Source organism: Arthrobacter ginkgonis (genome assembly GCF_039540195.1).
GTDB classification, from domain to species: Bacteria; Actinomycetota; Actinomycetes; order Actinomycetales; family Micrococcaceae; genus Zafaria; species Zafaria ginkgonis.
Map to the genome: position 1 here is coordinate 57,672 of NZ_BAABEO010000001.1, position 56,481 is coordinate 114,152.

Annotated in this window: 55 protein-coding genes (2 of these 55 running past the window's edge); 32 read left to right on the forward strand and 23 right to left on the reverse strand. The window is 67.6% G+C overall.

Annotated elements, in window-relative coordinates; all coding sequences use genetic code 11:
* Positions 1-225, forward strand: the 3' portion of a protein-coding gene (locus tag ABD912_RS00220; protein WP_345147584.1) for a GntP family permease. The gene continues 1,119 nt to the left of window position 1, outside the view; the window shows 225 of its 1,344 coding nt (coding positions 1,120-1,344); its start codon lies off the left edge, out of view; its stop codon occupies positions 223-225.
* Positions 226-269: 44 nt separating this feature from the next.
* On the opposite strand, the gene ABD912_RS00225 is transcribed toward ABD912_RS00220, so the two are convergent.
* From ABD912_RS00225 to ABD912_RS00280, 12 genes are all read right to left on the reverse strand, one after another.
* Positions 270-938: a response regulator transcription factor gene (locus ABD912_RS00225; RefSeq protein ID WP_345147585.1), complete on the reverse strand. Its 669-nt coding sequence runs from the start codon at positions 936-938 to the stop codon at positions 270-272.
* Positions 938-2,458: a sensor histidine kinase gene (locus ABD912_RS00230; protein ID WP_345147587.1), complete on the reverse strand. Its 1,521-nt coding sequence runs from the start codon at positions 2,456-2,458 to the stop codon at positions 938-940. The genes ABD912_RS00225 and ABD912_RS00230 overlap by 1 nt, the downstream gene beginning before the upstream one ends.
* A gap of 95 nt (positions 2,459-2,553) precedes the next feature.
* Positions 2,554-3,366 carry an SDR family NAD(P)-dependent oxidoreductase gene (locus ABD912_RS00235; RefSeq protein ID WP_345147589.1) on the reverse strand — a complete coding sequence of 271 codons (813 nt, stop codon included), beginning with the start codon at positions 3,364-3,366 and terminating at the stop codon, positions 2,554-2,556.
* A gap of 100 nt (positions 3,367-3,466) precedes the next feature.
* Entirely contained in the window at positions 3,467-4,348 is an 882-nt protein-coding gene (locus tag ABD912_RS00240) for a class III extradiol dioxygenase subunit beta (protein ID WP_345147591.1), read from the reverse strand.
* Positions 4,341-4,697 carry a protocatechuate 3,4-dioxygenase gene (locus tag ABD912_RS00245; RefSeq protein WP_345147592.1) on the reverse strand — a complete coding sequence of 119 codons (357 nt, stop codon included), beginning with the start codon at positions 4,695-4,697 and terminating at the stop codon, positions 4,341-4,343. The genes ABD912_RS00240 and ABD912_RS00245 overlap by 8 nt, the downstream gene beginning before the upstream one ends.
* 166 nt (positions 4,698-4,863) lie before the next feature.
* Positions 4,864-5,745 carry a formyltetrahydrofolate deformylase gene (gene purU / locus ABD912_RS00250; protein ID WP_345147766.1) on the reverse strand — a complete coding sequence of 294 codons (882 nt, stop codon included), beginning with the start codon at positions 5,743-5,745 and terminating at the stop codon, positions 4,864-4,866.
* A gap of 50 nt (positions 5,746-5,795) precedes the next feature.
* On the reverse strand, positions 5,796-6,674 hold the full coding sequence (locus ABD912_RS00255; RefSeq protein ID WP_345147593.1) for a methylenetetrahydrofolate reductase: 879 nt from the start codon (positions 6,672-6,674) through the stop codon (positions 5,796-5,798).
* A 39-nt stretch (positions 6,675-6,713) separates the two neighbouring features.
* The gene (locus tag ABD912_RS00260) at positions 6,714-8,096 is read right to left on the reverse strand and encodes an aminomethyl transferase family protein (RefSeq protein WP_345147594.1); all 1,383 of its coding nucleotides are present in this window, start codon (positions 8,094-8,096) and stop codon (positions 6,714-6,716) included.
* Positions 8,097-8,392: 296 nt separating this feature from the next.
* Positions 8,393-9,892, reverse strand: a complete 1,500-nt coding sequence (locus ABD912_RS00265; protein WP_345147595.1) for an aldehyde dehydrogenase family protein — start codon at positions 9,890-9,892, stop codon at positions 8,393-8,395.
* 99 nt (positions 9,893-9,991) lie between these two features.
* Positions 9,992-11,398 carry a vanillate/3-O-methylgallate O-demethylase gene (gene ligM / locus ABD912_RS00270; protein ID WP_345147597.1) on the reverse strand — a complete coding sequence of 469 codons (1,407 nt, stop codon included), beginning with the start codon at positions 11,396-11,398 and terminating at the stop codon, positions 9,992-9,994.
* Positions 11,399-11,623: 225 nt separating this feature from the next.
* Positions 11,624-12,220 carry an RraA family protein gene (locus ABD912_RS00275; protein ID WP_345147598.1) on the reverse strand — a complete coding sequence of 199 codons (597 nt, stop codon included), beginning with the start codon at positions 12,218-12,220 and terminating at the stop codon, positions 11,624-11,626.
* A 14-nt stretch (positions 12,221-12,234) separates the two neighbouring features.
* Positions 12,235-12,951, reverse strand: a complete 717-nt coding sequence (locus ABD912_RS00280; RefSeq protein ID WP_345147600.1) for a PIG-L deacetylase family protein — start codon at positions 12,949-12,951, stop codon at positions 12,235-12,237.
* A 333-nt stretch (positions 12,952-13,284) separates the two neighbouring features.
* On the opposite strand from ABD912_RS00280, the gene ABD912_RS00285 reads away from it, so the two are divergent.
* From ABD912_RS00285 to ABD912_RS00325, 9 genes are all read left to right on the forward strand, one after another.
* Positions 13,285-14,664: an MFS transporter gene (locus ABD912_RS00285; protein WP_345147601.1), complete on the forward strand. Its 1,380-nt coding sequence runs from the start codon at positions 13,285-13,287 to the stop codon at positions 14,662-14,664.
* Positions 14,665-14,711: 47 nt separating this feature from the next.
* Entirely contained in the window at positions 14,712-15,467 is a 756-nt protein-coding gene (locus tag ABD912_RS00290; RefSeq protein ID WP_345147603.1) for an alpha/beta hydrolase, read from the forward strand.
* Positions 15,468-15,478: 11 nt separating this feature from the next.
* Positions 15,479-15,790, forward strand: a complete 312-nt coding sequence (locus tag ABD912_RS00295; RefSeq protein WP_345147605.1) for a muconolactone Delta-isomerase — start codon at positions 15,479-15,481, stop codon at positions 15,788-15,790.
* 42 nt (positions 15,791-15,832) lie between these two features.
* The gene (locus ABD912_RS00300) at positions 15,833-16,927 is read left to right on the forward strand and encodes an aromatic ring-hydroxylating dioxygenase subunit alpha (RefSeq protein ID WP_345147607.1); all 1,095 of its coding nucleotides are present in this window, start codon (positions 15,833-15,835) and stop codon (positions 16,925-16,927) included.
* A gap of 85 nt (positions 16,928-17,012) precedes the next feature.
* Positions 17,013-17,681 (forward strand): GntR family transcriptional regulator, encoded by a 669-nt coding sequence (locus ABD912_RS00305; protein ID WP_345147608.1) that lies wholly within the window; start codon positions 17,013-17,015, stop codon positions 17,679-17,681.
* A 271-nt stretch (positions 17,682-17,952) separates the two neighbouring features.
* Positions 17,953-19,548 (forward strand): ABC transporter substrate-binding protein, encoded by a 1,596-nt coding sequence (locus ABD912_RS00310; RefSeq protein ID WP_345147609.1) that lies wholly within the window; start codon positions 17,953-17,955, stop codon positions 19,546-19,548.
* Positions 19,549-19,559: 11 nt separating this feature from the next.
* Entirely contained in the window at positions 19,560-20,588 is a 1,029-nt protein-coding gene (locus tag ABD912_RS00315) for an ABC transporter permease (RefSeq protein WP_345147610.1), read from the forward strand.
* Complete coding sequence (locus tag ABD912_RS00320; RefSeq protein ID WP_345147611.1) at positions 20,578-22,305, forward strand: dipeptide/oligopeptide/nickel ABC transporter permease/ATP-binding protein; 1,728 nt, start codon at positions 20,578-20,580, stop codon at positions 22,303-22,305. Before ABD912_RS00315 ends, ABD912_RS00320 begins: the two co-directional genes overlap by 11 nt.
* A complete protein-coding gene (locus ABD912_RS00325; RefSeq protein ID WP_345147612.1) occupies positions 22,302-23,120 on the forward strand; it encodes an ABC transporter ATP-binding protein in 819 nt (272 codons plus the stop codon). Before ABD912_RS00320 ends, ABD912_RS00325 begins: the two co-directional genes overlap by 4 nt.
* A gap of 87 nt (positions 23,121-23,207) precedes the next feature.
* Here the strand turns inward: ABD912_RS00325 and ABD912_RS00330 are convergent, their stop codons facing one another.
* Complete coding sequence (locus ABD912_RS00330; protein WP_345147613.1) at positions 23,208-24,518, reverse strand: MFS transporter; 1,311 nt, start codon at positions 24,516-24,518, stop codon at positions 23,208-23,210.
* A 55-nt stretch (positions 24,519-24,573) separates the two neighbouring features.
* Positions 24,574-25,806 (reverse strand): M20 metallopeptidase family protein, encoded by a 1,233-nt coding sequence (locus ABD912_RS00335; protein WP_425547997.1) that lies wholly within the window; start codon positions 25,804-25,806, stop codon positions 24,574-24,576.
* Positions 25,807-26,076: 270 nt separating this feature from the next.
* On the opposite strand from ABD912_RS00335, the gene ABD912_RS00340 reads away from it, so the two are divergent.
* The 5 genes from ABD912_RS00340 (at position 26,077) to ABD912_RS00360 (ending at position 33,040) form a co-directional block, all read left to right on the forward strand.
* Entirely contained in the window at positions 26,077-27,105 is a 1,029-nt protein-coding gene (locus ABD912_RS00340) for an Lrp/AsnC family transcriptional regulator (protein WP_345147615.1), read from the forward strand.
* Between the two features lie 124 nt (positions 27,106-27,229).
* Entirely contained in the window at positions 27,230-28,138 is a 909-nt protein-coding gene (locus ABD912_RS00345) for a LysR family transcriptional regulator (RefSeq protein ID WP_345147616.1), read from the forward strand.
* 159 nt (positions 28,139-28,297) lie between these two features.
* Complete coding sequence (locus ABD912_RS00350; RefSeq protein ID WP_345147618.1) at positions 28,298-29,935, forward strand: amidohydrolase; 1,638 nt, start codon at positions 28,298-28,300, stop codon at positions 29,933-29,935.
* Between the two features lie 44 nt (positions 29,936-29,979).
* Positions 29,980-31,629, forward strand: a complete 1,650-nt coding sequence (locus ABD912_RS00355; RefSeq protein ID WP_345147620.1) for a thiamine pyrophosphate-dependent enzyme — start codon at positions 29,980-29,982, stop codon at positions 31,627-31,629.
* 37 nt (positions 31,630-31,666) lie between these two features.
* Positions 31,667-33,040 carry an NAD-dependent succinate-semialdehyde dehydrogenase gene (locus ABD912_RS00360; protein ID WP_345147622.1) on the forward strand — a complete coding sequence of 458 codons (1,374 nt, stop codon included), beginning with the start codon at positions 31,667-31,669 and terminating at the stop codon, positions 33,038-33,040.
* 311 nt (positions 33,041-33,351) lie between these two features.
* Here ABD912_RS00360 and ABD912_RS00365 read toward each other — a convergent pair whose 3' ends face one another.
* A complete protein-coding gene (locus tag ABD912_RS00365; RefSeq protein ID WP_345147623.1) occupies positions 33,352-34,581 on the reverse strand; it encodes an aminotransferase-like domain-containing protein in 1,230 nt (409 codons plus the stop codon).
* 346 nt (positions 34,582-34,927) lie between these two features.
* On the opposite strand from ABD912_RS00365, the gene ABD912_RS00370 reads away from it, so the two are divergent.
* The 6 genes from ABD912_RS00370 to ABD912_RS00395 all read left to right on the forward strand — a co-directional run bounded on the left by ABD912_RS00370 (position 34,928) and on the right by ABD912_RS00395 (position 40,765).
* On the forward strand, positions 34,928-36,238 hold the full coding sequence (locus ABD912_RS00370) for an MFS transporter (RefSeq protein ID WP_345147625.1): 1,311 nt from the start codon (positions 34,928-34,930) through the stop codon (positions 36,236-36,238).
* Positions 36,239-36,298: 60 nt separating this feature from the next.
* Positions 36,299-37,936: an amidohydrolase gene (locus ABD912_RS00375; protein WP_345147626.1), complete on the forward strand. Its 1,638-nt coding sequence runs from the start codon at positions 36,299-36,301 to the stop codon at positions 37,934-37,936.
* Between the two features lie 43 nt (positions 37,937-37,979).
* On the forward strand, positions 37,980-38,177 hold the full coding sequence (locus ABD912_RS00380) for a hypothetical protein (RefSeq protein WP_345147628.1): 198 nt from the start codon (positions 37,980-37,982) through the stop codon (positions 38,175-38,177).
* Positions 38,178-38,503: 326 nt separating this feature from the next.
* Entirely contained in the window at positions 38,504-38,917 is a 414-nt protein-coding gene (locus ABD912_RS00385; RefSeq protein WP_345147629.1) for a GNAT family N-acetyltransferase, read from the forward strand.
* Positions 38,914-39,240, forward strand: a complete 327-nt coding sequence (locus tag ABD912_RS00390; RefSeq protein ID WP_345147631.1) for a hypothetical protein — start codon at positions 38,914-38,916, stop codon at positions 39,238-39,240. The genes ABD912_RS00385 and ABD912_RS00390 overlap by 4 nt, the downstream gene beginning before the upstream one ends.
* A gap of 217 nt (positions 39,241-39,457) precedes the next feature.
* Positions 39,458-40,765, forward strand: coding sequence for an AI-2E family transporter (locus ABD912_RS00395; protein ID WP_345147632.1), 1,308 nt, complete (start codon positions 39,458-39,460; stop codon positions 40,763-40,765).
* A gap of 143 nt (positions 40,766-40,908) precedes the next feature.
* On the opposite strand, the gene ABD912_RS00400 is transcribed toward ABD912_RS00395, so the two are convergent.
* Positions 40,909-42,258, reverse strand: coding sequence for an MFS transporter (locus ABD912_RS00400; RefSeq protein ID WP_345147633.1), 1,350 nt, complete (start codon positions 42,256-42,258; stop codon positions 40,909-40,911).
* Between the two features lie 506 nt (positions 42,259-42,764).
* Between ABD912_RS00400 and ABD912_RS00405 the strand changes: the two genes are divergently transcribed.
* A complete protein-coding gene (locus tag ABD912_RS00405; RefSeq protein WP_345147635.1) occupies positions 42,765-43,184 on the forward strand; it encodes a TM2 domain-containing protein in 420 nt (139 codons plus the stop codon).
* A gap of 303 nt (positions 43,185-43,487) precedes the next feature.
* Complete coding sequence (locus ABD912_RS00410) at positions 43,488-44,090, forward strand: hypothetical protein (protein WP_345147637.1); 603 nt, start codon at positions 43,488-43,490, stop codon at positions 44,088-44,090.
* A gap of 287 nt (positions 44,091-44,377) precedes the next feature.
* On the opposite strand, the gene ABD912_RS00415 is transcribed toward ABD912_RS00410, so the two are convergent.
* From ABD912_RS00415 to ABD912_RS00425, 3 genes are all read right to left on the reverse strand, one after another.
* Positions 44,378-44,581 carry a cold-shock protein gene (locus tag ABD912_RS00415; protein ID WP_345147639.1) on the reverse strand — a complete coding sequence of 68 codons (204 nt, stop codon included), beginning with the start codon at positions 44,579-44,581 and terminating at the stop codon, positions 44,378-44,380.
* A gap of 175 nt (positions 44,582-44,756) precedes the next feature.
* Positions 44,757-46,391, reverse strand: a complete 1,635-nt coding sequence (locus ABD912_RS00420) for a BCCT family transporter (protein WP_425547998.1) — start codon at positions 46,389-46,391, stop codon at positions 44,757-44,759.
* A gap of 53 nt (positions 46,392-46,444) precedes the next feature.
* A complete protein-coding gene (locus ABD912_RS00425) occupies positions 46,445-47,392 on the reverse strand; it encodes a flavin reductase (protein ID WP_345147640.1) in 948 nt (315 codons plus the stop codon).
* A 143-nt stretch (positions 47,393-47,535) separates the two neighbouring features.
* Between ABD912_RS00425 and ABD912_RS00430 the strand changes: the two genes are divergently transcribed.
* From ABD912_RS00430 to ABD912_RS00465, 8 genes are all read left to right on the forward strand, one after another.
* Positions 47,536-48,231 carry a GntR family transcriptional regulator gene (locus ABD912_RS00430; RefSeq protein WP_345147641.1) on the forward strand — a complete coding sequence of 232 codons (696 nt, stop codon included), beginning with the start codon at positions 47,536-47,538 and terminating at the stop codon, positions 48,229-48,231.
* A gap of 90 nt (positions 48,232-48,321) precedes the next feature.
* Positions 48,322-48,933 (forward strand): amino acid synthesis family protein, encoded by a 612-nt coding sequence (locus ABD912_RS00435; protein ID WP_345147643.1) that lies wholly within the window; start codon positions 48,322-48,324, stop codon positions 48,931-48,933.
* Positions 48,930-49,484, forward strand: coding sequence for an amino acid synthesis family protein (locus tag ABD912_RS00440; RefSeq protein WP_345147645.1), 555 nt, complete (start codon positions 48,930-48,932; stop codon positions 49,482-49,484). The genes ABD912_RS00435 and ABD912_RS00440 overlap by 4 nt, the downstream gene beginning before the upstream one ends.
* A 2-nt stretch (positions 49,485-49,486) precedes the next feature.
* Positions 49,487-50,239, forward strand: a complete 753-nt coding sequence (locus ABD912_RS00445; RefSeq protein ID WP_345147646.1) for an alpha/beta fold hydrolase — start codon at positions 49,487-49,489, stop codon at positions 50,237-50,239.
* A complete protein-coding gene (locus ABD912_RS00450; RefSeq protein ID WP_345147648.1) occupies positions 50,232-51,713 on the forward strand; it encodes an aldehyde dehydrogenase in 1,482 nt (493 codons plus the stop codon). Before ABD912_RS00445 ends, ABD912_RS00450 begins: the two co-directional genes overlap by 8 nt.
* 12 nt (positions 51,714-51,725) lie before the next feature.
* Positions 51,726-51,983, forward strand: a complete 258-nt coding sequence (locus ABD912_RS00455; RefSeq protein WP_345147650.1) for a tautomerase family protein — start codon at positions 51,726-51,728, stop codon at positions 51,981-51,983.
* Complete coding sequence (locus tag ABD912_RS00460; RefSeq protein ID WP_345147652.1) at positions 51,983-53,080, forward strand: LLM class flavin-dependent oxidoreductase; 1,098 nt, start codon at positions 51,983-51,985, stop codon at positions 53,078-53,080. The genes ABD912_RS00455 and ABD912_RS00460 overlap by 1 nt, the downstream gene beginning before the upstream one ends.
* A gap of 188 nt (positions 53,081-53,268) precedes the next feature.
* Positions 53,269-54,402, forward strand: a complete 1,134-nt coding sequence (locus ABD912_RS00465) for an L-talarate/galactarate dehydratase (RefSeq protein ID WP_345147654.1) — start codon at positions 53,269-53,271, stop codon at positions 54,400-54,402.
* A 134-nt stretch (positions 54,403-54,536) separates the two neighbouring features.
* On the opposite strand, the gene ABD912_RS00470 is transcribed toward ABD912_RS00465, so the two are convergent.
* Positions 54,537-54,992, reverse strand: coding sequence for a MarR family winged helix-turn-helix transcriptional regulator (locus ABD912_RS00470; protein WP_425547999.1), 456 nt, complete (start codon positions 54,990-54,992; stop codon positions 54,537-54,539).
* 160 nt (positions 54,993-55,152) lie between these two features.
* Between ABD912_RS00470 and ABD912_RS00475 the strand changes: the two genes are divergently transcribed.
* Positions 55,153-55,392, forward strand: coding sequence for a hypothetical protein (locus tag ABD912_RS00475; protein WP_345147656.1), 240 nt, complete (start codon positions 55,153-55,155; stop codon positions 55,390-55,392).
* A 271-nt stretch (positions 55,393-55,663) separates the two neighbouring features.
* Here the strand turns inward: ABD912_RS00475 and ABD912_RS00480 are convergent, their stop codons facing one another.
* The 3 genes from ABD912_RS00480 to ABD912_RS00490 all read right to left on the reverse strand — a co-directional run.
* Positions 55,664-55,876, reverse strand: a complete 213-nt coding sequence (locus ABD912_RS00480) for a helix-turn-helix transcriptional regulator (RefSeq protein ID WP_345147657.1) — start codon at positions 55,874-55,876, stop codon at positions 55,664-55,666.
* A complete protein-coding gene (locus ABD912_RS00485; protein ID WP_345147658.1) occupies positions 55,873-56,289 on the reverse strand; it encodes a hypothetical protein in 417 nt (138 codons plus the stop codon). Before ABD912_RS00485 ends, ABD912_RS00480 begins: the two co-directional genes overlap by 4 nt.
* Positions 56,290-56,437: 148 nt before the next feature.
* Positions 56,438-56,481: the 3' end of a cytochrome P450 gene (locus tag ABD912_RS00490; protein ID WP_345147659.1), read on the reverse strand. The gene runs 1,147 nt beyond the window's last position; only the last 44 of its 1,191 coding nucleotides appear in the window; its start codon lies off the right edge, out of view; the stop codon is at positions 56,438-56,440.

The following is a 56,481-nucleotide window of genomic DNA, read 5'->3' on the forward strand; positions in this document are numbered from 1 at the left end:
ATCGGCCCGGTCCTCGCGTCGATCAGCGTCTCCCCGCTCGTCATCGGCCTCGCCATCGCCTCGGGGGCGATGTTCGCCCTTCAGGTCAACAGCAACTTCTTCTGGATGTTCAAGGCGCTGCTCGGACTCTCGACCCAGGGGACCTTCAAGACCCTGACGATGGTCACCTCCATCGCCTCGGTGGTCTCCTTGCCGCTGGTCATGGCAGCGGCGCTCATCGCGTAGGGCGGCTTGCGCACCCGAACGAGCCGGACCTGGCCAGTGGCGGGTCAGCTGCCCGGGGGGAGCAGCCCCTCGCGGACGGCGGCCAGGGCGGCCTGGGTGCGGGAGCGGAGGTTGAGTTTGCCCAGCACGTTGCTCACGTGCGTGCGTGCGGTACGTTCGCTGATCCGCAGTTCGCTGGCGATCTCCTGGTTGGACCTGCCCTGCCCCACCAGCGCCAGCACGGTGCGTTCGCGCTGGGTCAGGGAGGAGATGCCGGTGGGCGGGGACAGCCTGGCCCGGGTCAGGTGCTTGGCCACCGCCGTATCGATGAAGACCTCATCGCGCGAGGCGGCGCGGAGGGCGCTGGCCACCTCCGTCGGGCCGGCGTCCTTGAGCAGGTAGCCGGAGGCTCCGTGCTCAAGCACCGTGTGCAGGCGCTCGGTTTCCCCAAAGCTGGTCAGCACCACCACCTTGACGTCGGGGTAGCGGCTGGTAATTTCCGCCGTCGCGGAGACGCCGTCGAGCCGGGGCATCATCAGGTCAAGGAGGACGACGTCGGGCAGTTCCCCGTGGGCCGACATGTCCGCTAGCTTTTCCAGCGCCTCTTGCCCGTCGCTGGCTTCGCCCACGGCCTCGATGTCCTCCAGGACCTCGAAATACGCCTTGATGCCCCGGCGGACCACCGCGTGGTCGTCAACAATGAGCACCTTCAGGGTCGGCACCGGATCGGTCATCAGTTCTCCTTGTCCAGACTGTTTGCCGGCAGCGGGAAGCGCGCGCGGACAGTGGTGCCGGCGGCCTGTTCCCAGTCGACCGAGAGCTGTCCGCCCCATTGCTCGGCGCGCTCGCGCATCGAAGCCAGCCCGTGTCCGCTGGATCTCCCCGGTGCCGTGTCCGGCGGCCCCGGCGGGCAGCCGGAACCGTCATCACGGACCGAGACCTCCAAGGCGGCGGTGCCGCCGCCGTCGATATCGACCCGGATCGAGCCGGCTCCTGAGTGCTTGACCGCGTTGTGCACCGCCTCGGCAACGATGAAATAGACGTCCTCGAGCAGGTGGGTGCGCAATTCATCCGCGGCGTCCGAGACGGCGAGCCCGACGTCGATTCCGGTCCGGCGCCGGGTGTTCTCCGCCAGTGTCTGCAGGGCCGCGCCGAGGCCCTTTTCCGTGACCGGCGACGGCTGGAGCTGGTTCACCAGACTGCGCAGGTCCTGCAGCGTCGACTGCGTGATTTCCTCGAGTTCGGCCGCGACGGCCGCGAATGACTCCGCCTGCGGCCCCGGGCTGCGTTCGGCGAGCACCTTGAGCGCCTGCGTCTGCATGCCCATCGAAAAGACCTGCTGCACCACCGAGTCATGCAGGTCCCGGGCGAGCCGCTGCCGCTCGGCCCGGCGGGCAACGTAGCGTTCCCGTTCAAGCAGTTCGGCGTAGTCGATGGCCAGGGCCGCCTGGTCGGCCATGGTGGCCAGGAATTCCATCATCCCGTGGTCGACCTTCTGCTCCGGGGCAAAGAACACGTTGAGGATGCCGACCGCCCGTTCCCGCACCAGGATCGGCACCGAGGCAAACGCGTCCCAGCGGGGCGAGCGCAGAAGTTCGTGGAGCGGCTCCCACGCCGGATCCGCCATCACTGCTTCGTAGCGGTGGTGGATCACCACGGGCCTTCCGGTCCGTAGGGCATCGAGCATCCCCAAGGTGGCGCCGCGCCGCTGGCACTCCATCAGCAGGGCAAAGAAGCTGTCGGAGGGGGGAAACCCTGCCGAACCGATCACGTGCAGCGGCCCCTCGGGCTGCTCGGTGGCCAGGATCTGGACCCCCGCCAGGCCGTTGGCCCGCAGCACTTCGCTGGCCATGGCGTTGAGGGTGGTGGCCAGCGAGCGTTCCGAGGCCACCCGGGCCGCGGTGCGGGCCACGGCGGCTGCCCTGCGTTCCTGCTGGCGGCGCATGGTCACGTCCCGGAAGGACACCACGTAGCCGTGCCGGTAGCCGTGCACGCGGTACGCCAATTCACGGGATTCGGACCGGGCCACCGGCCAGGACGCCAGCCGTTCCGCCTCGAGTCCCGCGGCATCATGCGGTGCCTCGTCTACGTCGAACAGTCCATCCAGGGTAGCCAGGGCGTCCCCGTCGAGATCGAGCAGGGTTGCCCCCGCCTGGTTGATCTGCGTTACCCGCCCGGTGGTATCCACACGCGCGAGTCCCACCGGGGCCAGTTCCCACCATTCGGCTTCCGGAGAGCCTGCTGCGCCCATCATGGCTCCTCCTTCCGGACCGGTGAATGCACGCCCGAGCAGATGCGGCGTCCTCTCAGAGATTACGCGGTCCGCGGTTCCCGCACGTGGGCGCCCCATCAGTGCAGGAGCCCGCCGCCGTCGCACACCAGGGATTGGCCTGTCACCAGGGCCCCGTCCGGCGAGGCCAGGTAGGCCACCAGGCCCGCGAAATGTCCGGGGGTGACGAATTCCTGGATGGCCTGCTGTGCCATGGTGGCGGCAAAGACGTCGTCGGAGGAGTGGGCGAGGGTCCCCGGGGTGGCGATCTGGGCGGGCATCACCGCATTGGCGGTGATGCGGTCCGGCCCCAGTTCGCGGGCCATCACCCTGGTCATGCCGATCAGTGCGCCCTTGCTGGCGACATACGCCAGCTGGCCCGGGCTGCCGGTGAAGAAAGTCCTGGAGGCCACGTTGATGATCCGGCCGCGGTACGGGCTGGCCTTCAGGTACGGATGGCAGGCCTGCACCATGGACAGCGCGCCGGCGGCATTGACGGCGAAGTAGCGGTGGAGGTCTTCGGGCGTGGCCTCGAGCAGGCTCGCCCGTCCGCTCAGCAGGCCGGCGGCGTTGACCAGGATATCGATCCCGCCGAAGGCCTCCGCGACCTTGCCCACGACGTCGCGAATCTCCTCCGGCCGGGTCACGTCGCAGTGCCAGGCCGTGATCCCCTCCGGCGGGACCGGCCCGGACCACCACGGCGCCTTGATATCCAGCGCGGCCACGGCGCTGCCTTCGGCCGCAAGGCGCTCGGCGACGGCGCGGCCCAGCCCGCCGGCGGCCCCTGTCACCACCGTTACGGTGCCGGCCAGCCGTCCCGTGCCTGCCGGGGCCGCGGTATCAGCGGCCGTGCCGCCGTCGTGTCCGGCACGTTCCAGTCCGGCACGTTCCATGGGTCGGGTCCTTCCTTTGCTGCGAGCATGCGGCTCCGGGCCGGCCGATGGAGAAGGCCGGCCCGGAGCCGCATCCGTGGTGCCGTTGGTGGGGCGGTCCCTACCGGGGGGATGCGCCGGATGGCTGGCCGGCCTCGGCGGGCAGGTTCTCGAACAGGGCCAGGGCGGCGGCCGTGTTCGACGCCGGCACATGGTAGGTCTCGTGGACCCGGCGGATCCCCGGCCCCAGGGCTCCGCGCATGACCAGCCACATGATGAGTTCGATGCCTTCGGACCCGGCTTCCCGGATGTAGTCCTCCCGGGACAGGGCCGCCAGGGCCGCGGGATCGGTCTCGATCTTGTCCAGGAACATCCTGTCGAACTTCTCGTTGATCAGGCCGGCGCGGGCACCGGCCAGCTGATGCGACATGCCCCCGGTCCCGAAGACGGCAACCTTGAGGTCCTTCGGGAACGATCGGATGGCCCGTCCCAGCGCCTCGCCCAGGGCCAGGCACCGTGCGGCGGTGGGCTGGGGGTACTGGATCACGTTGACCAGGATCGGCACCACCGCACACGGCCAGGCATCGCCGGGCTCCGGGCAGTAGACCGAGAGCGGAACGGTGAGCCCGTGGTCGACCTCCAGTTCCTGGCAAACCGTCATGTCGAAGCCCTCGTCCACCAGGCTGACCAGGATGTGCTCGGACAGTTCGGGGGCGCCCACCACCGGGGGAACATTGCGGCTGCCCCATCCTTCATCGGCAACCTTGTACGCGTCCGCCGTCCCGATGGCGAACATCGGGGTCATGCTGAGCTCGATGGCATTGGCATGGTCGTTGTAGACGACGATCGCCACATCCGGGGTGTGTTCGGCCATCCATTCCCGGGCCGGCCCGTAGCCGTCGAACAGCGGCTTCCAGTACGGATCCTCCGTCTTGTGGTTGTCCATGGCGGCGCCGATGGACGGCACGTGGGAGGTCGCCAGACCCCAGATCAATTCAGCCAAAGCTGCGTCCTCCTGCGTTCAGGGCCTTGACGAATTCCTCGGTCGTCATGCCGGTAAATATTCCTCCGAGGTCCTGCATGGACTTCTTGTCCAGCACGGCCAGCTTGAAGACGTAGAAGATGGATCCGCCCAGATCCAGCATGCGCGTCCAGTCGCGCTGGAGAATGGCCTCCCGCTGCTCCGGGGACAAGCCGTATGCCTCGCAATAGGCGGCCTCATCCGCGCTGAAGCGCTCGCGGTTGGCCGCGTCCTTCAACGAACCGCACAGGCGGTTCAGTGCATATCCGCGGTTGCTCTGGGCAACGTCGAAGACGTACGTCCCTGGCACCTCCGGCGTCGACGATGGCATCAGTACTCCATTTCTCGGCAGCGTGGCTTGCTGGCCTGGTGGGATGAGGGCGACCCGCACGCCGTGGCGGCGGTGTTGCGCACCTCACATTCTGACTCTAGGAACCGTTCGTGGTGCCGGCATCCGTCGGATGCCGCCCTGCGTCCGGGACAAATGTCCTGTTTCGCTAGAAAACAACAGTCGTATTGCCCTCCCGGAGGATCCGGTCTTCGCAATGGGCGGCGACGGCCCGTGACAGCACCCGGCGTTCGACGTCGGCCCCGCTGCGGGCCAGATCCTGCGCCGAGTCCCGGTGGGAGACCCGGATGGCGTCCTGCTCGATGATCGGCCCCTCGTCCAGGTCCTTGGTGACGTAGTGGGCGGTGGCGCCGATCAGCTTCACGCCCCGGTCCTTGGCCTTCTGGTAGGGGCCGGCTCCGATGAAGGCGGGCAGGAAGGAGTGGTGGATGTTGATCACCGGCACCCCGACCGCTTCGAGGAAGTCCTCGGTGATGATCTGCATGTAGCGGGCCAACACCACCAGGTCCACGTTGCCGGCCAGCAGTTCCAGGTGCCGGCGCTCGGCCTCCACCTTGCCTCCGGAGGCCGGCACGTGGAAGTAGGGGATTCCGAACGGGCGGACGTCCTTGGCGAGGTCGGGGTGGTTGGAGACCACCATAACGATGTCCATGGGCAGTTCGCCGCGGCGCTGCCGCCACAGCAGGTCCAGCAGGCAATGGTCCGACTTGGAGACGAAGACCGCAACCCGCTTGCGCTGCCGGGCCTCCACGAGCTGCCAGGACAGCCCCAGTTCACCGGTGAGCCGGGCGTCCAGTTTCTCCCGCAGTTCCTCCAGGCGGGCCGGCAGGTGGGGGAGGCTGAAGACGGTCCGCTGGAAGAACTGGCCGCCTTCGGGGTCGCTGGAGTGCTGGTCCAGCGACACGATGTTCGCCCCGGCCTCTGACAGCAGTGCCGAGATGCTGGCGACGATGCCGTGCTGGTCGGTTCCCTGGACGATCAGCCGGCCGATGTCTTTGCTTCCGGAGTCCGTTCCGGAGGCGGTCGCCAAGGATTCCTGCGGCGGTCGCTGTCGTGGCGTTTCCTCGGTGGCGGCCGTGGTCACTGGTCCTCCTGTTCCGCGACCGACTGCACCAGGTTGCGGCGCCAGGCCTCGGTCTCGGCCAGGTCGTTGAAGGTGAAGATGTGGAAGCCGCGGATGTTGGTGTCCGCCGTCGGCACCGCCGCCGCCAGCCCGCGGATGAGCTTGTCGGGGCGGTATCCGCCGGGCATGAAGAAGCGCCACAGCATGTTCTGCTGCTTCTGCAGGAACCGGGCGGACTGTCCCAGCCCGAGTCCTGCGGAAACGCGCACCAGCTTCTGGCGGCTCACCGGCCCGGGCATGCCCACATAAATGGGCAGCTCGACGCCGCGCTGCTTGATCCCCGCCGCCCAGGCGGTGGTGGTCCTGGCGTCGAAGCAGATTTGGGTCAGGATCCGCGTGGCGAGCGGAGCCTTCTGTTCCAGAGCCGACTCGAGGGCCTGGTCCTCGATCGTGGCGTGGCCCTCGGGATAGCCCCCGATGCCGACGTCCTCGAAATGGTGCCCCAGGGAATCCAGCGACTTCAGCAAGGAATAGGCGTCCGGGAACCGGCCCGCGGGCTGCGGGGCATCTCCGGCGATGATGAATACCCGCCGGACGTCGGCCTCCCGCAGCTGATCGACGACGCCGGACAGTTCGGCGTCGTCCCTGAAGAGGCGGGCGGGCAGGTGGGGTGCCACCGAATATCCGTGCCTCCGCAGCCGAAGGACCAGGTCAAGGGTCACGTCGATGCCCTTGCCTCCGGTGGCGGTCACCGTCAGGGGGACGGAGGTGGGTACATGCTCCAGCACCTTGTCCTCCGTTCCCTTGAACGGCATGACTTCGTAGCCGATGTTGCCGGCCAGGCCCGCCAGCGCCCGCCTGCTTTGCGGGGAAGGGGCAGTCTTAGACAGTTCCAAATCGGTACCTCCCAATACTGGGGCCCGGTCTCCGGGCCGTCACGCGTTGCGGTAGGAGTCGCGGACCGCCTGGACAAAGGGCGCCGGAGCCACGGTGGCGCGGATCTCCACCTGCCGGTGGGCTTCCACGGCAGGCTTGGCGGAGTTCGGCTGTTCTCCCCACAGCACGCTCACTTCGGTGCCGGGCTCGCTGACGTCGAGGTCCACGGTCGCCAGGGACACCATCACGTGTTCGTTCGAGATGTAGCCGGCATCCATCGAGATGCCGGCCCACCGGCCGTCGTGCAGCACCTTGTCCATCTGGAACAGGGCGTAGCGGGCCTTGGGCATGTCGATGAACTTTGCCGGGGTGCCCGGCTCGTACAGCGAGCGGATGGCGCTGGTGACGTCGTCGGTGTTCCAGACGAGGGTGACCTTCTTCCGGCGCGGCGTCCCTGCGAGCCGTTCGAGCGCCGTGCGGCCGAGGAAGTCGTGGTCGAACTTCACCACCATGCCGTAGCCGAGGTCATAGGGGGTGACGTAGTAGTCGGTGATGTCGGACGAATCCAGGCTGCCGCCGAGCGAACCCAGCGACTCGGCGCCCAACCACTCCCGGTACGGCTTCTCGGCCTCGCCGAAGATGGCCGGAACCGGCGACGGAATCCAACCGGATTCCAGATTCGCGGTGGAATAGGCCTTGGCTCCGGCCCGGACGAGGCCGAACTCCTCGCCCGCCGCCAGGATCGCGTCCAGGACGTCCTGGCCTTCGGCCCAGGGGCCGAAAAGCTCGAACCCGGGCTGGCCGGCCATGCCGTGCCGGAGCGCGCGCACCCGGTGCCCGGCAATGGTGAATTCGGCCATGTGGAAGAACCGGACGTCGGGCAGCGGCTGGCCGGTGAGCTTCTCCACCAGTGCCGCCGTGTTGGGTCCCTGGAGTTCGTAGCGGTACAGCTTCGGCGAACGGCCCTGGCCGCGGACGAAGGAGTTGTCGTCGCGCTCGATGCGGGCGTCGTAGCTTCCGGTCTCCAGCTGGAACTGTAGCCAGTTGAGCACGGTGTGGTGGCCGACCAGGTCGAAGCTCTCGTCGTCGAGATGGAAAAGGATGGCGTCCCCGATGAAGAAGCCCTCCTCGTTGACGGCCACGTACTGCTTGGCCTGCCCCGGGGCGAACTTCGCAAAGCTGTTGACGCCGAAATCGGCCAGCAGCTTCAGGGCGTCCGGACCGGTGATGAACAGGTCCGTCATGTGGTGGGACTGGTCCAGCAGGGCGCAGGATTCGCGCCAGGCCGCCTGCTCGGAGCGCCAGTTCGTGAATTCGGCCGCCACCGGAAAGGTATGGGGGCGGTACGCGGAGTTGCGCAGGAGCTCGACCGGGTTTCCGGCCCGCCCGATGGCGGCTCCGAGGCTTTCGGCGTTCTGGGACTGCAGGGTTTCAACACTCACGATGATGGCTTTCTCTAGGGCCGATGGGTGACCCGTTCCGGGTCGGTGGGGCGGCTGGTCCGGCACCACTGGGGGCGGACTGTGCGCCGCATCACTACTAGCGACCCTAGATCGTCAACGAAAATGGTTCTTCATATGGTTGGCCCGTCTGCCGCGGGACATATGTCGCATAACGTGCCCGCCCGGTGCCGCGCAGCGGCCGTGCCCAGACATCCCCGCATGACGGCATGCCGGCCGGTGGCGCGGGGTTTCGGCCCGCGCCACCTTGCCGTGCCTGCCCAGTGGACGACTGCCGCTTAGTGGGCGGATGCCGCGAGGGCGGCTTCGTCGAGGTGGGCGATGGAACGGGTGTCCTGGAAGGCGCGGAGGCCCTCGAGGCCCTGTTCGCGGCCCATGCCGGAGTCCTTCATGCCGCCGAAGGGGGCGCGCAGGTCCAGGCGGGTCGCGCCGTGGTCGTTGACCCAGACGTAGCCACAGGCCAGCTGCGCGCCGATCCTGTTGGCCGCGGCCCGGTCCGCGGTCCAGACAGAGCCGCCGAGCCCGCCCCAGGTGTCGTTGGCGGCGGCGATGGCCTGGTCCTCGGTGTCGAAGGGGATGATCGGGATGACCGGCCCGAACTGTTCCTCGGTGACCACGCGCAGGCCCGGGTCCGGGTCGATGACCAGGGCCGGGCGCAGGTAGTTCCCGCCGGCCAGGTCCGGGTCCGAGGGCATCATGCCGTACTCGCGCACCTCGGCGCCGGCGTCCCTGGCCTCGTTGATCAGATCCTGAACGAACGCCTTCTGCGCCGGGGAGTGCAGCGGGCCCATCGTGGTGGCCGGGTCCAGGCCGTAGCCGATGACCGCACGCTCCAGCCGGGCGGCCAGCCCGGCGGTCAGTTCCTCCAGCCGTGAGCGGTGCACGTAGATGCGCTTGGCGTTCATGCAGATCTGCCCGGTGGTGTCGAAGACTGCCGCGTAGAGCCGATCCAGGTGGGTATCGTCCAGGACCGCGTCGGCCAGGAAGATGGCCGCGTCGTTGCCGCCGAGTTCGAGCGTCACTCGGGTCAGGGAGGCCGAGGCCATTGCCATGATGCGCTTGCCGCCCGGGACGCTGCCGGTGAAGCAGACCTTGGCGATGTCCGGGTGCTGGATCAGCGCGCCCATCCGGTCGTCGGCGCCAGTGACGACGTTGAGCACTCCCGGCGGCAGCTTTTCGGCCACCCGCTGCACGATCCGGGTGGTGGCCAGCGGAGCGGTGGGCGGCGGCTTGACGATCGCGGTGTTGCCGGCCAGCAGGGCGTGCGGCAGGGCCGCGCCCAGGATCGCCACCGGCCAGTTGAACGGCACGATGACCGAGACTACGCCCAGCGGCTGGTAGGCCACGGTGGTGCTCACCGGGATCCCCGGGGCCGGGTCCAGGACCTTGGCCTTATCCACCTCGCCCGCCAGGGCCAGCGCCAGGTTCCAGCGGATCTCGAACACCAGGGCGTCGACCCAGGCCTCGAAACGGACTTTGCCGTTCTCCTGCGACAGGATCTCCGCGTCCTCGTCGCGCAGTTCCGCGATCCCTTCGATGGCCGCGGCCATCAGGCCGGCCCGCTCCTCGGCCGACAGTGCGGCCCAAGCCGGGTACGCTGCCTTCGCCGCCGCGACCGCGTCCTCCACATCCTGCGTGGTGGCGGCAGCGGCATGGCCCACCACCGATCCGGGCCTGCCCGGATCGGCCACCGCCAGGGTCTCACGCGTCTCCCGGGCCTCACCCCCGATAAACAGCCCCGTGGCCACCTGGGCCGTCGTTTGCGTCGTCTCTGTCATCGCCGAACACCTCTTCCGTGTTTTCATCCCTTTATTGCATTGCCGTATTGCATTGCTTTGCTGCCGCGCCGCAGGACCGGTGCGGCGGCAAAACCGAAACTAAACCGCCTGTGCGGTCCGCCAGCCGGCGTGGTATTCCTTGCGGGCCGTCACCGAGTACGGTGCGGGGCTGACAATGGCGCGGACCTCAAGCTGCCGGTGCGGCTCCACGGTGGTCTTGCGCGTGCCGCCGTCGGGTTCGCCCCAGACCACCCGCACCTCCGTGCCCAGCTCGATCTCCGGGGCGACGGTGGCCAGGGACAGGGCGCGCTTCTCGTTGGCGCTGTATCCGGTGAACATGGACACGCCCACCTGGGTCCCGGTTTCGTCGATGATCGAGTCGTAGTTCGAGGAACCGTAGTTGGCGTTCGGCAGGTCGAAGTACTTGTAGCTCTCGGACTCGGTATCGAACATGGACGCGAAGATCTTGGCCATGTCCTCGGCGTTCCAGGCCAGCGTGACCTTGCGGCGCTGGGTGGCCGGATCGATCTTCTCCAGCGCCTCGCGGCCGATGAAGTCGTGGTCGAACTTGACGAACGAACCGTAGCCCAGCTCCCACGGGGTCAGGTAGTAGTCCTCGATGTTGTTCGAGACGAAGCTGCCGGCCACGGCGTTGGTGGCCTCGTAGCTGTCCGCCCCCAGCCATTCGCGGTAGGGGCGCAGTTCCTCCCCGGAATAGATCGCGGGCAGCGGCGACGGGATCCACCCGGATTCCAGCGTGTTCGAGGAATAGGCGCGGGCGCCGACGGCGAGCAGGCCGAACTCCCGTCCGGCCTCCAGGACCGCGTCGCGGACCCTGTCGTAGGACTCGTACGGCCCCCACAGCTCCAGGCCCGGGGCCCCTGCCATGCCGTGGCGCAGCGTGCGCACCCGCACACCGGCCACGGTGAGGTAATCCATGCTGAAGAACTTCAGCTGCTCCACCGGCCCGCCGTTGAGCTTTTCGATGATCGGCCAGGCATTCGGGCCCTGGATCTGCAGCCGCCAGTACTTGCGCGACACCGGCTTGCCCATCGGGCGCGACGGCGAGCGGCGGTCCACGACGACCTCCACGTCATACCCTCCGGTTTCGCCGTGGAAGAGCAGCCAGTTGGCGGCCGGCGAACGGCCCACGTAGACGAACTCGTCCTCGGCCTCGTGGAAGAGGATGCCGTCGCCGATCACGTGCCCGGCCGGGGTGGTGGGCACATACTGCTTGGCCTTGTTCACCGGGAACTGGGCCACGCTGTTGACCGCGGTGTCCGAGATCAGCCGCAGCGCGTCCGGGCCCTTGATGAACAGATTGTCCATGTGGTGCGACTGGTCGTACAGCACTGCCGTGTCCCGCCAGGCGCGGACCTCGCTGCGCCAGTTGGTGAACTCCGGGGCGACCACCGGGTATATGTAGGCGCCCACCTGTGAATTGCGCAGCAGGTCGACGGCATTGCCTGAAGCGTCCAGGACTTCCTGCAGGTTCTTTGCGCTCATGATTCCCCCTCCTAGCCGGCTGGGCCGGAATGTCTTGGGCATATCTCGCTTAGTGGAAGATGTACTGCGGAAAACAGGCCGCAGAGCGTATCGGCTCGACTCCGGGCGCGGGCTCTGTGACGTTGCTAACAACCTAGCCGACCCTCCGAGGATCGGCAACAGAATTGTCTACATTTTCGAAGACGGACTTGGATGCAGCAGTGGCACCGCTAGGGGCCATCCTGCCTAAATGACGCTGGGGGCCGGGATGCCGTCCCGCTGCGCCAGTTCCTGCTCGTGCTTGGCAACGGCCCGGGCGATGACGCCCGCTTCCGCATCCCGCGGGACGACGGCGACGCCGTCGTCGTCCGCGACGACCAGGTCGCCCGGATTGACCACGACGCCGCCGATCGCCACGGGCTTTTGGTGGTAGCCCGGGCCGTTCCGGTACGGGCCGGCGGGTGTCACCGCGCGGGCGAAGACGGGAAACCGCATCGCCTCCAGGTCGCGGACGTCGCGGATGGCGCCGTCGATGACGAAGCCGACCACGCCCTTGGCGGCCGCATTCCCTGCGATCAGTTCGCCGATGAGGGCGCGGTGGGTGGCCCCCTGCCCGTTCACGACCAGGACGTCGCCGGGGCCGACGTGTTCCAGGGCCTCGTGGATGGCCTTGTTGTCGCCGCCGGCCGTCATGACGGTGAATGCCCTGCCGACCACGCGTGCTCCGGGCCAGACGGGGCCGATGCCGGCGTCGACGACATTCAGGCGCTCCATCGCGTCCCCGATGTTGGCAACCGGCAGCGTTCCCGCCAGCTCCAGAATGTGCCGGTCCTGTTCGCTCATTGCGCCATCCCTTCCTAGAGTGTGCCCACGACGTTGGGCAGCAGGCGCTGGAAGGCCTCGGCCTGCCGGATCTGCTTGTTGCCGGTGACCTTGCGGGCGTGGTTGCCGCGGTGTTCGGCCCGCTGGGAGTAGTACTCCTGCAGGTACTGCTGGGCCTTCATTTCCTTCATGGCCAGCTTCTTGAGCTCAAAGACGTCCGTGATGTCGACGAAGACCGTGGGCGTGAACTCGCAGAGTTCGGGCTGGTGCGGCTCGAAGGCCAGGAACTCCGACGGCGGGGCGGTCCGGAAGCCGCTCTCGACGCCGGCGCCGGCCGTCAGCAGCCGGGCCCGCGCCACGGCCGCGTGGGCGACGGGGTGGTCGGGGTTGTACGGGTCCTTCGCCGGGTGGGTGAGCGTGACGTGGGGCTGGAAGTCGCGCATCAGTTCGGCCAGGCGGCCGACGCCGACGGACCCCATTTCCAGCGGATAGTCGCCCAAATCGAACGCCTGGAACTCGGCGCCGAGAATGGCCGCCGCGCTGGAGGCTTCTTCGTGGCGGATGCGTTTGACGTTCTCCTCGGTCTGTCCCGGCTCCTTCCAGAGTTCCCCGGATTCACCGCGTTCGCCGTAGGACAGGGCCACCACGAGTGCCTCGCCTCCGGCCCGGGTGTGGGCCGCCAGGACGCCGGCCGAGCGCCAGACAAAGTCCGCGCTGTGGGCGCCGACGACGAGCATTCTTCTCTTCGACATTCAAGACCCCTGTGTGTTGACGAAATCTACGCCTCGATCGTTCGCACTTCCGGAGACAATGTCAACCCCCTTGGCCATAATCTCGAAGACGTAAATGAATCCAAAAGTGTTGACAATCATGGTTGACCGTCGATACGTTGGGGCCACTTCAACTGGTTTCCTGCCCGCCGATTTTTGCCCCACTGATTTTCGGCAGAGCGTAGGCCTGCGGCTTCCGGCACAACGCTGTGCGGGCCGCTGCCGCCGCCGAGCGCATTGGCGAGAGGGTCGCCCGCGAGCGCGGCCCCGCCAGCCCGGGCGGTCTCCATTCCACTAGTCCACAAGGAAGGCCTCATGGTTTCTCCAAGCTCCGAAGTCCAAGGATCCGGACGTGCTGCTCCCTCCGCCGCGGAGCGGAGGAAGGTGCTGGGTGCAAGTTTCATCGGAACCGCCATCGAGTGGTACGACTTTTTCCTCTACGGCGCGGCAGCGGCGCTGATCTTCGGCCCCCAGTTCTTCCCGACAGAGGACCCCTTGGCCGGCACGCTGGCCGCTTTTGCCACCTTTGCCGTGGGCTTCATCGCCCGGCCCATCGGCGGCGTCCTGATGGGGCATTTCGGCGACCGGGTGGGCCGCAAGTCGATGCTGTTGATCTCCATGCTCCTGATGGGCGGGGCCACGGTGGCCATCGGCCTGCTGCCGAATTACGCGGCCATCGGTGCGGCTGCCCCCGCGTTGCTCGTCACGTTCCGCTTCCTGCAGGGCCTGGGCGTGGGCGGGGAATGGGGCGGTGCCGTGCTGATGGCCGTCGAATACTCGCCGCGGAACAAGCGCGCCCTGTACGGGTCGTTTCCCCAGATGGGGCTGCCCGCCGGCATCATCCTGTCCAACCTTGTCTTCATCGCCGTGACGGCGCTCTTCGCCCCTGACATGTTCCAGGCCTGGGGCTGGCGCGTGCCCTTCCTGCTGAGCGGGGCCCTGATCATCGTCGCGCTGTACCTGCGGCTCCAAATCGAAGAGTCCCCCTCCTTTGAAGAGGCCAAGCGCAGCGACGTGGTGGAGAAGAATCCCCTGCGCACCGTCCTCACCAAGCACGGGCTGACGGTCATGCTCGCCGGAGCGGTCTCGATCGCGTCGCCCGCCATCGGCTACATCTACTCGGTCTACATGCTCTCCTACGGAACCACTGCCCTGGAGATCTCCCGCCCGACCATGCTGTGGTTGATTGTTTTTGGAGCCGTGGCCCATCTGGTCACGGTCTACCTGGGCGCGGTCCTGGCGGACCGGTTCGGCCAGAAGCCGGTCTTTACCGCGGGCGCCGCCCTCGTTATCGTGTGGGCCTTTCCCTTCTTCGGACTGATCAACACCGCAAACCCGGGCCTGATCCTGCTCGCGTTCACCGTCATGCTGCTGGCGCAGTCGCTGATGGCCGGTCCCCAGGCAGCCATGATTGCCGAGCTCTTCCCCTCCACCGTCAGGTACAGCGGAACCTCCATTGCCTACCAGATCGGCTCCATCCTCGGCGGCGGGTTTGCGCCGCTGATCGCCACGAGCCTGTTCGCGACCTACGGGTCCACGGTTCCGATCTCCCTTTACCTCCTGGTCCTCGGGGCCCTGAGCCTGGGTGCGATCATCCTGCTCAAGGTGGGACGGTACAGCGCCTCGTACGATGCGCCCGAAGCCTCGCACCACGTTGAGGAAATCTACGCCGACGGCAACGGTCCTGCCCGCTGATCCCGGCCTGACCTCGAACCCCAAGCCTTAGCCAAAAGGAGTCAAGAATGACGGAGATCATCAACCCGGAAACGGCCGGAGGCGGGACCTACGTCCTGGTCCACGGCGCCTGGCACGGAGCGTGGTGCTGGCGGCCGGTCCAGCGGCTGCTGGAAGCCGCGGGTGCAACCGTACTGACTCCGACCCTCACGGGGCTGGGCGACAGGGCACACCTGCTGACCCCCGAGACGGGACTGCGCACCCACGTGACGGATGTCGTGGCCACCATCGAGTCAGAGGACCTGCGGGACGTCATCCTTGTGGGTCACAGTTACGCGGGCCTGGTGGCGACCGGCGCCGCCGCGCTGGTCCCGGACAGGATCAAGCGGCTGGTGATCCTCGACGGCTTCCTGCCGGAGCCAGGCGAGGTCGCCATCGACCTGCTGCCGGAACGGGCCGCGGCCCACTACCTGGAGTCGGCCCGCGAGAACGGCGGCCTGGTCATTGACCCGCGGCCGCTGGAAAACCTGGGAGTCACCGACCAGCGGATCATCGCGGACCTGTCGCCCCGCCTGACGGCCCATCCCGCCAAGACCTACCTTGACGCGGTGGAACATGGCCTGTCGGACCTGCCGTTCACCGGCGAGTACCTGTTGTGCTCCGGATGGGCGACACCGTTCACCCGCTTCGCCCAGCGGGCGGAGACGGCCGGCTGGCAGGTCGCCGAACTGGATGCGGACCACGAAGTGATGGTGACGAACGCAGAACTGCTGGCAGAACACCTGCTGCAGCCCCAGAAGCACACCGTGCGTGTGGCCGTTTAGAAGGAGAAGCGATGGAATTCCTGGTCCGGCAACAAAACGACATGCCCCCGATGGCTGCAGAAGAGGAAGCCCGCATCAAGTCGGCGGAGCGGGAGTACGCCCAGCAACTGCGCGACCGGGGCATCCTGCGCAGGCTGTGGCGGGTTCCCGGAACCCGCACCGCCGTCGGCTGGTATGAAGCCGAGGACGTGACGGAGCTTCACGACGTCCTGTCCGGCCTCCCCACCTTCCAGTGGCAGAGCATCACGGTCGAGGCGCTGGCCATGCATCCGCAGGAAAAGCTGCTCGCCGCGGCGAAGTCCTCCACTCCCGCGACAGCCTAAGGACCGTCCCCGGGCGGGCCGTGCAAGTAGAAAGCGCTAATCATGACGCAAGTTGAAGTACGTGGAACGACGACGGCCCGGATCCTGGGCCATCCCTTGGATGCCTGGTACGTGGCCGCGTGGGACCACGAGGTCACGCGCACGCCGACGTCGCGCCGGATCGCGGATCGCCCACTGGCGCTGTACCGGACCGAAGATGGCAGGGCGGTGGCGCTGGCCGATGCGTGCTGGCACCGGCTGGCCCCGCTGTCGATGGGCAAGACCGTGGGACGGGACGGGATCCAGTGCCCCTACCACGGCATCGTGTACAACTCGGCCGGACGCTGCGCTTCGATGCCGGCGCAGGAGACGATCAACCCCTCGGCCACGGTGCCCTCCTTCCCGGTGGTGGAGCGCTACCGCTTCGTCTGGGTCTGGCTGGGGGATCCGGCCAAGGCGGATCCGGACCTGGTCCCTGACATGCACCAGATGGACAGCCCGGAGTGGGCCGGTGACGGGGAGACGATCCATACCGCGTGCAACTACCAGCTGGTGCTGGACAACCTGATGGACCTGACCCACGAGGAGTTCGTGCATTCCTCCAGCATCGGCCAGGAGGAGTTGAGCGAGTCCGACTTCGAGGTCACCCACGATGAGAACACCGTCACCGTCTCCCGCTGGATGCACAACATCGACGCTCCGCCGGTTTGGGCCAATTACCTCAGGGACCGCTTTCCCGACTACACCGGTCCGGTGGACCGCTGGCAGATCATCCAGTGGCAGTACCCCTCCACCATCCGCATCGACGTCGGGGTGGCCAAGGCCGGCACCGGCGCCCCGGAGGGGGACCGCAGCCAGGGCGTGAACGGGTTCGTCATGAACACCATCTCCCCGGAGACGGACCGCAGCTGCCACTACTTCTGGGCGTTCATGCGCAACTACCGGCTCAACGATGCTGCCATCACCCGGAAGACCACGCAGGGGGTATCGGGCATCTTCGCCCAGGACGAGGCGATGCTCAAGGCGCAGCAGGAGGCCATCGACGCCAACCCGGACTACCAGTTCTACAGCCTGAACATCGATGCCGGCGGCATGTGGGTGCGCCGGATGATCGAGCGGATGCTGGCGGCCGAGGGTCAGCTGGCGGCGGCGCGGTAGGGCCGCCTTTGCTCCGCTTGCCCGCGCTGCGGCCGTGCAATAATGTCAACAAAATTGGTTGTCAATAATCAGCGGAGGAGCAGTCGTGGCAGCGGAGAGCCTCACGGACACCCAAGCGGTCGTATCCAGGCTCCGGGACGCGATTTCACGCGGAGACCTGGCGCCGAACCAGCGGCTCATCGAGCAGGACATCTGCACCGCCTACAACGCGAGCCGGGCCACGGTGCGGGCCGCGCTGGCCGAATTGGCGACCGAGGGACTGGTGGAACGGATCCAGAACCGCGGTGCACGGGTGCGCTCGGTTCCGGTGTCCGAGGCCATCGAAATCCTCGAAGTCCGCACGGCGCTCGAAGCCATGTGCGCGGCCCAGGCCGCCGCCAAGCGAACGGACGAGGACCGGCAAATGCTCCAGTCCCTGGGTGAGGATATGCGCCAGGCCATCGAAACGGGCGATCTGTACCGTTACTCCGACCTCAACAACCGTCTGCATGAAGCCGTGCTGGACATCAGCCAGCACGGCACGGCCGCCGCGGTGATCCATCGGCTCAAGGGGCAAGTGGTCCGGCATCAGTTTCGGCTCAACCTGCGTTCGGGAGGTCCTGTCGGCTCGCTGGCTGAACACCTGGAAATCATCGATGCCATCTGCGGCGGTGACGCGGATGGTGCCGAAGATGCCATGAAGCGGCATCTGCTCAACGTTGCCGACGCGCTCCGGGAGCGCGCCATGGAGGGGCAGGCCGCCAGCAGCATCTAGGGAGCGGCTCCGCTTCCGTTGCCGTAGCTTCAAAGCGCCAACAGGCGCCGGGACGGCCCACGCCGGCCGGGGAGGCCTTCATGCGGCCAGCCGCCACCCGCGCGCCGCATCATCGGTGCTGCGCCACTGATGTTCCAACAGCGTTACCATGCCGTTCTGCTATGGAACCGATAGCTTTTTAGTCCTGTTTTGGTGGGTGCTGTGCTGCGCATACTTCTGGGAGCGCTCCCCGGAGTGATGCCCGTCACCCACCGAACGAAGGACCACCGCAATGAACCGTGCCGAGACCCGCCGTCCCGCCGCCCGCCGTTGGGCTACGGTCACCACCGTGCTGACCACGGCCACGCTGGCCCTCGCCGGCTGCACCACCGGCAGCGGCAACGCTTCCGCCCCCGAAGGAGGGGCGTCCACGGACACGATCAACACCACGTTCAACGCCGATCCGACGACGTTCTCCCCGCCGCAGGGCCGCAACGCCGACGACTACATGGCCAGCCGGCTCCTGTTCGACACGCTCGTGCGCCGCGGAACCGACAACTCGATCGTCCCGAACCTCGCCTCCGCGTGGGAAGTTACTCCCACCCGGGGCGTGTTCACCATCGGGGAGAACGGCACGTGCTCCGACGGCACCAGGATCACCCCCACCGTGGTGGCGGACTCGCTCAGGAACTTCGCCTCGCCCGACACCAACTCCAACTTCCGCGAACTGGTCTTCGGCCCGGGCAAGACCACCATCACCGCCGACGACGAGGCCGGCACCGTCACCATCGACGTCACCGAACCCTGGGCCGACATGCTCCAGGGCCTGAGCATGACCGCCACCGGCATCGTCTGCCCCGACGGGCTCGCCGACCCCAAAGGCCTGAATGCCGGCACCGCCGACGGCGCCTTCTCCGGCCCCTACGCGCTCGCCGAAAAGCAGAGCGGCGTGAAGTACGCCTTCAAGCTGCGCGAGGACTACAGCTCCTGGCCACAGTACGAGCCGGCCATCGAGGGCGTGCCCGCCGCGACGATCAACGCCTCGGTCAACGCCAATTCAAGTGCCGTCGCGAACGAACTGCTCACCGGGACGCGCGACATCGCCATCATCCGTGGCAAGGACATGAGCCGGTTCGACGGCCAGAAGGGCTTCACGGCCGAGAAGTTCCCCATCGGCAGCATGTTCGCGCTCTTCAACGAGCGCCAGGGTTCGCCGTTCACCGACGCCGAAATGCGCCGCTCCGTCGCCCAAGTCGTGGACCGCAACGCGTTCTCCCAGGCCGCGACCGGCGGCCAGGGCGAGCCCTACTACTCCTTCGCGCACCCCTCGGTGCCCTGCGCCGTGACCGACGCGTCCGCCGTCCTTCCGCAGGACCCGGCCGCCGCTGCCCAAGCCCTCACCGGCGAGAAGATCAAGTTCCTGGGCACGCAGGTGTTCGGTCCCAACGGCGCCGCCAACACCTACGTCTCGGAAGCCATGCGCCAGGCCGGCGCCGACGTCGAACTGCGCAACGTCGACCTCGCCACCTGGTCGACCGATTCGCAGAAGCCCGAAAAGTGGGACATGACGCTCATGGGCGCCATCAACGCCGGCGGCACCATGTACGGCGCACTCTCGGTGCTGATCGGCCCGAGCACCGAAAATGGCGGCCTGAACTGGACCGGCAACGAGAACCCGGAGCTGAAGGCCCTCGTCGCCGATGCCATGGCCGAGGAGGACGAAGCCAAGCGCTGCGGCATCTACAACGAGATCCAGCGGATCGTGGTCGAGGACGCCCACGCCGTCCCGCTCGGTTCCCTGGTCGCCCAGACCACCGCCCGTGAAGGGTTCGCGGTGTCCGTGTTCAACGGACAGCGCGACGAGAGCACCATGCGCATCACGAAGTGAGCTGACCGACCGTGACCACCACCATCGCCACCGAGGCGAGCCGCACCCCCGGCCTCAGGGCCGGACGACGGCGGGGCCCGGCCCAGCACCCCTGGGTGCGGTTCGGGCTCCGCCGGTTCGGCGGGCTCCTGCTGTCCTTCGCCGTCCTGACGGCCGTCACCTTCCTGATCGTCCCCCTGATCCCCGGCGACCCGGCCGCCGTGGCCGCCGGCGACGGCGCAAGCGCCGCCCAGATCGCCCAGATGCGCCAGGAACTGGGGCTGGAGCAGCCCCTAATCGTTCAGTTCCTCACCTACTTCAGCGGCATCATCACGCTGGACCTGGGCACCTCCTTCATCAGCGGCGAAGAGGTTTCCCAGGTGATCTTCTCGCGGTTCCCGTTCACGGCCCAGATCGCACTGCTTGCGATCGTCCTGGTGCTGCTGATCGCCGTGCCGGTCGGCATGGGCGTCGCGATCCTGACCCGCGGCGGCCGCCTCCCTTGGCTGGACCACGGGTTCAACGTCGTGACCGGCTTCATCTACGCCGTCCCCCAGTACGTCATGGGAACCCTGCTCGTCGTCGTCTTCGCCGTGACGCTCGGCTGGTTTCCGGCCGCCGGCGCGGCCACGTTCGACTCCCTGGTGCTGCCCACGGCGGGCCTGATGTTCGGGCCGGCGTGCGTGATCGCCCGCGTGGTGCGGCGGGAAACCGCCGTCGTCCTGGACAAGGACTACGTCCGCACCGCCCGCGGCTGGCGGCTGGGCGCTGCCCGCACCCACCTGCGCTACGTGCTGCCGAACCTGATCACCACCACCCTCACGCTCTCCGGCCTCATCCTCGCCGCGCAGTTGGGCGGCGCGGTGGTCATCGAGACGGTCTTCGCCTGGCCCGGCTTGGGGCAGGGCATCGTCAACGCGATCCTGCAGCGCGACTACCCGGTGATCCGCGGGATCATCCTGGTCCTCGGCCTGCTCGCAACACTCATCATCATCCTGGTCGATGTGGTCCTGGCGGTCATCGATCCGCGCAACCTTGGAGGTGCCTCCCATGATGCCTAGCCCGCTCACGCGGCGGTTCTGGTCCCCGACCATGACCGCCGGCGTCCTGATCCTGGCCGCCCTGATCCTCACCGCACTCCTCGCCCCGCCGCTGCTGCGCGCGGACGCGGACACCCTGACGGCCGACGCGGCCCTGGGCCCGAGCTCCGGCCACTGGCTCGGCACGGACGACTTCGGCCGCGACATCCTGGCCCGCGCCCTCACGGCAACCCGGCTCACGCTGACCATGACCGCCGGCGCCGCGGGTATCTCCGTGCTGGCCGGCATCACGATCGGCTTGGCCATCTGGCTCTCCACCCACCGGGTCCGGGAGGCCGCGCTGCGCCTGCTGGAGACGGCGGTCGCCTACCCCTCGCTGATCTTCGCCCTGGTCATCGCGGCCATCCTGGAGCCCAGTCCGACGTCGGCCGTCCTCGCCATCGGCATCGCCGGGATCCCCTCCTTCGCCAGGATCACGGCGAACCTCGCCTCCTCGATCTCGCACAGCGACTACGTGGTCACGGCCCGACTGCTGGGCGTCAGTCCGTTGCGGATCGCCCTGCGGCACATGCTGCCGAACATGGCCGAACCGCTGCTGATCCTCTCCGCCACCGTCTTCGCCCTGGCGCTCGTGGAGATCTCGGCCCTATCCTTCATCGGCCTGGGCGTGCAGTCCCCGGACTACGACTTCGGCCGCCTGCTCAACGACAGCCTGGACTCCCTCTACACCCAGCCGCTGACCACCGTCGGCCCGTCCGCCATGATCGTCCTCACCGGCCTGTCCATCATGCTCATCGGTGATGCGATGGCCTCCCACGCGGACCCCCGCGGGCAGCGGCGCCGCGCCTCCCGCAAGCCCGAGCGCCACCCAACCGTGACCGTCCCGGCCGGCGACACCGCGCTGGTGCGTGTGGAAAACCTGCGGATCGCCCTCCCCGGCGGCCCGGAACTGGTCAAGGGGGTCTCCTTCGGGATCGAACCCGGCGAGGTAGTCGCGCTGGTCGGCGAGTCCGGCTCCGGCAAGTCCCTCACGGCCATGTGCGTCGCGGGCCTGCCGTCCGACGAACTCGACGTCCGCGCCGACACCCTGCGGATCGGGGACATGAACCTCCTGGCGCGGCCGAACAAATCCCGGCTCGCCCAGGACGTCGGGATCATCTACCAGGACCCGGGATCGACGTTCAACCCGTCCCTGCGCCTGGGCGGCCAGCTCACCGAGGTCTTGCGCACCCACCTGAAGATGGGGAGGGGCCAGGCCCGGCGCAAGATGGCCGAGGCGTTGGCTTCGGTGGAGATCACCCAGCCGCAGCAGCGTCTGCGCCAGCACCCGCACGAACTCTCCGGCGGCATGCGCCAGCGCGCCATGATCGCCGCCTCCATGGCGACCAAGCCCAAGCTGCTCATCGCCGACGAACCGACGACCGCGCTCGACGTCACCGTCCAGGCCGAGGTGCTGCGCCAGTTCCGGCGCATCCACCGGCACGAGGGCACGGCCATGCTGTTCATTTCCCACGACCTCGCCGTCGTCGAGGAGCTGTGCGACACCGTGCTGGTCATGCAGCACGGCCTGATCGTCGAGCGCCTGACCGCGGCCCAGCTGCGGCACCGCGACGTCACCCACCCGTACACCCAGTCGCTGCTCGCGGCGATCCCGACGCTCGACCTCGCCCCGGCCACGGTCGGCGCAGGATCCGCGTTCCAGGAAGGCAGCATGCTCCAGGAAGGTAACACGCGATGAACACCATGGACGCCACCAGCCAGGCGCCAGCGGCCCGCGGGGCGGCCCGCGCGCCCGCAGCCTCCGTGGAGGGCCTGACCGTCACGTTCGGGCACACCGAGGTGCTGCACGGCGTGGACCTGGAGATTCCGGACGGCCGCGTGGTCGGCCTGGTCGGCGAATCCGGGTCCGGCAAATCCACCCTCGGCAAGACCCTGGTGGGCATCAACAAACCCAGCGGCGGCACCGTGCGGATCGGCACCCGGGACCTGTCCACGGTCCAGGGGGCCGAACGGACCGCGATGCGCCGCGAGGTGCAGTACGTCCCGCAGGACCCGTACGCCTCGCTCAGCCCGCGCCGCACCATCGGCCAGACGCTGGCCGAGGCCCTGGACCCGCACCGCGCCGACCCCAAGCGGCACCGCGAGCGCATCGCCGCCGCCCTGGACCAGGTCAAGCTGGACCCGAAGAGTCTGGACAAGTACCCGCACCAGTTCTCCGGCGGCCAGCGCCAGCGCGTCGCGATCGCCCGCGCGCTGATCCTGGACCCGAAGCTGGTCATCGCGGACGAGATCACCTCGGCGTTGGACGTGTCGGTGCAGGCCGAGATCATTAGGTTGCTGCAGTCGATGCGGGGCGAAACGGACAGCGCCATGCTGTTCATCTCCCACAACCTGGCGGTCGTGCAGCAGGTGTGCGACGACGTCGTGGTCATGTACCGCGGATCGATCGTGGAGGCCGGCCCCGTGGATCGGGTCTACCCGAACCCGCAGCACGAGTACACGCGCAGGCTGCTCGCCTCCGTGCCCGGGAGCCCGGGCTTCAGCCTCGACTAGGCTCCCCAGGCACGAAGAGGTGAGCGGTCCACGGCAAACCAGCCGTGGACCGCTCACCCCTTCCAGTTGGCAGGCGGAGCCTGCGTATCAGGCCGTGAGGTCCTTGGCCTTGGTTTCGGGCAGTTTCCAGGCCACGAGGGTGGAGACGGCCAGCAGAACGACGACGTAGACGGTGAAGGCGGCGGGTCCGAACGTAACGGTGCTCCAGGACTGGAGGTAAGGAGCGGTGCCGCCAAAGATGGAGACCGCAATCGCGTAGGGCACGGCTACCCCGACCGTGCGAATGCGGGTGGGGAACATCTCGGCGAAGACGGCGGGAGCGATGGCCAGGTTGGCGCCCATGACGAGCAAGATGGCCGTGGCCGGGAGGAAAAGCGACCAGAAGCTGTCGCCGACCATGGCTGAGAGCGGGGCGAAGAGCAGGATGGGGACGCCCGTTCCGATCACGAGTGCGGGGCGGCGCCCGAAGCGGTCGGAGAACCTGCCCCAGAAAGGCAGGCTCAGGATGAGCACGACGTTGCTGAGCACACTGGCCAGCAGCGCGGTGCCCTGCGGCATGCCGTGGATGGTCACTGCCTGCTGGACCACGGAAACCGACCAGACGTAGTAGCAAACGGTTGCTCCCACGCCGAGCCCGATGACGCGGAAGGCCGACCTCCAGTTGGCGCGGATCTGGGGCCACATCGGTTCCCGGCAGGACTTCGTGGCTTCGAACGCGGCGCTTTCCTGCATCCGCGCCCGGCCGATGAGGGTGAAAAGGCCCAGGAGGGCTCCGATGAAGAACGGGATTCGCCAGCCCCAGGCCTGCATGGTTTCCGCGGGCAGCATCGCGTCCAGCACCACTCCCAGGGCCAGGCCGAGGACGATCCCGCCGGTGCCGGAGACGTAGATCAGCGAGGACCAGAGCCCGCGACGCGCGGCGGGCGCGGTTTCCGCTATGTAGGTTTGCGCGGAGGGCATCTCGCCGCCGTGCGCCAGCCCCTGCAGCAGCCGGGCGGTCAGGAGGACGACGGCGGCCCAGGTTCCGGCGGTGCCGTAGGTGGGCACGAGCCCGATCAGGAGTGAACCGAACGAGGCGAGTCCGACGGTCAGCAGCATGGAGGTCTTGCGGCCGGTGTGGTCGGCGAGCCATCCAAAGAGCCAACCCCCGACGGGGCGGGCCACAAAACCGACAGCGAACACGGCCATGGCGCCCAGGAGCGCGGCGACCGGGTCGGCGGGATTGAAGACTTCGGTGGCGAAATAGACCGCGAAGGCGGAATAGATGCCCCAATCGAACCATTCAAGGGCGTTGCCCATGCCGGTGGCGAAGAGGGTGCGGCGTTGTGCCGGGGTGGCCCGCAAGCCAGCGGGCGCCGGGGCGTTCGCTGCGGGCTGGACATGGAGTCGTGCGCTCATGGAAGTCCTTGGTGGTGTGGGGGAGCGGAAGATGCGGGCGGTTCGGGCGAGGGAATCAGGTGGAGGCGAGCTGGGCGATCCGGGCCAGGGCAAGGTGGCTGTAGAGGGCCGCACCGCTGGCCAGCACCGAGTCGTCGAAGACGGCACGCGGGGAATGGTTGAACTCCCGGGTGTCCCCGGTGAGCGGGGTCGCATCCAGGTTGATGAAGGAGCCCGGGACTTGGGCCAGGACGTCGGCGAAGTCCTCGGACCCGCCCAACGGCCGGGTCATGGCCACATGGCGGTCCTCGCCGAAGAGTTCAACGATCTCGCGTTCAGCGAAAGCTGTGTGGTCGTCCTCGTTGACGAGCACCTGGCCCCCGACGATGTAGTCGATGTCGACCTCCACTGCGTGTGCAGAAGCGATGCCCTTGAGGAGGCGCGGCACCGCCTGCTGCATTCGCTCGCGCGAGGCGTCGGAGTACATGCGCAGGCTCGCGCCGAACTCCGCGGTGTCCGGGATGACGTTGATGGCCTCGCCGGCCCTGACCATTCCGACGGATGCGATGACCGGATCGTGTGCATCGAACTGACGGGTGACCATGGCCTGCAGTCCGGTGATCATCTCCGCCATCACCGGCACCGGGTCCTTGGCCGCATGCGGTTGGGAACCGTGGCCGCCCCGTCCCCGCACCTTGACGAAGAGCGCGTCGGCGGCCGACATCATGACCCCGCGGCGGGTGAGGAATCCTCCGGTGTTGCCACCCGAACTGAAGACGTGCATGCCGAAGGCGGAGTCCACGCGCCTGCCCGATAGCTCAAGGACGCCTTCCTCGATCATCAGGGGCGCACCGGCGAGCAGTTCCTCGCCGGGCTGGAACATGAAGACGACATCCCCGGCGAGGTGGTGGCGGCGCTCGGCAAGGAGGCGCGCCGCGCCCACGAGCATGGAGGTGTGCAGGTCGTGGCCGCAAGCGTGCATCCTGCCGTCGACACGCGAAGAGAAATCGAGGCCCGACTCTTCCTGAATGGGCAAGGCGTCCATGTCGGCACGCAGCAGGACCGCAGGACGGTGTCCGCCGCTTTTGCCGTGGTCCCGGCCGGCGGTGCCGCGCAGGACCGCTCCGATTGAATTCAATCCCCGGCCCAACGTGATCTCCAGGGGCAGGTCGGACAGCGCCTCGAGAACGGTTTCCTGGGTGCGGGGAAGTTCGAGGCCAAGTTCTGGCTGTTCGTGCAGCGCGCGGCGCAGCCGCACCAGCTCGCCCTGCAGTTCGCGGGCGTCGTCGAGGATCTGGGCAACAGGCAAGGGGTTCTTCTTTCGCATTCGCAAAGGGGGCGTTCCCACAGGGAGAACCATCGGAAAACAGTGTGGGGGGAGTAACACCAATCTCGACTAAAATCGCAGGAAACGCTCAAAACGGGAGACCTGGATCGCGGATTCGTTCACCCGGCACGTGGCGGGGCGTGCAGCTGGCGGTTCCTGCCACGCCGCCGGGGCCGGCGGCGGTTTTCCCACATGTGCGGCCCCGGACAGCCATTGCCGGCTCGGCGGGACGACGGCTTGGAAAGGATCGCCATGAGCGGAGACGGGCTGGAAACCCTGCCCGAAAAGGACCTGGAACTGGTGCACCTTCTGCAGATCGCACCCCGGATCAGTTGGGCGCAAGCGGCGGAGATCCTGGGAGCCCATGCGACGGTGCTGGCCGCCCGGTGGGATCGGCTCACGGCAGCGGGCATCGCCTGGGTGACGGCCCAGCCCACGGCACGCGTCCGGCCTCAGGTGCTTTCGTTCACTGAGCTCGGCAGCCGCCCCGGAGCGCGTGAGCGCGTGATCTCGGCGCTGCTGGAGATACCCGAGGTGATGTCCCTGGACGTGCTGTCACGCAACCACGACCTTGTCCTGACCATCATGGACACATCGCTGGCCCACTTGGTCGAATCCGTGTACCCGCAGCTGACGGAACTCGACGGCGTGACGGGCCTGTCATCGATGGTCTCGGTGGCCATGCACTCGCCCGCGTCGAATTGGCGGCTCCAGTCCCTGGACCGCCGGCAGGTGGAGGCGGCGCAAGCGATCCACCGCGAGCAGGTCCGTAGGGATCCCCACGTTCGGCTGGGCCCGGAGCACGGACCGGTCATCGAACTGCTCCAACGGGACGGCAGGTGCAGCGCCGCGGAAGTCGCACGGGTCACCGGTACCAGCCCCGCAACCGCGCGGCGCAGACTGTCCCGGGTGTTGGCCAGCGACACGGTGTCGCTTCGATGCGACATGGCGCAACCCGCCTCGGGCTTCCCGGTGACGGTCCAATGGTTCACGCGGCTGCCGATGTCCGAGCACACGGCCGCGGCGAAGGCCCTCTCGAGCGGCTTGAACATGCGGATGATCGTGTCGACGACCGGCCGCGCGAATTTCCTGCTGACCATGTGGCTGCCCTCGGCCAACGACCTCTTCGCGGCCGAGCGGAACATTGAGCGGCTCGCCCCCGGCATCGAGATCCTGGAGACTTCCCTGCTGCTGGGATCGCGCAAGCGCCTCGGCTGGATCATCCGCGCGGACGGGACGGCGGACGGCCGCGTTGTCGTTCCCCCGGTTTCCCTGGGCTGAGTTCGGAGGGACACTTCGGAACTCCGTCGCGGCGCCTGCGGGGCGCGCGGAGGCAGGGCGGATTTTGCCTTCCCCGCCGTCTTGCCATGCCGTCCGGGTATGATGAAGCGTGAATTTCCGACGATTGCAGTATTTCTTGGCCGTGGTCGAGGCGGGAACCATCACCGGTGCCGCCGAAAGCCTGCACATCGCGCAACCCGCGCTCAGCCGCCAGATCAAAACGCTCGAGCGCGAACTGAAGCTGAGCCTGTTCGAGACCCGCGGCAACCGCCTGGTGCTGACGCCTTCCGGACGTGCCTTCGTCCCGATGGCGCAGCGGCTCATGGCCCAAACCCGGGACACCCAGGAGGCGGTCGAGGCACTGCGCACCGGAAGCGTGCGAAGGCTTTCCTGCGCCGCCACCGCCGCCTCGATCCGAGGCTTCCTGGCGGCGTTCGTCGCCTCCACCACCCCCGAGGACCCTGCGATCCTCACCCGGGACGTCGGCCACTTCGAACTCGAGGACACGCTGCTGCACGGAACGGACTTCATCGTCACCCCCAAGCCGCCCGGCGCCGGCCTCGTGTCCGTCAAGCTCGGGGAAATCAACCTGAAGGCTTACGTCCACGCAGGGCACCGGTGGGCCCACGAGAGGCGTCGCAGCGTCGGACTGTCCGAGCTGGTGGGCGAGCCGCTGGTGCTGCCCTCGCACCACAGCGTCTCGCGGCACCTGCTCGACGACGCCCTGCTCGCCCAGGGCCTGGCGCTCGGGGAGTACAACGAGTGCGACGACGGGCCGACGATCCTGGCCTTGGCCTCGGCCGGCCACGGCGTCGGCGTGAGCACGGAACTGGCCTCCTTCGACGTCTGGGGCCTGGCGATCGAGCCGCCTCCGCCGGCGGGAGGCACCACGCCGCCGCTGGCCCTGTCCCTGCACATGGCTTGGCTGCCCGGGCATTACGCCGAGTCGACGCTCCGCGGGCTGGCCGGACGGATCGCCGCCGATCTTGCGTTGCACCGCCCCCCTGTGACGGGCGAACGCCCTTCCCCCTGAAACCCTTGGAGGGAACGGACTCCCCGCGGACATGCCGTCAACGCGGCATTCACCGCAAACCATGCCTTTCCGGCATGCTGAGCGGACTTATTATGTATTAGACAGCATGAGGCGCTCCTTCGGATACTGAATCACAGGATCCGACCGCGGAAGGCACCCATGCTCGACACCCTGTTCATCAATGGCACGTTCCACACGCAAGACCACTCACGGCCAACGGCGTCGGCCGTGGGAGTGCACCAGGGCCGCATCGTCTCGCTCGATGACGGGCTGCCCCCCAGCGCCTTCGCCGACACGATCGACCTCGGAGGCGCCGTCGTCGTTCCCGGCTTCAATGACGCCCACTGCCACCTGAGCCACATCGGTGAGGCCGCCCTTCAGGTGGACCTGCGTCCCGGCGTGGTGGACACCATGGACGAACTGCTGGCCGCCGTCGGGAACTTCGCTGCCCAGGCCGCTCCCGGGGCCTGGGTGGTAGGAGCGGGATACAACCAGAACTACCTCAACGACCGGCACCCCACCGCGGAGCAACTCGACGCCGTCAGCCACGGCCACCCGGTCTACCTTGTCCACAACTCCCGCCACATGGGCGTCGCCAACACGGCCGCCTTCGAACTGGCGGGCTTCCCCGGCCGGCTCAACGTGCCGGTGCCCGAGGGTGGCGCCGTGCCGGCGGATTCCGAGGGCCGGGCCTATGGACTGCTGCAGGAAACGGCCCGTGCACTGGTCCAGGACCACATCCCCGCCAAGAATGCGGAGGACGTCGCGGGGCTTGTCGGCGCCGGCTCCGAAGCCGTGCTGCGGCTTGGCATCACCTCGATCACGGAGCCCGGCATCGGCGCCCCGGACCACATCGGCATGTCGCTGTTCGACCTCGCCGGGTTCCAGATCGCCCGCGACCGCGGCCAGCTGGGGGTGCGTGCCACGGTCATGCCGTACCTGACCACCCTCCACCGCATCGGGGAGGCGGCGGTGGACGGCCATCCGCTGTACGGACTCGACCTGGGCCTGCGATCGGGCATGGGAGACGACTTCCTGCGGGTGGGCCCCACCAAGGTGCTCTCCGACGGGTCGATGATCGGGCGCAGCGCCTACATGTGCTGCGAGTACGACGGCGAGCCCGGAAACCGCGGCCTGCTCCAGTTCCCCGAAGACACCTTGCGCGAGCGGCTGCTCGGTGCCCATCTGGCCGGCTGGCAGCTGGCAATGCACGCCATCGGCGACGCGGCGCTGGACGTCGTCATGGACATCGTCGAGGAGGCGCAGGCGCTCGCGCCGCGGCCCGACGCACGGCACCGCATCGAGCACGTCTCGGTCGCCTCCGACGCGCAGGTCGAGCGCATCGCGCGACTCGGACTGGTTCCCGTCCCCCAAGGCACCTTCATCCACGACCTCGGCGACGGCGTGGCGCGGGTGATGGGCGACCGGACGCGAATGACCTACCGGGTCAAGGCGTTCCTCGACGCGGGGATCGAGATCCCCGCCAGCACGGACGCCCCCGTGGTCGGTGCCGACCCGATCTTCAACATCCACTCCCTGGTCAACCGGACGACCGCCTCCGGGGCGGACTTCGCCCCCGAAGAGCGGATCACGGTCGAGCAGGCCGTGCGTTCCTACACCGTGGGCAGCGCCTATGCCGTCCACCAGGAGCGGGACAAGGGCGCGCTGGTCCCCGGCAAGCTCGCCGACTTCGCGGTCCTGTCCGATGACCTCTTCCGCGTCGCCCCCGAAAAGATCCGCGACGTCTCCGTGACCGCGACCGTCGTCGGCGGCCGGTTGGCCGCCGGCGCCTTCTAGTCCCTCCCGTCCGTCCCTTGCCCTTCACCTCCAGGAGCACATCCATGACCAAGCCCCAGCACGCCGGCCAGGCGATCGTCGACTCGCTCGCCCTCCACGGCGTCAAGCGCGTCTTTTCCGTTCCCGGCGAGAGCTATCTCGCCGTGCTTGACGGACTGCACGGCGCCGACATCGAAAACGTGGTCACCCGCCAGGAAGGCGGCGCCGCCTACATGGCCGAGGCCCACGGCAAGTTCACCGGCGAACCCGGCGTCGCCATGGTCACCCGCGGACCCGGCGCCGCCAATGCCTACGTTGCGCTGCACAGCGCCTGGCAGGACGGCACCCCGATGGTGCTCTTCGTTGGCCTGATCCCCGTCGCGGACCGCATGCGCGAGTCCTTCCAGGAGTTCGACCCGAACTCCTGGTTCGGCACCCAGACCAAGCGTGTCTTCGTCCTGGACGAGGCCTCCCGCGCCTCGGAAGTGGTAGCGGAGGCGTTCTTCGCCGCCAAGTCGGGCCGTCCCGGTCCCGTCGTCGTCGGCCTGCCCGAGGACGTCATCACCCACCGCTTCACCGGCAGACTGCACCAGCCCATCAAGGTGTCCGAAGGCGCCGTCTCCGCCGCGCAGCTCGGCTCCCTGACCGCCGCGCTGCAGGGTGCCCAGAAGCCCCTGATCTTCGTCGGGGGCCAGCGTTGGACCCCCGAGGCCGCCGCGGCCATCGCCACGTTCGCCGAGGCCAACAACATTCCGGTGGTCCACGATTGGCACGCCTCCGACCGCATCCCGGCCACATCGCCGGTCAACGTCGGCGAACTGGGCTACGGCCGCGAGGCCAAGCCGGGGGAGATGTTCGCCGAAGCCGATGTGCTCATTTCCGTGGGCACGGTCCCGACCGACGTCCCCACCGACGGCTACACCCTTCGCCAGAACGGCGACGCCGTGAACTTCCTGGTCACCATCGACACCTCGCTGCGCGGCCGCTCCGGGGCCGTGACCGAGCACATCGTCGCCACACCGGTCGCCTTCACCGAAGCAGTCGCCGGCCTGGACCTGGGCCGCGCGGCAGACTGGGACGCCTGGAGGGCCGCGGGCCGTGCCGCCCGCGAGGCCTTCACCGCGCTGCCGGACTACGCCGGGCTTCCGGCCACCCGCGAGGGCACGGCGCGCATGTCGGTCGTCGTTGCCGAGCTGGCCAAGCGCCTGCCCGAGGACGTGGTCACCACCATGGGCGCCGGCAACCACTGCGGCTGGGCCATGCGTTACATCCCGACCAACCGCTACCCGGCCCAGCTCGGCACCCGGAACGGCTCGATGGGCTACTCGATTCCCGCCGCCGTGGCCGCCTCGCTCGAGTCGCCGGAGCGGCCCATCGTGGCCATCTGCGGCGACGGCGAGTTCCTGATGAACGGCCAGGAGCTTGCCACCGCGGCCCAAGCCGGCGCGCCGCTGCTGGCCGTCGTGATGGACAACGGCCAGTTCGGCACCATCCGCTTGCACCAGGAGTCCCACTTTCCCGGCAGGGTTTCGGGAACACAGCTGTCCAACCCCGACTTCGCAGCCTTCGCCCGGGCGTTCGGCGGGCACGGCGAGACCGTCACCAGCGACGACCAGGCGGCCGACGCCGTCGAGCGCGCGCTGAAGGCCGTCATTGGCGACCGCAAGCCCGCGGTCATCCACGTCGTGGTGGACCAGGACATCCTGGTTCCGTAGCTCCGGCACCGATTCCCACCTTCTTCCGAGGAGCAGCATGAGCATCTATGCAGTGACGAACCCCGCCACCGGCGAGGTAGTCAAGAAGTACCCCACGGCCACGGGCCCTGAAATCGCGGAGGCGATCGCCGCCGCGGACGCCGCGTTCAACGGTTTCAAGTTCTCCACCGTCGGGGACCGCGCGGCGCTGCTGCACCGCGTGGCCGACCTCTACGCCGCACGCCGCGACGAGCTGGCCGCGATCATCACCCGCGAAATGGGCAAGCCGATCTTCCAGTCCGGCTTCGAGGTCGACATCTGTGTGTCGATCTACCGCTACTACGCCGACAACGGCGCCAGGTTCCTGGCCGACGAGGAGCTCGAGGTTGCCGCCGGCGGCACGGCCACCGTCCGCAAGCAGGGCCTGGGGGTGATCCTGGGGATCATGCCGTGGAACTACCCGTACTACCAGGTCGCCCGCTTCGCCGCCCCCAACCTCATGAACGGCAATTCCGTCCTTCTCAAGCACGCCCCGCAGTGCCCGGAGTCGGCGTTGGCCATGGAACGGATCTTCACGGACGCCGGCGCCCCGGATGGCGCCTACGTCAACATCTTCGCGACCAACGAGCAGATCGCCGACGTCATCGCCGACCCGCGCGTGCAGGGCGTTTCGCTGACCGGTTCCGAGCGCGCAGGATCCGCCGTCGCCGAGATCGCCGGCCGCAACCTCAAGAAGGTCGTCCTCGAACTGGGCGGGTCCGATCCGTTCATCCTGCTGGACACCAAGAACGTCGACGAGGCCGTGGGCCGCGCCGTGTTCGGCCGCATGGTCAATGGCGGCCAGGCCTGCAACGCCTCCAAGCGGTTCGTGGTCATGGAGGACATCTACGACGAGTTCGTCGAGAAATTCGCCGGCGCCCTGCAGGCCATCGAGCCGGGCGACCCGACGGACCCGAAAACCTTCCTGGGCCCGCTATCCTCGCAGGCCGCCGCGGACAACCTGGACAGGCAGGTGAAGGCCGCAATCGCTGAAGGCGCCGTGGCCCGCACCGGCGGCTCGAAGCTCGATGAGGGCTCCGCCTACTTCCGGCCCACCGTGCTGACGAACGTCACCCCCGAGATGAACGTGTTCCACCAGGAACTGTTCGGCCCGGTCGCCATGGTTTTCAAGGCCACCTCCGAAGAGGAAGCGGTCCGCCTGGCCAACGACACCCCGTTCGGCCTGGGCTCCTCGATCCACACGGACGACGAGGAGAAGGCGCTGCGCATCGCCGGCCAGATCGAGGCCGGCATGGTGTTCATCAACGAACCCGGCGGCACCTCGGCCGAGTTGCCCTTCGGCGGCATCAAACGCTCCGGCGTGGGCCGCGAGCTGGGCAAATACGGCATGGACGAGTTCGTCAACCGCAAGCTCATCCGCGTCAAGAAGTAGGAAGGCACGGCACAGCGCATCGGCTTCCCTTTTCGAGCCGGAGCACCGGGGGCTTCCCGCACGGATCCGTTGGAATTCCGTGGCGGGAAGCCCCCGGTGCGTTAACCGCCGGTGCGTTAGCCGCTGCGCGGTCTTCTGGTGCGGGGCCGGAGAAACCCCGCGGCGGGCTGGGACATCCGGAGTTGGACCGTGTCAGAAAAGCGACGGGCCGGGTTCCCCGTGCACCTGAAATGTGGAAAAGCCCCGCTTCCACGGTGGCAGCCGGGGAAGCGGGGCAGGCGGAGCATGCCCGTGGAGCAGGGCGCAGCGTGCTACCGGGAAGCCAGGGCTTCCCGGAAGACCTCGCCGATGATCGCCGCTCCCTGGCGTATCTGCTCGAGGGTTGGCAGGCAGAAGGACATGCGCATCTTGTTGCGGCCTTGGCCATCCGTGTAGAAGGCGGTCCCGGGGACGTACACCGCCCCGCGCTCGATGCACTCGTACACCAGCTGCTCGGCGTCCAGGCCCTCGGGGAGCGTGATCCACAGGTAGAACCCCCCGGTGGGTGCGTTCCACGCGGTGCCGGCGGGCATGACCGCGGAGAGGGTTTCGACGAGCGTCTGGTACTTCTCGCGGTACAGGGCGCGGTAGGTGTCCAGAGTGTCCCGCCAGGCCGGATCGTCCAGATAGGCGCTCATAAGCAGCTGGGTGAAGACCGAGGGGTTGAGCTGGGCGGTCTCGGAGGCCTTGACCAGTTCCCCGCGGAACGCAGCCGGCGGCAGCACCCACCCGAGGCGAAGGCCTGGGGCGAACATCTTCGAGAAGGAGCCGAAGTAGAAGGTGATGTCCGGGAACTGCGGTTGGATGGCCGGCAGCGTCTGTCCCTCGAATCCCAGCAGGCCGTAGGGGTTGTCCTCGAAGATCAGCAGTCCCTGGTCGCGGCAGATCCGGCCGACCTCGCCTCGACGTTCCACGGAGAGGTTCACCCCACCGGGGTTCTGGAAGTTCGGGATGGTGTAGAGCCCCTTGGCGGTCTTGCCGGCCGCCCGAACCTCCGCGCTGAGCCGTTCCAACTCCGCGGGAATGAGCCCGTCGGCGTCGGAGGGGACATGGACGATCTCCGCTTCATAGCTGGTGAAGACCGCCATGCCTCCGGCGTACGAAGGGCCCTCGGCGAAAACCACGTCACCGGGGTTGATCGTGATGCGCGCGGCGATGTCCAACGCCTGCTGGGAGCCGGCGGTGACGACGGCGTCCGCCGCGTCGGCTTCGATCCCTTCCAGCCGCATGATGTCGACGATATGGGCCCGCAGCTCGGGAACACCGTCGCTGGCACCATACTGGAAAGCCTCCGCGGCACGGCTCTGGAGGATCCGCTGGGCGTCCTCCGCGAGCCGGTCGAAAGGCAACCCTCCCAGATAGGGAGCGCCGTTGGCGAAGGAGATCATCCCGGGGCGCTGGGCGGCACGGAATACCTTCCGGACCTCCGAGGGCTTCGCAGCCCTGACGCGGTCGGAGAGAAAGCACTGGTAGCTCAAGGCCGTGTCCAACGGGACGGTCATGGGATTCCTTTCAGCGGCAAGGGCCGGGTTGTCCTAGCTCCTCAGTGTCGAGCCGGAGGCGGGGGACTGTCCAAGATCAAAAGCCTGCACTGTCCATGCCTCCACGGCATGAAACCCAGTCCGGCTGGAGGGTGGCTTTGGACGCCGGGTATGCCGTTGTTTCCGCGGCGGCGGCTGGCGCCGCCGGGGCCCGGCAGCGGCAGCCGCCGAAGCCGTTGGAAGTTCTTGGGAGTGTATGAGGTTTCGGCATGGATCCTTTCGTTTTTAGGTCTTGGACAGCAGGGTCTGCCGAGCCGCAGGGTGGAAGCAGTTGATATATGGCATGCGTACATCCTCGGAGGAAATTATGGCCACAGTGGATTCGGTCCTGCAGGGACAGCGGCGCCGGCGGGCGACCGTCGGCGCTTTCGTGGGGACCGCGATTGAGTGGTACGACTTCTTCATCTTCGGTACCGCCGCAGCGCTGGTGTTCGGGAAGGTCTTTTACCCGGACGTTTCGCCGGCGGCCGGGGTGTTGGCCTCCTTCGCCACTTTTTGGGTAGGGTTCCTCGCGCGCCCCCTGGGAGGCATAGTCTTCGGGCATCTCGGCGACCGGTTGGGCCGCAAGAACGTCCTGGTGGCCACGCTGTTCCTCATGGGAGGTGCCACCGCCCTGATCGGCGTCCTGCCGACCTACGCGCAAATCGGAGTTGCGGCACCGGTCCTGCTCGTTGTCTTGCGCGCCGCCCAGGGGCTGGCCGTTGGCGGGGAGTGGGCGGGCGCCACGCTGATGGCCACCGAGAGCGCCGAAGAGAGCAAGAAGACCATGGCCGGGACGTGGGTTCAGCAGGGGTCTCCGGCCGGTTCGATCCTGGCCACCATCATGTTCATGATGGTTGGATCCCTGCCCGACGAAGCATTCCTGGCTTGGGGTTGGCGCATCCCGTTCCTCTTTTCGGCGGTCCTCGTGATCGTCGGCTTGATCATCCGCTCCAAGGTCGAGGAGTCGCACGAATTCCTGGAAGCCAAGCAGCACCACGAAGTCGTCAAGGTCCCGGTGGTGACGGTGTTCAAGACCGCCCCGGCACTGGTCTGGCTGGGAGTCGGCGCCTCGATCCTCGGGATCGCTGCAGCCTTCTTCAACAACACCTTCCTGCTTTCGTGGACCACCACCGAACTGGGCATGCCGCGGCAGCAAATCCTGAATGCCCTGTTCATCATCGCGATCGTGCAGTTCATCTGGCAGCCCATTGCGGCCGTCATCGCCGGCAGGATCGGACGCACGCGCGTGATGCTCCTGGCGATCCTGCTTAACCTGGCTGCCGTCGTTCCGCTGTTCCTGGCGATCCTCAGCGGCAACATCGTGTTCCTTGTCCTCATGCTCTGCGTCACTACGCTCGGCGGTGCGGGCTACTACGCCATGCTGGCGAGCTTCCTTGCGGACGCCTTCCCGGCCAACATCCGTTTCACGGGCGTTGCCCTGGCCAACGGGCTGTGCGCATCCATCATCGGCGGCTCGACGCCCCTGATCGCCCAGTCGGTCCTCAACGGCTTCGGCCCCTGGGGCGTTGCCGTCTTCTACGCCGTCCTGGTCACGGCCACGCTCCTGGCTGTCTGGGCGATGAGCCGCAGGACAAGAGGGGCCACAACCGACGCCCCGATCAAACAGCACGTCTGATGCCCCGGGACTCCCAGGACAGCCCGGGGAAGGAGAACATGAGCGAGAGGAAGGATTGCCGTGCGGATTGATGCCGTTTACAGGAATGGACTCTTTTGGACAGGTGACCCGCAGCGCCCGGCGGCGGCATCCGTAGCGGTCCATCAGGGCCGCATCATCGCCATCGATGACCTCGAGGGGATCAACGCCGAACGGGAAATCGATCTCGGTGGTGCCCGGATCGTGCCGGGGCTGCACGATGCGCACCACCACCTCGCCTTCACTGGCCTGCGGCTGTCCACCGTCGATGTGAGACCCTCGCGGGCAGCGACACTGGAGGAGGTGTACGCGGCTCTGGAACGGCGCGCGAAGGAGCTTCCCCAGGACGCGTGGGTCCTCGCGAGCGGATACGACCAGACGTTCTTCGGCGGTCAGCATCCAACCGCTGAGGACATCGACCGTGCCGTCGGCGGCCGGCCCTGCATGCTTGAGCACGTCTCCGGACACATGGTCGTGGCGAGCACCCGCGCCTTCGAACTTGCCGGCTATGCGGGCCGCGAAGGCTATCCGGACATTGACGGAGGCCGGGTCTTCAGGGATGCCCACGGGCGGGCGCAGGGCCTCTTGCAGGAAACGGCGATGGCGCCGATACGTAACATCGCCGGATCGTTCACGGACGCGGACATCGCCCGCCACCTCAAACTCGGCAGCGACCAGGCGCTGGCCTACGGGCTAACAAGCATCACCGAACCCGGAGTCATCGTCGACGGCAAGATGAGTGGCGGCGTCGCCATGCACCACTATCTCGCGGCCGTGGCCGATGAAGTCCTCAAACCGAGGATGACGGTCATGCCGTTCCACTCTGCCCTCCATCCGATCGGCGCCGGGCCCGCAGGATGGCAAACGCTGGACTGGGGAATCCGGACCGGCTTCGGGGACGAACGCCTGCGGATCGGTCCGGTGAAAATCCTCTCCGACGGATCGCTGATTGGGCGCTCCGCCGCGGTGCACGAGTGCTACTGCGGGGAACCGGACAACTTCGGCGTGCTGCAGCTGCCACCCAACGAACTGCGCGAAGCCATCGTCTCCTACCACCGGGCCGGGTGGACCGTGGCCACGCACGCCATCGGGGACCGGGCCATCGACCACGTGCTCGATGCGGTGGAACACGCCCAGCGCGAGCTGCCGCGCACGGTCAGGCACCGGATTGAGCACTTCGCGATCGCGACCAACGAGCAGGTGCACCGGTGTGCTTCCCTCGGCGTGATCCCGGTGCCCCAGGGCGTGTTCATCTCCGACTTCGGAGATGGAATCCTCGACTCCATCGGCCCTGAGCGCTCCGCGGGCACCTACCGGATGCGCTCACTGCTCGACGCGGGCATGGTCGTGCCAGGATCCACCGACTCCCCGGTGTCCGACGCGAACCCCTTGGTATCGATCCACGATCTGGTGAACCGCGTCACCAGCGCCGGGAGGGAATTCGGATTCCACGAACGGGTGACCGTGGAAGAGGCACTCACTGCGTACACCTACGGCTCCGCCTATGCGATAGGCGCGGAAGCCGAGAGAGGACGCATCGCCGTCGGTCAGCTCGCCGACTTCGCCGTGCTGAGCGACGACATCCTGAACGTCGATCCGGCAGGGATTCGAGACCTGCGTGTAACGGCAACTGTTGTCGGCGGCGAGCTGGTCTACGAGCGCAGCGACGTGCACAAATGATGACCGAGACCAGCCGCATGGAGGAATGGCGGAAGGAGATGCCATGAACGACCTTTCAGCTCATCCTTGGAGTCCCGGGGAAAGAGTCGACTTCTTCTGCCGCGTTGGACAGCGTTACACCCCTGCATTCGTCGATGAGGTCAGCCCCGAGCAGGGGCTTGTCTGGGTGGTCGACGCGAACTGCGGGCTTCGTCAGATGGTGCATGTCTCCGACATCGAAGCGCCCCAGAGGGAGCATTAGCCGCCAGTTCCTGAGCGCATGACGGGCGGGGGCCGGCCCAAGCGTACATATCCCTGGCCACGGACGAAACGCCCTTCCGTTGCAATCCCCATTCGGGGCGATCCTGCCTCGAAGAAACAGCCACCTTGGCATGCCTAATTATCCGAATGACTTGCTTCAAATCCTTTGACATGATTTGTTTAACTCATTGGTCCTATGCGTAAACAGCGTTCTGATTCCAGATTTTAGAAAGGTAAGCGACTGTCGTTTTCCCGGCCGGGGAGAACGGCAACCCTTGGTCTAGCCAGCCTCTTTGAGGGGCAGGGTGCAACGATGAGGAGAAACACATGCAGGCAATCCGCAATGACTTCGAAGCCTCCCAGTTCATCGCCTACGTCGAGGGAGAGGTGGCAGGATCCCTGCACTACCAGATCAGGGACGGCCAAATGTGGCTGCTGGAAGTGGACGTGGACCGCCGCGGGCAGGGCGTGGATGTGGCAGATCGGCTTGTCCAAGAGGCCTTGGGCGAGGCCTGCCACAGGCGGCTGGCTGTCCTGCCGCTCTGCCACGAGGCCAGGAGCCACATCCTTGCCCATCCCCGGTATCTCCGGCTGGTGCCGAGCGAGCGGCGCCAGCGCTTGGGGAAATACGAGCCCAAGTTGCGGAAGCGCTCCTCCGGTCGGACCCGCGCGTCGCAGCAGGGAGCCAAGGGCCGCTTCGCTGCGGTGTCGCATCCGGAAGAGGGAGGCAAGGCAGCATGAACGGCAAGCTTGACGTGAAGGTCGGCGTCGACCTTGAAGGCGCCTCCGCAAAGATCGTCGTCCGCGGCAGCGTGGACGCCCGCAACGTCCAAGCGCTGTACTCCTTGGCGCATCGAGCCAATTCGCTCGCCCCTGGGTTCGACATCACCGTCGATCTGACCGCCGCCAGCACGCAACCCGAAGTTCTCGACGAGCTGCAGGAGTGCGCCGATGCGAAGTCCCTGCCCGGACCTGCCGACGGCCGGCGGACCGAGTGCAACTTGCGCATTCTGACCAGTGACGTGGCACAACATACCGCTTCGGGCTGGGCGCTCGCCGTCTAGCGCCAACCGGATGGGTGGCCCGGAACAGTCGACGGCGGCGGTCCAGTACCGCCGTCGTCGACTGCTCGGTTCTGGTGTCGACGGTCAACGCCATCGTGCACTGCCGTTCCGGCGCAAGCCTTCTCGGCCGCATGAGCACGCCTTGCCTAATCTCTCTCCGGGTTCCTAGGTTGGAAGGCGTACTGCTGGAAACTATGCAACGGAGGCAGGACCTGTCATGAAACCAGCGCACGAGGAAACGGACGCCGCGGGAGGACTTGAACAGGTCGCCCGATCCGTCGCGCCGGCCGTCGGCCCATGGGCGGACGCCTTTGGCCGCGCCGGCTCCCGCACGGGCCAGACCATTCTCATCGCTTTGGGCGCGGCCGGGGCGATCTGGCTGCTCCTGCAGGTCAAGGTCGTGGTGATCGCCGTCCTGGTGGCGTTGATCCTCGCCTCGGCGGTCTCGCCCTTGGTGAGATGGCTGACGGCCAAGGGGTGGAGCCACCTCTGGGCGACCGTCGTCGCCTTCCTAGGCATCCTTCTGGTGGTCGGAGGGATGGTGGCCTGGGTGGTGATGGCCGTCCGCAACGAGTGGAACTCCCTGGTCGCCTCCGCCCTTGAGGGCTGGAACGAGTTGCAAGCGTGGATCGCATCCGGCCCCTTGCCCGTCGATGCCAGCACCGTGGATGCGGCCGCCCGCCAACTCACTGAATTTGTTGCCGGCGGCGGCCTCACGCAAAATATCGCGACCAATGCCCTCACCGGCCTCGGCGCGGCCACCGAGTTTCTGACCGGTGCGACGCTGATGGTGGTGATCCTGTTCTTCTTCCTCAAGGACGGGCACCGCATGTGGAACTTCACGCTGCGCTGGTTCCGTGGCGAACGCCGGGCCAAGCTTGCCGAGTCCGTGGACCGGTCCGCCCAGATCCTCGGGGGCTACGTCCGTGGCACCGCCCTCATCGCCTTGGTCGACGCGGTGCTGATCGGCATCGGACTGGCGATCGTCGGAGTCCCCTTGGCGCTGCCCTTGGCAGTGATCGTCTTCATCGGCGCCTTCATACCCATCGTGGGCGCAACGGTCGCGGGCCTGCTCGCCGCCCTCGTGGCGCTGGTGACCAACGGCCCCGTCCAGGCCCTGATCGTCGTCGGCATCGTGGTTCTGGTCAACCAGCTCGAGGGGGACTTGCTGCAGCCCATCGTCATGGGCCGCACGCTCAGTCTCCACGCCCTGGTCGTGTTGCTGGCCCTGACGGTCGGCACCATCGTCGGCGGCATCTTCGGAGCCATCCTCGCGGTGCCCTACACGGCCGTTGGCTGGGCGGTGGTGCAGGTGTGGAGCACCCGGTACCAAGCCGGGCCCGACCCGGTGCTGGGGGAGGACCCCCTTGACCCGAACGACCGGGCGTCGGATAAGGCCACCCGTGCCCAGCGCATGCGATACCGGGCCATACGTTGGCATGAACAGCGTGGCAGGAAGCTGGGCGCCGTCGATCAGGACACGGCCGAGAAGGATCTTGCCCCAGGCGACCATCAAGGCCGGTGATCAAGGCGCCCAAGGGAAGGCGGTCCAGCGCGTCCGTAGGACGCGGTTGCAGCGGCGCCTAGCTTTCCGGTTAAAGGCAACCGGCCGGCGCCCGCGAGTCTAGGGTGCGGGGGCCGGCCGGTTGGTTCGTGGGAGGCGTGGGGTCAGGCGTGGCTCTCGCGGAGCTTGCCCGCCGGTGCGGTCTCCTCGGCGATTTCCGGCGTCGGACGCTGGCGTTCGCGCAGGAAGTACACCAGCACGGCGGCCAGGACCGAGACAGCGGCGAGGCCGAACAGGCCGGGGATGACGCTGCCGGTCTGCTCCTTGATGATGCCGAAGCCGAACGGGGCCACGAAGCCGCCCAGGTTGCCCAGGGAGTTGATGATGGCGATGGCCGGGGCGAGGACCATGGGGTGCAGGCCGGACTGCGGGATGGTCCAGAACAGCGGGGAGGCGCTCTTGAAGCCCATAGCGGCGACGGCCAGGAACACCAGTGCCAGCACGGGGGAGGCAACGGCGGCGGCGTAGGTGCCGCCGGCGGCGACCAGCAGGGCGACGACCAGCAGCGGACGCTTGGAGCGGGCCTTGTCCTGCAGCTTGCCGGCGAAGTACATGGCGATCACGGCGCAGACCCACGGGATGGAGGAGAGGAAGCCGACGGACAGGTCGGTGGTGCCCGGAATCTGGCGCACGATGCTCGGGAGCCAGAAGGTGTTGGCGTAGATCGAGAGCTGGATGGAGAAGTAGATCAGGCACAGCACCAGGATCTGCGGGTTGAGAAGCATCTTCCAGCGGTTGACCTTGGCGCCGTCCTTCACCGTGTGGGTCGCGTCCTCGGCGTCGATGGTGGCGCTGAGCGCGGTCTTCTCAGCCGCGGAGAGCCAGCGGGCGTCGGCGATCTTCGAATCGAGCAGGAAGAAGACGATGATGCCGACGACGATGGAGAGGATGCCCTCGATGCCGAACAGCCACTGCCAGCCGTGGAGGCCCAAGGCGTCGTCCAGGGTCAGCAGGCCGCCGGCGACCGGTCCCGAGATCGCGGCGGCGATGGAGGAGCCCGCGATGAACAGCGCGGTGGCGCGTCCGCGCTGGCCCGCCGGAACCCAGCGGGAGAAGTAGAAGATGACGGCCGGGAAGAAGCCGGCCTCGGCGGCGCCCAGAAGGAACCGGAGCACGTAGAACATGGTCTCGTTCTGCACGAAGGACATGAGGAAGGCGATGAAGCCCCAGCTCACCATGATCCTGGCCAGCCACACCTTGGCCCCGAACTTCTCCATCATCATGTTGCTGGGGAGTTCGAAGATCGCGTAGGCGATGAAGAACAGACCGGCGCCGAATCCGTACGCGGCGGCGCCGATGCCGACGTCGGCCTGCAAGTGCTCCTGGGCGTAGCCGATGTTCGAGCGGTTCAACTGGTTGCAGACCAACATGACCAGCATGATGGGCAGAACCCTGGAGAAGAACTTCTTGGTGGCTGAGGCAACGTCCAATGCGTTGACGTCTACAGGCCGCATACGGGGATCCTTCGGAAATAGGGGAGCTGGTGAACTGGGGCACCCATACATGTGCCGGGTACCACAGCCATCCGGAACCTTACTCACACTCCGCGATGCGCGTCCAAGAGTGAACAGATATGGTTCGATGCCCCGAGGGCATCATTCCACTTCGATCCCGACTGGCGTGCGCCAGCGGCAAACAGAATTCGACGCCGGATCCCGGCATCTGCCGAAATGTGACGCGCGCCCCGCGCCGGAAGGCTGTCCGGCCCTTAAACGGGAGAACCCAAACGGGCGAAGGCCCCAGCTTGGGGGAAGCTGGGGCCTTCTCATCACTCGCACCTTTTGGAGGTGTTTTCAACGCTAGAGGGCCAGCCTGAAAAATCCCGGGGTGCGAGGTGGGTATTGCCCGGCTCGGGGCGCGCTCGCCCTCTGGGCTGCCCCGTTGCGGACCATCAGCGGGGTTAGGCTGTGGCTTGGCCGAAATGCGGCCACTCAACATCGCTCGCATCCGGGGGGAAACCATGTCAGAGAACAATTCGGATAATCCGCAGCCGCAATACCCGGCAGGGGTGCCGCAGGACCCCTACCAAAAGCAGCCGCCCCAGTACCCGCACCAGCAGCAGGCGCCGTACCAGCCGGGCCCGGTGCAGCAGGTGCCGCCGCAGGGCTACGGACAACCGTATCCGAACTACCAGCTGCCTTCCGAGCAGAAGTCGAAGCTGGTGGCCGGCCTGCTCGGCATCTTCCTCGGCGGCCTGGGCATCCACCGGTTCTACCTGGGCTACACCACCATCGGCGTGATTCAGCTGCTGCTGACCGTCGTCGTGGGCATCTTCACCTTCGGACTGGTGGCCCTGTGGGGATTCGTCGAGGGCATCATGATCCTCTGCGGCGCGCAGGTGTTCCGGGCCGACGCCAAGGGCGTCCCGCTGCGCGACTAGCGGGAGCGGTCGGGGCCGGGGAGTGCGACGCACCGTGAGCGTCCCCCCCGGCCCTGAAGCGTGGAATCGCCTCCGGCGGCGGAGAACTGGCTGAGAGGCGTCAGCCCGACGCTCCGGCAGCGGCCTGATACTCGCTACACCTACGGGAACCTAGCGTCGCGGACACATGCCGACTTCAGCGGTCTGCGCCAGTAACAGCCGCGGCATGCCCGGGGATGACCGGGAGGGGCTCGCCTGGGGCCGGGGCAAACATTGATACGAACTTTAAAAGGGGCGGGGAATACCTTGGATCTACTGGGCGGCATGAGCCGCGACGAACTCCACATCTTTTCTTGGGCTGCGGCCGCCGTCTTCGCGCTGGTGGCCGGCGTCTGGCAGTGGCGCAGGCTGCATTGGACCGCGCTTGGCTCCGTCCTGCTCTTCGCGGCCCTCAACGCGGGTGCCGGGATCTACGTCCTGTTCCATTTCGGTGATTCGCGCTGGTCCGCAGGGGGAGAACCGCCGCTGAGCGCTCCGTCGTTTGCCGGGACGCCTCTCGTGGGGCAGTATCTGGTCCCCCTGGACTCCGCTCTGAACGCAGTGGTCGGTGGGGTGAACGAGTTCCTGGCATTCAAGCAGGCAGTTCCCGTAGCGCTGGACTTCCTTGCCGCGTCCGGCTCGGCCCTGCTGGTGTCCTTCCCGCTTGCCCTTCTCGCCGCCGTCATCAGTTTCGTCCGGGCCAGGCGCCGAGCGGCGGCCTTCGAAAAATACCGTGCCACCGTTGATCTGCTCAAAGAAGAGCTTGAGCAGATCAAGCGGCAGATCTCGTCAAAGAATTCCATCGTCTCGGCACTCCCTGCAGAGGACGTGGTCACGGTGGGGCCGTCACAAGTTGCCCGGCGGGTCTTGGAGTGGGACCAGAAATAGCCGTCCCACCGGGGCTATCCAAACCCGGCTTGGGAACCGAATCCAGTACGGGTGGGAAAGCACCACGGGTGAACCCTGCCCATCCAGCGGAGAGGAGACCTCCGCGCGGCGCATCCTCGCGCCGTTCCCGGCCTTACACGGGTGCAGAGACGAGCGAAGGCCCCAGCCTGGGGGGAAGCTGGGGCCTTCTTCATCACTCGCACCTTTTCAGGTGCTTTCAACACTAGAGAGCCAGTCTGCAAGATCCCTGTGTATCACGTGGGAGTTGCCCCGGCTCGGGTGCCCGATTAGAGCGGGCGGATGTTCTCCGCCTGCAGGCCCTTGTTGCCCTGCACCACGTCGAACTCGACCTTCTGGCCCTCTTCGAGCGACCGGTATCCGCTGGATGAGATCGCCGAGTAGTGCGCGAAGACGTCATCGGATCCGTCGTCGGGGGCGATGAATCCAAAGCCCTTTTCGGAGTTGAACCACTTCACTGTTCCAGTTGCCACTTGCAAGCCCTTCGGTATTCATAATCGCCCAGATGGGACCCCTCCAGCCTATGGGCGCTGACTAGGCACGTGCAAGGAAAAAGACGCCCTCCAAAGGAACGGGCCGCCAGCGCACGGCCGGCCCGCCGACATTAGGGTCGACGGGCAGGCCGGGGCGGGCGCGGAAGCGGCCGCTCTACTTCACGCTTTCTGGGCGTTCGGCGCGCAGTTCCGCTTCCTGCAGCTCGGCCAGCTTCGCGTGGCGGAGGAGCTTGAACTCCGGATCCGCCCGCGTTTCCTTGATCAGGGAGATGCCGAGCAGCGCCACGATCAGTGTGAAGGGAAGGGCCGAGAGCATGGCCGCCTGTTGGAGCGCCACCAGGCCTCCGACGACGAGGAGCAGGACGGAGCAGGTGCCGGTGAGCACGCCCCACAGGGTCAGAACGGGCCTGCTCGGGGTCAGGGTGCCCTTCGAGGAGAGCATGCTCAGCACGTAGGTGTTGGCGTCTGCTCCGGAGATGAAGAACAGGGCGACCAGGATGACGGTGACGACGGCGGTGACCTGCGGCAGCGGGAGCTGGTCCAGCATGGCGAAGAACGCCGAGTTGATGTTGGCCGTGGTCGCCTCGCCGATGCCGGCGCCGCCCATGTCCATCTTGATCGCGGAGCCGCCGAAGATCGTGAACCAGATGAAGAAGACCAGGCTGGGCACGCCCAGGACGCCGGCGACGAACTGGCGCACGGTGCGGCCCTTGGAGATCTTGGCCAGGAACACGCCCACGAAGGCGCCCCAGCTCAGCCACCACGCCATCATGAAGTACGTCCACCACTGCATCCACTGCAGCTCATCCCCGGTGGACGGGGTGATGAGGCTCATGGAGAAGAAGTCGTTGGCGTACTGTCCCACGGAGCGGAAGAACAGGTTGGAGATGAAGCTGGTGGGCCCGGCGACGAAGACGTAGATCGCCAGGATCACCGACAGGCCCATGGTGATCTCGCTGATGTACCGGATGCCCTTGTTGACGCCGGAGAGGGCGGAGAGGGTGAATAGGACCGTGATCACGGCGATGATGACGATCTGCACGGGCAGGCCGTTGGGCAGGCCGAAGACGCGGCCCAGGCCCTCGTTGATCTGCGAGGCGCCCAGCCCCAGGGAGGTGGTGGTCCCGAAGAGGGTGGCGATGATGGCGAAGACGTCGATCGCCTTGCCGAACCACCCGTCCACGAGCTTGCCCAGGACGGGCCGGAGCATGGGGGAGACCAGGCCGGGACGGCCCTTGCGGTGGGTGGAGTAGCCGATGGCCAGCCCGAAGACCCCGAAGATGGCCCACGCGTGCGGTCCCCAGTGGAAGAAGCTGAACTGGAGCGCGCGCACCGCCGCGTCCATCGTCTCCGGCTCGGCCGAGGCGTGCGGCGGGACCATGAAGTGGGACATGGGCTCCGCGACGCCGTAGCTGACCAGGCCGATGCCCATCACCGCCGAAAGGATCATGGCCAGCCACGCCCGGGTGCTGTACTCGGGCCGGCTGGTGTTCGAGCCGAGCCGGATATCCCCGTACCGGCTGAGCGAGAGGTAGATCAGCAGGCCGATGCACATCAGCGGAACGACGAGGTAGGCCCAGCCCAAGGATCCGGCGACCCAGTTCATGGTGTTGGTCATGGTGTCGCCGAGGCTGGTCGGGGAGACTGCGGCCCAGAGGACGAAAGCGGCAATCAGGCCCACCGACACCGCGAAGACCGCGCCGGGACGGTTCGGGGAAGGCGTCTTCGAGGAGGACGTCTTCTTCAGGCGGGTGCGGGGCTGGACGGGTGGGTCGAGTTGTTGGACCACGATGTTCTCCGGTTCTTGTCGTCGGAGGCGCCTTGGGGCGCTCCGGACGGGCTTCACAGCTGGGTGAGGTCGTCGCTGTCGTAGAAGCGGCCGGCTTTGTAAACGATCGGGCTGGCCTCGGTGACTTCCGCGTGACGGACGCGGCAGATGAAGACGGTGTGCGTCTTGGCTTGGAACCGTTCGCGGATTTCGGCTTCCAACGACGCCGGCGAGCCGTCGATGAGCGGGCTGCCGTGCGGGCCGGCGTGCCAATCGACCTGCGCGAACTTGTCCGGCTCCTTGGAGGCGAACGTCGCCACGGTCTCGCGCTGCCCGGTGCCGAGGATGTTGATCCCCAGGTGGGTGGCCGAGAACAGGGCGGGGTAGGTGGAAGAGGTCTTCTGGATGCAGACCATCACCAGCGGCGGCTCGAGCGAGACGGAGGCGTAGGAGTTGACCGCCAGGCCCTTGGGCTCGCCGTCGGACTGCGTCGTCACGACCGTCACGCCGGTGATGAACTGGCGGTTGAAGCCCTTCATGACCTGGGGATCGGGCTCGTCGCCGGTCAGGTCGTGCACGACGACCTCGCCCGGGTGCTCCAAGGCATCGCTGAGGTGGCGGACCCCCAGGCTGTGCAGCAGTTCCGAACCGTCCCAGGTCACCTCCTCGCGATCGATGCGCCCGTCGACCAGGGTCAGGTGGTTGCAACCGCGGGTCTCGACCCGGCGCTGGGTGGCCGGGACGCCGAGGTACGGCTGGGTGTGGGTTCCGGTGCTCGTCCAGAAGACGGCGGCGGTGTCTCCCTGCACGACGATCGATTCGATCGTGGTGACCAGGTCGGGGAAGCCTGCCCGTACGGCGAGGATCTCCTCCTGTAGCTGCTCCAGGGTGCTGCTCTGCCCGCTGGCCCGGCTGATGCGGACGTAGCCGGGGGTGACGGCCTCGGTGAGGGCGGCCACTTCGCCGCAGTCCCAGGCGCTGTGCCAAGTGGATGTGAGGCTCTTTTCGAGTTGCTGTTGCATGGCACAAAAACGTAATGCCCATCACAGGCTCCGGTCAATGGTTTGGGGGAAATTCCCCTCAAACTCCCTGTTTCGGCGGTTTTCCGGCGTATTTCGACCATGTGTCTTGACGCACAGCGAGGGCTGCCCCTACGGTTTGTTGTATGCAAGAAGCCGTCGAGAACCTGACCAAGGATGCCAGCGATTCCGAGGGCGCCCTCCTGGACCGGGTGAGGAACCTGGTCCTGAGTGGGCGCTTTCCGCCCGGGGCTCCGGTCTCCGAGGTGCTCCTCGCGCAGGAGTTCGAGGTGAGCCGCACCCCCATCCGGGAAACGCTCAAGCAACTGCAGCACGAGGGACTGGTGGAGATCCGCCCGAAGGTGGGCACGTTCGTCCGCGAACCCACCCGCCGGGAGATCGTGGAGCTCTTCCAGCTCAAGGAATGCCTTGAGGGGATGGCGGCCGGCCTGCTGGCCCGGCGCGGACCGGTTCCCGAACTCGAGATCCTGGAACGCAACGTCGAGGAGTCGGACCAGGCCGCGGCCCACCAGGACGCGGCCCGGTACGCCGAGCTGGTCCACGAGTTCCACCGCACGCTCATCCTCGGATCCGACAACAGCAAGCTGGTGGAGCACTACGACCGGCTGATGAACCAGCTCGCCTACCACCGGCTGGTCCTGCGCACGGCCGAGCACCCGGGACGGATCACCTCATCGACTGCGGAGCACCGGGCGGTCCTGGCGATGATCCGCGCCAAGGACCACTTCGGCGCCGAGGCCGCCATGCGCAACCACGTCTACGCCTCGTCCCGCGAACTGCTCTCCGACGCCCGGACGGCGTCGGACCACACCCTTTCCTAGAACCTTCCGGAACTTCCCCAGCACCACGGCTGCCGGCCCCGCCCGGCGCGAAAGGACAACCATGCGCTTCTCCATCTTCCAGGGCCTGGCATGACCGCCGCCCAGACCCCCGGGATCCGCAAGATCGTCTACTACCAGGAGGAAACCTTCCTGGAGAACGGGCAGGAGCCGGCCGTGCCGGCCGTGCGCGCCGCCGCCGCGGCCGTCCTGGCCAACCCCTGGACCGGAAGCGGGCCCTCGGCCGACCTCGCCTCCGGCTCGGAAAGCGTGGCCCCGCAGTTGGCCCGCGTGCTGAGCGACCGCCTCATCGAGGGCCTCGGGGGAGCGGAGCGCATCGAGGCCTTCGGCAAGGCCGCCATCGTCGGCACCGCCGGGGAGATCGAGCACGGCGCCGCGCTGATCCACACCCCCTACTTCGGGAACCTGGTCCGCGAGTTCCTCGAGGGCAGCTCGATCCTCTGCTTCGCCGACGACCGCGCGGAGGCCGGCCAGCCGCTGGTCATCCCGATGTGGCACAAGACCGCAGCCGCCACCCGCAGCCACTACCAAACCATCACCACCCGCATCGGCGACGGTCCCCGCGCCGACGAGATCGTCATCGCCGCAGCCGCCTCCACCGGCCCGCGTCCGCATCCGCGGATCGGGGACCGCAGCACCGATCCGACCGTTACGTCCGCCATTCTTGAAGGAGCAAACGCATGAGCACCCCGCGCAAGATCTACACCATCGTCGAAGAAACCCTCCTGGAAGGTGGCCGTCCGGTCGAACCCGCGGCGCGCGTCGCCGTCGTTGCCGCCGTCATCCCCAACCCGTGGCACGGCCAGGGCTTCGTCGAGGACCTGAACCCCGGCATCGATGAGGTGGCCTCCGCCATCGGCGAGCTCCTGGCCCCGCGCGTGGTCGAAGCGCTCGGCACCACCGTCGAGGCGTACGGCAAGGCCGCCATCGTCGGCCTCGAGGGGGAGATCGAGCACGGTTCGGCCCTGATCCACACCCTCAAGTTCGGCGACCACTTCCGCAAGGCCGCCTACGCCACCACGCTGCTGCCGGCGGTGGAGAAGCGCGGACCGGCCGGAATCGTCTTCGACATCCCGCTCAAGCACATCACCGACGCCACCATCCGCTCGCACCACCAGAGCATCGAGGTCCGGCTCGCCGACGCCCCGCACCCCGGCGAGATCGTCATCGCGCTGGCCGCCGCGGCGCAGGGACGCCCGCAGCAGCGCCTGGCCCCGCTGAGCACCGAGCAGTGACCATGGTCCAGCCCCTGCCGATCGTCCTGCTCCACGGCGTGGGGCTGGACCACACCATGTGGGAGCCCCTCCAGGCGGAACTCGCCGCGCTCACCGACCGTCCCGTCGTCGCACTGGACCTGCCCGGGCACGGCGGCCAGCCGCCGCTCACCGGCCCGGCCACCCTGGCCGGACTCGCCGCGGACGTCGCGGAACGGATGCCCGGCCCGGCGCACGTGGTGGGCTTCTCCCTGGGCGCGCTGATCGCCCAGCACCTGGCCCTGCACACGCCCGAGTTGGTCGCCTCCCTGACCAGCGTCAGCTCCGTGTGTTCGCGCACCCCGCAGGAGGCGGCGTCCGTGCGGAGCCGGCTGGAGAACGCCCGCCATGACTTCCCCGGAAGCGTCGAGGCGTCCATCGGGCGCTGGTACCCGGAAGATTCCGGGGTCGACGGCGGGACCGTGGCGGGAACGCGGGACACCCTGCTGGCGAACGTCGAGGAGTCCTACCTGTACGCCTACGAGGTCTTCGCGACCGCCGATGCCGAGATCGGCCCCGAACTCGGCCGCATCTGCCTCCCGTCCCTGGCGGTCACCGGCGAATTGGACCCCGGTTCGACGCCGGAGATGTCCCGCCGGCTCGGCCGCGCGATCCCCAACTCCAGGACGGTCATCGTTCCCGGGGCGCGGCACATGCTGCCCGTCGAGCAGCCGCGCGAGCTCGCCCTGACCATCCACCGCTTCATCGAAGAATCGAGCCGAGAAAACCATGAGTGAGCGCTACGACCACTTCATCAACGGCCGCACCGCGGCCCCGATCCGCGGCGAATACTTCCCCAGCTCCAACCCTGCCACGCTGGAGGTCCTCTACGAGGCCGCCCGCGGCACGAAGGAGGACGTGGACGCAGCCGTCGAGGCGGCCGGCCAGGCCTTCGACAACCCGCTGTGGCGCGACCTCTCGGCGACCAAGCGCGGGCACCTGCTGCGCCGCCTGGGCGACCTGGTGGTGGAGCACGCCGAGGAACTGGCCCGGATGGAGACCCAGGACAACGGCAAGCTCCTGCGCGAAATGCGCGCCCAGCTGACCACCCTGCCCGAGTACCTCTACTACTACGCCGGGCTGGCCGACAAGGTCCAGGGCAGCCAGATCCCCACCAGCAACATCCAGGTGCTCAACTACACCCAGCGCGAGCCGCTCGGCGTCGTCGGAGCGATCACCCCCTGGAACTCGCCGCTGACCCTGACCACCTCCAAGCTCGCCCCGGCCCTCGCGGCCGGCAACACGCTGGTCATCAAGCCCTCCGAATACACCTCCCGGACCGTCCTGCGCCTGGCCGAACTCGCCACCGAGGCCGGATTCCCGGACGGCGTGATCAACGTGGTTACCGGCTACGGGGTCGAGGCGGGCGCGCCCCTGGTGGACCACCCGAAGCTGGCCAAGATCTCCTTCACCGGATCGACCGCCACGGGATCCTCCATCGCGTCCTCGGCGGCCGCGCGCTTCATCGGCTGCACCCTGGAACTGGGCGGCAAGAGCCCGAACATCGTCTTCGACGACGCCAACGTGGACAACGCCGCCATGGGCGTCATCGCCGGCATCTTCGCCGCCGCCGGACAGACGTGCATCGCCGGCAGCCGTGTCTTCGCCCACCGCTCCGTCTACGACGAGCTGCTGGAGAAGGTCGCCGAACGGGCCCGCAGCATCGTCATCGGCGACCCGATGCTCGAGGCCACGGAGCTGGGCCCGCTCGCCTTCGACGCCCAGCAGCAGAAGGTGAACTCCTACGTGGAACTGGGCGTCTCCGAAGGGGCCACCGTGCTCACCGGCGGGTGCCGTCCCGACGTCGCACTGCCCGGCTACTTCTACGCACCCACCGTGCTGACCGACGTCAACAACGACATGCGCGTCACCCGCGAGGAAATCTTCGGACCCGTGGCGGCCATCATGCCCTTCGACACCGAGGACGAGGTCCTGGCGCTGGCCAACGACACGCAGTACGGCCTCGCCGCCGGCGTGTGGACGCAGAACCTCTCCCGCGCCCACCGCATGGCCCGGCGCCTGGAGGCGGGCACCATCTGGGTCAACACCTACCGCGCCATGTCCCCGATGTCCCCGCGCCAGGGGTTCAAAAACAGCGGCGTCGGGATCGAGCACGGCCTCGAGTCCATGCACGAGTACACGCGCCTGAAGAGCGTGTGGATCAACATCGATGAGGGGCCGGTCGCCGATCCCTTCATCATGCGCAGCTAAAGGAGAGCCCCCATGCCGCTGATTGACGTATCCATCGCCGAGGGGCGCAGTCCCGAGCAGTTGCGGGCCCTCGTCGCGGCCCTCCACCGCGCCGCGGAGGAGTCCGTGGGCGCGCTCCCGGAGAACACCACGGTGATCATCCGCGAGGTCCCCACCACCCACTGGTCCAAGGCGGACCAGACCATCGCCGAACGGCAGGCCGCAGCCCAGGCGGGTGCACCCACCCGCGCAGCGCCGGTCGAAACCACCGCAGAATACAGGAGCCACTAATGCGCTTTTCCCTCTTCGTCCACATGGAGCGCTGGGACGAGAGCGTCTCACATCGCGAATGCTTCGAGAACCTGACGGAACTCGCGCTCATCGCGGAGGCGGGCGGCTTCAGCACCGTCTGGATTGGTGAGCACCACTCGATGGAGTACACCATCTCTCCCAGTCCCATGCCCCAGCTCGCCTACCTGGCTGCACGCACGTCGAAGATCCGCCTGGGTGCCGGAACGATCATCGCCCCCTTCTGGAACCCGATCCGTGTGGCCGGCGAAACGGCGCTCCTGGATGTCATCAGCAACGGCCGGGCGGAAGTGGGACTGGCGCGAGGCGCCTACCAGTTCGAGTTCGACCGCCTCATGGGCGGCATGTCCGCGGTCGACGGCGGCAAGCACCTGCGCGAGATGGTGCCGGCCGTGCGCGCGCTCTGGGAAGGCGACTACGCCCACGACGGCGAGGTCTGGCAGTTCCCGACCTCGACCAGCGTCCCCAAGCCCATCCAAAGGCCGACCCCGCCCATGTGGATCGCCGCCCGCGACATCTCCTCGCACGAGTTCGCCGTCGCCAACGGCTGCAACGTGATGGTCACGCCGCTCATGAAGGGCGACGAGGAGGTCGAGGACCTGGCGCACAAGTTCGACACCGCCGTGGAGAACAACCCCGGCGTCCCCCGCCCGGACCTCATGGTGCTCCGCCACACGCACGTCCACCCCGCGGACGAGCCCGACGGATGGCGGCGTCCGGCCGAGGGCGTCCAGAAGTTCTACCGGACGTTTGATGCCTGGTTCGGAAACAAGACCACTCCGAAGAACGGCTTCCTCGAGCCCAGCCCTGCCGAGAAGTTCGACGGGCGGCCCGAGTTCACGCCGGAGTCCCTCCATGAAACGGCGATGATCGGGACGCCCGATGAGGTGATCGAGCGTCTGCGCCACTACGAGGCACTGGGCGTCACCGAGTTCAGCCTCTGGTCCGACAACAGCCTGACCCACGAGGAAAAGAAGCGCTCGCTGGAGCTCTTCATCGAGCATGTCGTGCCGGCCTTCCAAGAGCAGTCCGCACCAGCGCAGTCCGCACCAGCGCAGCCCGCCTCGGCGGCACGTTGATGTCCACCGGCCGCCCCGCAGGCAAACGCGCCTGCGGGGCGGCCGCTTTCGTGTGGGCAGGGGCAGGGGCTTGGGGGAAGGGCAGGGCCGGCGGGTGATCCCCATCCCGCATCGGACGATCCACGGATGGTATTGGACCACGGTTCTCCCGCTTCCTAGCTTGGGAAGCACCCCTATGAAGGAGAATCGTGACCCGCTCCCACGACGCCATCCGCAGCGTCAAGCTCTCCAGCGTGACTTTGCCGCTTTCCACCCCGATCTCCGATGCGAAGGTGTTCACCGGCCGGCAGAAGGCCATGACCGAGGGGATCTTCCTCTTCGCTGAGATCACCACCGAGGACGGCCGCGAGGGGATGGGCTTCAGCTACTCCCTGCGCGCGGGTGGCCCGGCCCAGTACGCCCACGCCGTGGAGGTGGCCGACGGGCTGATCGGGGAGGACCCCAACGACATCGCCCGGCTCTACACCAAGCTCATCTGGTCCGGCGCCTCCGTGGGCCGTTCCGGCGTCGCGCCCCAGGCCATCGCCGCGCTCGACACGGCCCTGTGGGACCTCAAGGCCAAGCGCGCCGATCTTTCGCTGGCCAAGCTGCTCGGAGCGCACCGCGACTCCGTGCGGACCTACAACACCTCCGGCGGCTACCTCAATTCGACCCTGGAGGAGGTCAAGGAGAAGGCCACGCAGTCGCTGGAGGCGGGGATCGGCGGCATCAAGATCAAGGTGGGCCTGCCCGACGGGCGCGAGGACCTGCGCCGGGTCGCCGGGGTGCGCGAGCACATCGGCGAGGACGTCCCCATGATGGTGGACGCCAACCAGCAGTGGGACCGCACCACCGCCCTGCGCATGGGACGCAAGCTGGAGGAGTTCGGCCTGACCTGGATCGAGGAACCTCTGGACGCGTACGACGCCGAGGGCCACGCGGAGCTGGCCCGCTCGCTGGACACGCCGATCGCCACCGGCGAGATGCTCTCCGCCGTCCCGGAACTCGAGCGGCTCATCACCGCCCGCTCGGCCGACATCCTGCAGCCGGACGCCCCGCGCATCGGCGGCATCACCCAATTCCTGCGCGTGGCCACCCTGGCGGACCAGGCCGGACTGGACCTTGCCCCACACTTCGTCATGGAGATCCACCTCCACCTGGCCGCCGCCTACCCGCGCGAGGCCTGGGTGGAGCACTTCGACTGGCTGGAGCCGCTCTTCGACGAGCGCGTCGAGATCGCCGACGGCCGGATGATCGTCCCCACCCGGCCGGGTCTCGGCCTGACCATCAGCGACCAGGCCCGCGCCTGGACCAAGGACACCGCCGTCGTCGGCCGGCTCTGACCGCGGCCGCCCGGCCGGGCCGGCAGGTGTTCTGGCTAGTGTGCCCCGATGGCCACGGCCAGATCCGCCGCATGCCGGGCAGGCCGGCGTCGACCCTCACGTGCCTATCTACCCTTGACGCGTCCTATATCCAGCTAGCGGGTCGCCTTGGCGGCGACGATGAGCCGATTCATGAGCTGGTGCAGCAGGGTTAGTTCCTCCCGGGACATCCCGAGGCGGCGCATCATTTCCACGGGCACCTGCAGTGCATCCTGGCGCAGGATCCGCCCGCGCTCGGTGGGGGCGATGGCGAGGGTGCGCTCGTCCTCCGGCTTGCGCTTGCGCTCCACATAGCCCGAGGCCTCGAGGCGCTTGATCAGCGGGGACAGCGTCCCGGGATCCAGCTGCAGCAGGGAGCTCAGTTCCTTGACCGAGAGGGGAGCGTTCTCCCACAGGGCCAGCATGACCAGGTACTGCGGATGGGTCAGCCCGAGCGGTTCCAGCACCGGCCGGTAGGCGGCAACCACGCTGCGGGACGCGACGGACAGCGCAAAGCACACCTGCCGTTCCAACGCCAAGGCGTCGATGCTTTCGTCCTCCACCGGTCCCATCCTTTCTCGTGTTTGCCGCTACCGATCTTCTCACCTTTGCGTGGTGGGGGTTGTGTGCCCGCGGACCAGCGTCTTTGTTGGTGCACCAATTGTTTGCGTACCATGTAACTACCGACGCTTGCTCGCGGGCCCTATGGGGGCCGCCGACGAAACGAGAACCATGAACCCCGACACTCCCTTGCCGATCGTTGCGGACACCACGGGACTCACCCGCGGCTACAGGTTCCGCTGGGGCCTTCAGTACCTGGGCTTTTCGATCTTCGGCCCGGCCGACCAGCGCGTGGAGAACAGCCCCAAGGAACGCCTCAAGTGGGAGCGGGCGCGCAGGGTCCTGCGCGCCTACGAGGAGTCGGGGCAACAGGCGCCGGCGGAAGTGGTGGAAACGGCCAACCGCTGGTGACTCTTCGCCGGCGGGGCTGGCTCGACGCCGGCGAAGAGGCGCCGGCCGCTGCGTTGGGTCCGTCCGAGCCCTGAGAGTCCAAGGCATTAAGGTCCGAGGCATTAAAGAGAGAAGCCCCAGCCTTGGGGGGAGGCTGGGGCCTTACTCTCATCACTCGCACCGTGTGAGGTATTTATAAAGATAGCGAGCGAGTCTGCGAACAACCTGAGCGCCGGATGGGAAATCGCACAGGAACTCCGGCTCCGGGGGAGCGGGGCGACACCGGCCCGCATTAGGTGGGGCCCTCTTCGTCCTCGGGCGGCATGAAAATGGACTCGATGGGCTGGTTGAAGAGGCGGGCAATGCGGAAGGCCAAGGGCAGGGAGGGGTCGTAGCGGCCCGTCTCCAAGGCGTTTACCGTCTGCCGCGAAACGCCGAGCTGGTCCGCAAGCGCCCCCTGGGTCCAGCCGCGGCCCTCACGCAGCTCCCTCAGGCGGTTGTTCATTGCCGTCCCACAACGGCGCCGGTGGCAATCCATCCCAGCATTCCCGCGCCGTAGACGATCCACCCCATTCCCGTCAGGCCGAGCCCGGCGATCTCCAGGAAGCCCACCGTCACGGAGGCGACCATGGCCACGGCGAAGCCCCCTCCGAGCGACTGCAGCAGAAGGAACCGCTGGTAGTCGTCGATCCGCCGCACATGGCGCAGGACGGCCCGCACCATCCACAGGGCGGGGATCACCGGCAGGACCGCCCAGAGGAATCGCCAGGGGCTGCTGCCGTCCAGGTCTCCCCAGAGCAGCACGGCGGTGAGCACCACCGCATAGCCGGCCATGCCCGGCCAGAAGTCGAGGTGGTAGGCGCGGGAGATGCCGCGGTCTCTCTCGCTGCGATCCTTCTTGTCAAGCTTGCTTGTCATGCCTCCATCGTGGGGCGGTCTTTCGCGGATGTCAAGGATGCTTGTCATCATCCGGCGTGGTTGGCCGTCTTCCATGGGGGACCTTTTCGGGGAAACGCGGAGGCGGAGGGCGGGCCGCGGCCCGCCCTCCGCCTCACGGACCTGCAGGCTAGGCCCGCTCCAGCTCGATGCGCGAGGAAACGATGCCCAGCT

What these genes read in the sequence shown, in the direction of transcription:
- ABD912_RS00225 (WP_345147585.1), bottom strand. Translation starts at nt 938, where the DNA reads ATGACCGATCCGGTGCCGACCCTGAAGGTGCTCATTGTTGACGACCAC.
- ABD912_RS00230 (WP_345147587.1), bottom strand. Translation starts at nt 2,458, where the DNA reads ATGATGGGCGCAGCAGGCTCTCCGGAAGCCGAATGGTGGGAACTGGCC.
- ABD912_RS00235 (WP_345147589.1), bottom strand. Translation starts at nt 3,366, where the DNA reads ATGGAACGTGCCGGACTGGAACGTGCCGGACACGACGGCGGCACGGCC.
- ABD912_RS00245 (WP_345147592.1), bottom strand. Translation starts at nt 4,697, where the DNA reads ATGCCATCGTCGACGCCGGAGGTGCCAGGGACGTACGTCTTCGACGTT.
- ABD912_RS00265 (WP_345147595.1), bottom strand. Translation starts at nt 9,892, where the DNA reads ATGACAGAGACGACGCAAACGACGGCCCAGGTGGCCACGGGGCTGTTT.
- ligM (WP_345147597.1), bottom strand. Translation starts at nt 11,398, where the DNA reads ATGAGCGCAAAGAACCTGCAGGAAGTCCTGGACGCTTCAGGCAATGCC.
- ABD912_RS00275 (WP_345147598.1), bottom strand. Translation starts at nt 12,220, where the DNA reads ATGAGCGAACAGGACCGGCACATTCTGGAGCTGGCGGGAACGCTGCCG.
- ABD912_RS00280 (WP_345147600.1), bottom strand. Translation starts at nt 12,951, where the DNA reads ATGTCGAAGAGAAGAATGCTCGTCGTCGGCGCCCACAGCGCGGACTTT.
- ABD912_RS00285 (WP_345147601.1), top strand. Translation starts at nt 13,285, where the DNA reads ATGGTTTCTCCAAGCTCCGAAGTCCAAGGATCCGGACGTGCTGCTCCC.
- ABD912_RS00290 (WP_345147603.1), top strand. Translation starts at nt 14,712, where the DNA reads ATGACGGAGATCATCAACCCGGAAACGGCCGGAGGCGGGACCTACGTC.
- ABD912_RS00295 (WP_345147605.1), top strand. Translation starts at nt 15,479, where the DNA reads ATGGAATTCCTGGTCCGGCAACAAAACGACATGCCCCCGATGGCTGCA.
- ABD912_RS00300 (WP_345147607.1), top strand. Translation starts at nt 15,833, where the DNA reads ATGACGCAAGTTGAAGTACGTGGAACGACGACGGCCCGGATCCTGGGC.
- ABD912_RS00310 (WP_345147609.1), top strand. Translation starts at nt 17,953, where the DNA reads ATGAACCGTGCCGAGACCCGCCGTCCCGCCGCCCGCCGTTGGGCTACG.
- ABD912_RS00320 (WP_345147611.1), top strand. Translation starts at nt 20,578, where the DNA reads ATGATGCCTAGCCCGCTCACGCGGCGGTTCTGGTCCCCGACCATGACC.
- ABD912_RS00325 (WP_345147612.1), top strand. Translation starts at nt 22,302, where the DNA reads ATGAACACCATGGACGCCACCAGCCAGGCGCCAGCGGCCCGCGGGGCG.
- ABD912_RS00330 (WP_345147613.1), bottom strand. Translation starts at nt 24,518, where the DNA reads ATGAGCGCACGACTCCATGTCCAGCCCGCAGCGAACGCCCCGGCGCCC.
- ABD912_RS00340 (WP_345147615.1), top strand. Translation starts at nt 26,077, where the DNA reads ATGAGCGGAGACGGGCTGGAAACCCTGCCCGAAAAGGACCTGGAACTG.
- ABD912_RS00350 (WP_345147618.1), top strand. Translation starts at nt 28,298, where the DNA reads ATGCTCGACACCCTGTTCATCAATGGCACGTTCCACACGCAAGACCAC.
- ABD912_RS00355 (WP_345147620.1), top strand. Translation starts at nt 29,980, where the DNA reads ATGACCAAGCCCCAGCACGCCGGCCAGGCGATCGTCGACTCGCTCGCC.
- ABD912_RS00360 (WP_345147622.1), top strand. Translation starts at nt 31,667, where the DNA reads ATGAGCATCTATGCAGTGACGAACCCCGCCACCGGCGAGGTAGTCAAG.
- ABD912_RS00365 (WP_345147623.1), bottom strand. Translation starts at nt 34,581, where the DNA reads ATGACCGTCCCGTTGGACACGGCCTTGAGCTACCAGTGCTTTCTCTCC.
- ABD912_RS00370 (WP_345147625.1), top strand. Translation starts at nt 34,928, where the DNA reads ATGGCCACAGTGGATTCGGTCCTGCAGGGACAGCGGCGCCGGCGGGCG.
- ABD912_RS00380 (WP_345147628.1), top strand. Translation starts at nt 37,980, where the DNA reads ATGAACGACCTTTCAGCTCATCCTTGGAGTCCCGGGGAAAGAGTCGAC.
- ABD912_RS00385 (WP_345147629.1), top strand. Translation starts at nt 38,504, where the DNA reads ATGCAGGCAATCCGCAATGACTTCGAAGCCTCCCAGTTCATCGCCTAC.
- ABD912_RS00390 (WP_345147631.1), top strand. Translation starts at nt 38,914, where the DNA reads ATGAACGGCAAGCTTGACGTGAAGGTCGGCGTCGACCTTGAAGGCGCC.
- ABD912_RS00395 (WP_345147632.1), top strand. Translation starts at nt 39,458, where the DNA reads ATGAAACCAGCGCACGAGGAAACGGACGCCGCGGGAGGACTTGAACAG.
- ABD912_RS00400 (WP_345147633.1), bottom strand. Translation starts at nt 42,258, where the DNA reads ATGCGGCCTGTAGACGTCAACGCATTGGACGTTGCCTCAGCCACCAAG.
- ABD912_RS00405 (WP_345147635.1), top strand. Translation starts at nt 42,765, where the DNA reads ATGTCAGAGAACAATTCGGATAATCCGCAGCCGCAATACCCGGCAGGG.
- ABD912_RS00410 (WP_345147637.1), top strand. Translation starts at nt 43,488, where the DNA reads ATGAGCCGCGACGAACTCCACATCTTTTCTTGGGCTGCGGCCGCCGTC.
- ABD912_RS00425 (WP_345147640.1), bottom strand. Translation starts at nt 47,392, where the DNA reads ATGCAACAGCAACTCGAAAAGAGCCTCACATCCACTTGGCACAGCGCC.
- ABD912_RS00430 (WP_345147641.1), top strand. Translation starts at nt 47,536, where the DNA reads ATGCAAGAAGCCGTCGAGAACCTGACCAAGGATGCCAGCGATTCCGAG.
- ABD912_RS00435 (WP_345147643.1), top strand. Translation starts at nt 48,322, where the DNA reads ATGACCGCCGCCCAGACCCCCGGGATCCGCAAGATCGTCTACTACCAG.
- ABD912_RS00440 (WP_345147645.1), top strand. Translation starts at nt 48,930, where the DNA reads ATGAGCACCCCGCGCAAGATCTACACCATCGTCGAAGAAACCCTCCTG.
- ABD912_RS00445 (WP_345147646.1), top strand. Translation starts at nt 49,487, where the DNA reads ATGGTCCAGCCCCTGCCGATCGTCCTGCTCCACGGCGTGGGGCTGGAC.
- ABD912_RS00450 (WP_345147648.1), top strand. Translation starts at nt 50,232, where the DNA reads ATGAGTGAGCGCTACGACCACTTCATCAACGGCCGCACCGCGGCCCCG.
- ABD912_RS00455 (WP_345147650.1), top strand. Translation starts at nt 51,726, where the DNA reads ATGCCGCTGATTGACGTATCCATCGCCGAGGGGCGCAGTCCCGAGCAG.
- ABD912_RS00460 (WP_345147652.1), top strand. Translation starts at nt 51,983, where the DNA reads ATGCGCTTTTCCCTCTTCGTCCACATGGAGCGCTGGGACGAGAGCGTC.
- ABD912_RS00470 (WP_425547999.1), bottom strand. Translation starts at nt 54,992, where the DNA reads ATGGGACCGGTGGAGGACGAAAGCATCGACGCCTTGGCGTTGGAACGG.
- ABD912_RS00475 (WP_345147656.1), top strand. Translation starts at nt 55,153, where the DNA reads ATGAACCCCGACACTCCCTTGCCGATCGTTGCGGACACCACGGGACTC.
- ABD912_RS00480 (WP_345147657.1), bottom strand. Translation starts at nt 55,876, where the DNA reads ATGAACAACCGCCTGAGGGAGCTGCGTGAGGGCCGCGGCTGGACCCAG.
- ABD912_RS00485 (WP_345147658.1), bottom strand. Translation starts at nt 56,289, where the DNA reads ATGACAAGCAAGCTTGACAAGAAGGATCGCAGCGAGAGAGACCGCGGC.